General features: G+C 59.3%; 49 protein-coding genes (1 of these 49 running past the window's edge). 27 read left to right on the forward strand and 22 right to left on the reverse strand.

Features of this window, described 5'->3' with window-relative positions; translation table 11 throughout:
* The first annotated feature begins 419 nt into the window (after positions 1–419).
* The 5 genes from AB4Y89_RS13065 (at position 420) to AB4Y89_RS13085 (ending at position 3,953) form a co-directional block, all read left to right on the forward strand.
* Complete coding sequence (locus AB4Y89_RS13065) at positions 420–1,136, forward strand: RNA polymerase sigma factor (RefSeq protein WP_442301647.1); 717 nt, start codon at positions 420–422, stop codon at positions 1,134–1,136.
* Between the two features lie 108 nt (positions 1,137–1,244).
* Positions 1,245–2,225 carry a HEAT repeat domain-containing protein gene (locus AB4Y89_RS13070; protein WP_442301374.1) on the forward strand — a complete coding sequence of 327 codons (981 nt, stop codon included), beginning with the start codon at positions 1,245–1,247 and terminating at the stop codon, positions 2,223–2,225.
* Positions 2,226–2,231: 6 nt separating this feature from the next.
* Entirely contained in the window at positions 2,232–3,224 is a 993-nt protein-coding gene (locus AB4Y89_RS13075; RefSeq protein WP_442301375.1) for a PDZ domain-containing protein, read from the forward strand.
* A gap of 80 nt (positions 3,225–3,304) precedes the next feature.
* Complete coding sequence (locus AB4Y89_RS13080) at positions 3,305–3,601, forward strand: BrnT family toxin (protein WP_442301376.1); 297 nt, start codon at positions 3,305–3,307, stop codon at positions 3,599–3,601.
* Entirely contained in the window at positions 3,573–3,953 is a 381-nt protein-coding gene (locus AB4Y89_RS13085; RefSeq protein ID WP_442301377.1) for a BrnA antitoxin family protein, read from the forward strand. Before AB4Y89_RS13080 ends, AB4Y89_RS13085 begins: the two co-directional genes overlap by 29 nt.
* Positions 3,954–3,959: 6 nt before the next feature.
* Here the strand turns inward: AB4Y89_RS13085 and AB4Y89_RS13090 are convergent, their stop codons facing one another.
* Positions 3,960–5,381: a hypothetical protein gene (locus AB4Y89_RS13090; protein WP_442301378.1), complete on the reverse strand. Its 1,422-nt coding sequence runs from the start codon at positions 5,379–5,381 to the stop codon at positions 3,960–3,962.
* Between the two features lie 201 nt (positions 5,382–5,582).
* On the opposite strand from AB4Y89_RS13090, the gene AB4Y89_RS13095 reads away from it, so the two are divergent.
* Positions 5,583–6,596: a radical SAM protein gene (locus tag AB4Y89_RS13095; protein WP_442301648.1), complete on the forward strand. Its 1,014-nt coding sequence runs from the start codon at positions 5,583–5,585 to the stop codon at positions 6,594–6,596.
* A gap of 106 nt (positions 6,597–6,702) precedes the next feature.
* Complete coding sequence (locus AB4Y89_RS13100) at positions 6,703–6,852, forward strand: hypothetical protein (protein WP_187143281.1); 150 nt, start codon at positions 6,703–6,705, stop codon at positions 6,850–6,852.
* Positions 6,853–7,279: 427 nt separating this feature from the next.
* On the opposite strand, the gene AB4Y89_RS13105 is transcribed toward AB4Y89_RS13100, so the two are convergent.
* The gene (locus AB4Y89_RS13105) at positions 7,280–7,927 is read right to left on the reverse strand and encodes a dihydrofolate reductase family protein (RefSeq protein ID WP_442301379.1); all 648 of its coding nucleotides are present in this window, start codon (positions 7,925–7,927) and stop codon (positions 7,280–7,282) included.
* A 123-nt stretch (positions 7,928–8,050) separates the two neighbouring features.
* Here AB4Y89_RS13105 and AB4Y89_RS13110 point away from each other — a divergent pair, with 123 nt between their 5' ends.
* A complete protein-coding gene (locus AB4Y89_RS13110; RefSeq protein ID WP_442301380.1) occupies positions 8,051–8,956 on the forward strand; it encodes an amidohydrolase family protein in 906 nt (301 codons plus the stop codon).
* Positions 8,957–9,012: 56 nt separating this feature from the next.
* The gene (locus tag AB4Y89_RS13115) at positions 9,013–9,213 is read left to right on the forward strand and encodes a hypothetical protein (RefSeq protein ID WP_442301381.1); all 201 of its coding nucleotides are present in this window, start codon (positions 9,013–9,015) and stop codon (positions 9,211–9,213) included.
* A 112-nt stretch (positions 9,214–9,325) separates the two neighbouring features.
* Here the strand turns inward: AB4Y89_RS13115 and AB4Y89_RS13120 are convergent, their stop codons facing one another.
* On the reverse strand, positions 9,326–10,000 hold the full coding sequence (locus tag AB4Y89_RS13120; protein WP_442301382.1) for a DsbA family protein: 675 nt from the start codon (positions 9,998–10,000) through the stop codon (positions 9,326–9,328).
* 131 nt (positions 10,001–10,131) lie between these two features.
* On the opposite strand from AB4Y89_RS13120, the gene AB4Y89_RS13125 reads away from it, so the two are divergent.
* Entirely contained in the window at positions 10,132–11,619 is a 1,488-nt protein-coding gene (locus AB4Y89_RS13125) for a TolC family protein (RefSeq protein WP_442301383.1), read from the forward strand.
* Between the two features lie 102 nt (positions 11,620–11,721).
* Here AB4Y89_RS13125 and AB4Y89_RS13130 read toward each other — a convergent pair whose 3' ends face one another.
* On the reverse strand, positions 11,722–12,462 hold the full coding sequence (locus AB4Y89_RS13130) for a hypothetical protein (protein WP_442301384.1): 741 nt from the start codon (positions 12,460–12,462) through the stop codon (positions 11,722–11,724).
* 136 nt (positions 12,463–12,598) lie between these two features.
* Positions 12,599–13,912 carry an MFS transporter gene (locus AB4Y89_RS13135; RefSeq protein WP_442301385.1) on the reverse strand — a complete coding sequence of 438 codons (1,314 nt, stop codon included), beginning with the start codon at positions 13,910–13,912 and terminating at the stop codon, positions 12,599–12,601.
* A 154-nt stretch (positions 13,913–14,066) separates the two neighbouring features.
* On the opposite strand from AB4Y89_RS13135, the gene ggt reads away from it, so the two are divergent.
* A complete protein-coding gene (gene ggt, locus AB4Y89_RS13140) occupies positions 14,067–15,854 on the forward strand; it encodes a gamma-glutamyltransferase (RefSeq protein ID WP_442301386.1) in 1,788 nt (595 codons plus the stop codon).
* Positions 15,855–15,992: 138 nt separating this feature from the next.
* Here the strand turns inward: ggt and AB4Y89_RS13145 are convergent, their stop codons facing one another.
* The 3 genes from AB4Y89_RS13145 to AB4Y89_RS13155 all read right to left on the reverse strand — a co-directional run bounded on the left by AB4Y89_RS13145 (position 15,993) and on the right by AB4Y89_RS13155 (position 18,454).
* The gene (locus AB4Y89_RS13145) at positions 15,993–16,877 is read right to left on the reverse strand and encodes a haloalkane dehalogenase (RefSeq protein WP_442301387.1); all 885 of its coding nucleotides are present in this window, start codon (positions 16,875–16,877) and stop codon (positions 15,993–15,995) included.
* Entirely contained in the window at positions 16,874–17,461 is a 588-nt protein-coding gene (locus AB4Y89_RS13150; RefSeq protein ID WP_442301388.1) for a TetR family transcriptional regulator C-terminal domain-containing protein, read from the reverse strand. Before AB4Y89_RS13150 ends, AB4Y89_RS13145 begins: the two co-directional genes overlap by 4 nt.
* A 117-nt stretch (positions 17,462–17,578) precedes the next feature.
* Positions 17,579–18,454, reverse strand: a complete 876-nt coding sequence (locus AB4Y89_RS13155; protein ID WP_442301389.1) for a LysR family transcriptional regulator — start codon at positions 18,452–18,454, stop codon at positions 17,579–17,581.
* Positions 18,455–18,585: 131 nt separating this feature from the next.
* On the opposite strand from AB4Y89_RS13155, the gene AB4Y89_RS13160 reads away from it, so the two are divergent.
* Positions 18,586–19,359 carry an alpha/beta fold hydrolase gene (locus AB4Y89_RS13160; protein ID WP_442301390.1) on the forward strand — a complete coding sequence of 258 codons (774 nt, stop codon included), beginning with the start codon at positions 18,586–18,588 and terminating at the stop codon, positions 19,357–19,359.
* A gap of 162 nt (positions 19,360–19,521) precedes the next feature.
* On the opposite strand, the gene AB4Y89_RS13165 is transcribed toward AB4Y89_RS13160, so the two are convergent.
* Positions 19,522–20,364: an SGNH/GDSL hydrolase family protein gene (locus AB4Y89_RS13165; protein WP_442301391.1), complete on the reverse strand. Its 843-nt coding sequence runs from the start codon at positions 20,362–20,364 to the stop codon at positions 19,522–19,524.
* A 126-nt stretch (positions 20,365–20,490) separates the two neighbouring features.
* Here AB4Y89_RS13165 and AB4Y89_RS13170 point away from each other — a divergent pair, with 126 nt between their 5' ends.
* From AB4Y89_RS13170 to AB4Y89_RS13190, 5 genes are all read left to right on the forward strand, one after another.
* Entirely contained in the window at positions 20,491–21,315 is an 825-nt protein-coding gene (locus tag AB4Y89_RS13170; RefSeq protein WP_442301392.1) for a sugar phosphate isomerase/epimerase family protein, read from the forward strand.
* Positions 21,316–21,628: 313 nt separating this feature from the next.
* Positions 21,629–22,975: an asparagine--tRNA ligase gene (gene asnS / locus AB4Y89_RS13175; RefSeq protein WP_442301393.1), complete on the forward strand. Its 1,347-nt coding sequence runs from the start codon at positions 21,629–21,631 to the stop codon at positions 22,973–22,975.
* Between the two features lie 17 nt (positions 22,976–22,992).
* Entirely contained in the window at positions 22,993–23,415 is a 423-nt protein-coding gene (locus AB4Y89_RS13180) for a cupin domain-containing protein (RefSeq protein ID WP_442301394.1), read from the forward strand.
* Between the two features lie 152 nt (positions 23,416–23,567).
* Positions 23,568–24,737: a D-alanine--D-alanine ligase family protein gene (locus AB4Y89_RS13185; protein ID WP_442301395.1), complete on the forward strand. Its 1,170-nt coding sequence runs from the start codon at positions 23,568–23,570 to the stop codon at positions 24,735–24,737.
* Positions 24,738–24,997: 260 nt separating this feature from the next.
* Positions 24,998–25,324: a cupin domain-containing protein gene (locus tag AB4Y89_RS13190; RefSeq protein ID WP_442301396.1), complete on the forward strand. Its 327-nt coding sequence runs from the start codon at positions 24,998–25,000 to the stop codon at positions 25,322–25,324.
* Here AB4Y89_RS13190 and AB4Y89_RS13195 read toward each other — a convergent pair.
* Both AB4Y89_RS13195 and ligA read right to left on the reverse strand, forming a co-directional pair.
* Positions 25,315–25,926, reverse strand: coding sequence for a TetR/AcrR family transcriptional regulator (locus AB4Y89_RS13195; protein WP_442301397.1), 612 nt, complete (start codon positions 25,924–25,926; stop codon positions 25,315–25,317). The two genes, AB4Y89_RS13190 and AB4Y89_RS13195, sit on opposite strands and share 10 nt — an antisense overlap.
* A gap of 579 nt (positions 25,927–26,505) precedes the next feature.
* A complete protein-coding gene (gene ligA, locus AB4Y89_RS13200; protein WP_442301398.1) occupies positions 26,506–28,605 on the reverse strand; it encodes an NAD-dependent DNA ligase LigA in 2,100 nt (699 codons plus the stop codon).
* Between the two features lie 93 nt (positions 28,606–28,698).
* On the opposite strand from ligA, the gene AB4Y89_RS13205 reads away from it, so the two are divergent.
* The gene (locus AB4Y89_RS13205; protein ID WP_442301399.1) at positions 28,699–29,445 is read left to right on the forward strand and encodes a YIP1 family protein; all 747 of its coding nucleotides are present in this window, start codon (positions 28,699–28,701) and stop codon (positions 29,443–29,445) included.
* Positions 29,446–29,640: 195 nt separating this feature from the next.
* Here the strand turns inward: AB4Y89_RS13205 and fabF are convergent, their stop codons facing one another.
* From fabF to rmuC, 3 genes are all read right to left on the reverse strand, one after another.
* Positions 29,641–30,891: a beta-ketoacyl-ACP synthase II gene (gene fabF / locus AB4Y89_RS13210; protein WP_442301400.1), complete on the reverse strand. Its 1,251-nt coding sequence runs from the start codon at positions 30,889–30,891 to the stop codon at positions 29,641–29,643.
* Between the two features lie 13 nt (positions 30,892–30,904).
* Positions 30,905–31,144, reverse strand: coding sequence for an acyl carrier protein (locus tag AB4Y89_RS13215; protein ID WP_147646572.1), 240 nt, complete (start codon positions 31,142–31,144; stop codon positions 30,905–30,907).
* 155 nt (positions 31,145–31,299) lie between these two features.
* Positions 31,300–32,736, reverse strand: coding sequence for a DNA recombination protein RmuC (gene rmuC / locus AB4Y89_RS13220; RefSeq protein ID WP_442301401.1), 1,437 nt, complete (start codon positions 32,734–32,736; stop codon positions 31,300–31,302).
* A gap of 168 nt (positions 32,737–32,904) precedes the next feature.
* Between rmuC and AB4Y89_RS13225 the strand changes: the two genes are divergently transcribed.
* Together AB4Y89_RS13225 and AB4Y89_RS13230 are read left to right on the forward strand one after the other, a co-directional pair.
* Positions 32,905–33,645, forward strand: coding sequence for a zinc ribbon domain-containing protein (locus AB4Y89_RS13225; RefSeq protein WP_442301402.1), 741 nt, complete (start codon positions 32,905–32,907; stop codon positions 33,643–33,645).
* Positions 33,638–34,186, forward strand: a complete 549-nt coding sequence (locus AB4Y89_RS13230) for a DNA-3-methyladenine glycosylase I (protein ID WP_442301403.1) — start codon at positions 33,638–33,640, stop codon at positions 34,184–34,186. The genes AB4Y89_RS13225 and AB4Y89_RS13230 overlap by 8 nt, the downstream gene beginning before the upstream one ends.
* 215 nt (positions 34,187–34,401) lie before the next feature.
* On the opposite strand, the gene folP is transcribed toward AB4Y89_RS13230, so the two are convergent.
* A complete protein-coding gene (gene folP / locus AB4Y89_RS13235; RefSeq protein WP_442301404.1) occupies positions 34,402–35,229 on the reverse strand; it encodes a dihydropteroate synthase in 828 nt (275 codons plus the stop codon).
* 48 nt (positions 35,230–35,277) lie between these two features.
* Between folP and dacB the strand changes: the two genes are divergently transcribed.
* Positions 35,278–36,855 carry a D-alanyl-D-alanine carboxypeptidase/D-alanyl-D-alanine endopeptidase gene (gene dacB, locus AB4Y89_RS13240; RefSeq protein WP_442301405.1) on the forward strand — a complete coding sequence of 526 codons (1,578 nt, stop codon included), beginning with the start codon at positions 35,278–35,280 and terminating at the stop codon, positions 36,853–36,855.
* A gap of 126 nt (positions 36,856–36,981) precedes the next feature.
* Positions 36,982–38,643: a M28 family peptidase gene (locus AB4Y89_RS13245; protein ID WP_442301406.1), complete on the forward strand. Its 1,662-nt coding sequence runs from the start codon at positions 36,982–36,984 to the stop codon at positions 38,641–38,643.
* 194 nt (positions 38,644–38,837) lie between these two features.
* On the opposite strand, the gene pheS is transcribed toward AB4Y89_RS13245, so the two are convergent.
* The gene (pheS, locus tag AB4Y89_RS13250) at positions 38,838–39,917 is read right to left on the reverse strand and encodes a phenylalanine--tRNA ligase subunit alpha (RefSeq protein ID WP_442301407.1); all 1,080 of its coding nucleotides are present in this window, start codon (positions 39,915–39,917) and stop codon (positions 38,838–38,840) included.
* 132 nt (positions 39,918–40,049) lie between these two features.
* Positions 40,050–41,516 (reverse strand): UbiA family prenyltransferase, encoded by a 1,467-nt coding sequence (locus tag AB4Y89_RS13255; RefSeq protein WP_442301408.1) that lies wholly within the window; start codon positions 41,514–41,516, stop codon positions 40,050–40,052.
* Positions 41,517–41,746: 230 nt separating this feature from the next.
* Between AB4Y89_RS13255 and AB4Y89_RS13260 the strand changes: the two genes are divergently transcribed.
* The 3 genes from AB4Y89_RS13260 to AB4Y89_RS13270 are packed head-to-tail and all read left to right on the forward strand — an operon-like array spanning position 41,747 to position 49,815.
* Positions 41,747–43,381, forward strand: coding sequence for an efflux RND transporter periplasmic adaptor subunit (locus AB4Y89_RS13260; RefSeq protein WP_442301409.1), 1,635 nt, complete (start codon positions 41,747–41,749; stop codon positions 43,379–43,381).
* The gene (locus AB4Y89_RS13265) at positions 43,378–46,500 is read left to right on the forward strand and encodes a multidrug efflux RND transporter permease subunit (protein ID WP_442301410.1); all 3,123 of its coding nucleotides are present in this window, start codon (positions 43,378–43,380) and stop codon (positions 46,498–46,500) included. The genes AB4Y89_RS13260 and AB4Y89_RS13265 overlap by 4 nt, the downstream gene beginning before the upstream one ends.
* 12 nt (positions 46,501–46,512) lie before the next feature.
* Positions 46,513–49,815, forward strand: a complete 3,303-nt coding sequence (locus tag AB4Y89_RS13270; RefSeq protein ID WP_442301411.1) for an efflux RND transporter permease subunit — start codon at positions 46,513–46,515, stop codon at positions 49,813–49,815.
* A 387-nt stretch (positions 49,816–50,202) separates the two neighbouring features.
* Here the strand turns inward: AB4Y89_RS13270 and AB4Y89_RS13275 are convergent, their stop codons facing one another.
* Positions 50,203–52,173 carry a CocE/NonD family hydrolase gene (locus tag AB4Y89_RS13275; protein WP_442301412.1) on the reverse strand — a complete coding sequence of 657 codons (1,971 nt, stop codon included), beginning with the start codon at positions 52,171–52,173 and terminating at the stop codon, positions 50,203–50,205.
* Between the two features lie 35 nt (positions 52,174–52,208).
* Positions 52,209–52,787, reverse strand: a complete 579-nt coding sequence (locus AB4Y89_RS13280) for a thiamine phosphate synthase (RefSeq protein ID WP_442301649.1) — start codon at positions 52,785–52,787, stop codon at positions 52,209–52,211.
* Positions 52,788–52,894: 107 nt separating this feature from the next.
* On the opposite strand from AB4Y89_RS13280, the gene sthA reads away from it, so the two are divergent.
* Positions 52,895–54,292, forward strand: coding sequence for a Si-specific NAD(P)(+) transhydrogenase (gene sthA / locus AB4Y89_RS13285; RefSeq protein ID WP_442301413.1), 1,398 nt, complete (start codon positions 52,895–52,897; stop codon positions 54,290–54,292).
* Between the two features lie 174 nt (positions 54,293–54,466).
* Here the strand turns inward: sthA and AB4Y89_RS13290 are convergent, their stop codons facing one another.
* The 3 genes from AB4Y89_RS13290 to AB4Y89_RS13300 form a co-directional block, all read right to left on the reverse strand.
* Positions 54,467–55,027, reverse strand: a complete 561-nt coding sequence (locus tag AB4Y89_RS13290) for a DUF1579 family protein (RefSeq protein ID WP_442301414.1) — start codon at positions 55,025–55,027, stop codon at positions 54,467–54,469.
* 379 nt (positions 55,028–55,406) lie between these two features.
* Positions 55,407–56,045, reverse strand: a complete 639-nt coding sequence (locus AB4Y89_RS13295; RefSeq protein WP_442301415.1) for a ribonuclease HI family protein — start codon at positions 56,043–56,045, stop codon at positions 55,407–55,409.
* The gene (locus AB4Y89_RS13300; protein WP_442301416.1) at positions 56,046–56,513 is read right to left on the reverse strand and encodes a GatB/YqeY domain-containing protein; all 468 of its coding nucleotides are present in this window, start codon (positions 56,511–56,513) and stop codon (positions 56,046–56,048) included.
* Positions 56,514–56,715: 202 nt separating this feature from the next.
* Here AB4Y89_RS13300 and AB4Y89_RS13305 point away from each other — a divergent pair, with 202 nt between their 5' ends.
* On the forward strand, positions 56,716–57,026 hold the start of the coding sequence (locus AB4Y89_RS13305) for a pyridoxal-phosphate-dependent aminotransferase family protein (protein ID WP_442301417.1). The gene runs 871 nt beyond the window's last position; only the first 311 of its 1,182 coding nucleotides appear in the window; it begins with the start codon at positions 56,716–56,718; its stop codon lies off the right edge, out of view.

The following is a 57,026-nucleotide window of genomic DNA, read 5'->3' on the forward strand; positions in this document are numbered from 1 at the left end:
CTCCCACTCCACTGCAAACCGGGCACGCTCTTCCAACACTCCGCTCGCTCTCCAAGGCATGCCAGACTTCTACACGCCTCCGCTCGACCTCGCGAAAGTGTTACCTATGTCCCCGGTCTAATCTGTTACCCATCTGCCCGGTCTGTACCTTGTTAAGGGCACGGCTTCAGCCGTGCCGAACCAAGCAGGAAGATAAGCGGCTTCAGCCGCTGAGGTACGGTTTTCCCCTTGAAACGCAGGTGAATTTGATAATCGTTATCAAGGACTAGGCCGCATCTCGGCCGGTGATTGGCCATCCGCCGTCTCCCTCTGCTTACGTTTCCTGTACGCCACGGTCTATCTGAATGAGATTGATTTCCTGACTCCGGAGTCAGAGATAGATGCGAACAGAAGTTTTAGGTGCAAACGTCGTTTCTCCGATGGGAAGCGGTATGGGAGCCAGTATCGGGCTCCGCCGGGTAGAATCATCCGCAGCCATGGCAAAGGCGGCTGCAACCCGGGCGGCACGAAACAGCGGTCGGCTGACACAGGCCCAGATGGATGCCCGTGCGCAGCAACGCGCTGAGGACGACGATCTGATTCGGGCGGCGCAAAGGGGTGACCGCGCCAGCTTCGATCAGCTTGTCCGCCGGTATGACCAGGCGGTGTTGCGGCTGGCGCTGCACATGCTTGGGAACGAGCAGGATGCGCAGGATGTGCATCAGGAAGCGTTTTTGAAGGCCTACCGGCACATCCATAACTTCCGCTTCGACAGTTCGTTCTATACCTGGCTGTATCGCATCGCGACGAATCTCTGCCTGGACGCTTTGCGCCGGCGGAAGAGCCGCCGGGAAGATCCGGCGACGGTGCTGGATGCCGCCGGGGAGGAGATGGACCTGATGGCGAATGTCTCCGACGAACGTGCGATGGCGAATCCGGCACGGGAGTTGGAGCGCAAGGATATGGGCGAGCGGATTATGGCTGCACTGACCAAGCTGACGCCGCGCGAGCGCATGGTGTTTGAGTTGAAGCATTACCAGGGTTTGAAGCTCCGGACGATCGGAGAGATGTTGAATACCACGGAAGAGACGGCAAAGAACACGCTCTTCCGTGCTACCCGAAAGCTGCGGTTGAATCTGGCCGAGCTTCGGACTTAGAACGGGAAGTTTGCGGTACCCAAGCGGACGCACGGTTGAGCCATTGAGACGATCCGCAGAAAAGCAGTTGAGCAGTAAAGATTTTGAGGCTGGTAGAGGTAGAACGCAATGAAGTGCGAATCGGCACAACTCGAGGTCGTCCTGCTCGCATATGGCGAGTTGGCAGACGACAGAATCCCGGAACTGGATGAGCATCTCGCAGGCTGTGAGGTCTGCAGGCAGGAACTTGAGTCGTTGACGGCGATGCAGGATACGCTCGCCGCCTTTGAGCTTGCCGAGCCCTCACCCAACCTGCTGGCACAGGCACGCGTAAAGTTGGATGAGGCCCTGGACGCTGAACCTGCCCCGGGCCTTCTGGCACGTCTGCGGATTCTGGTCATGGGCAGTCTGCATCATGTGCAGGCAGCTCCGGCGCTGGCTGTCTTGCTGGTGGGTGCGGGGTTTGTTGGTGGCTCGGCCATCAGCAGCTACCAGGCGGCGCACGTTCCCAAGGCCACTCCGCCGGTGTTGATGCAGCATTCGGCCGACTCCACCATCGCCAATATCAGCTCTATTGTTCAGACACCCGACTCCAAGCAGGTGCAGGTCAACTACAACCGGGTTGTGCCGGAGACGGCGCAGGGTACTCTGGACGATCCGCAGATCAAGCAGTTGCTTCTGATGGGCGCGAAGAACGGCATCAGCAACGACGTTCGCGACTCCTCCATTGCGCTGCTGGCCGAGGGATGCAAGGCCGGTCACATCTGTGACGAGGACAGTGATCAGAAATCCGGTAAGCCGGGATCGACTGTCCGCGACACCCTGCTGGTCAGCCTGCGGTACGACCAGGACAGCAAGGTCCGCATGAACGCCCTCCACGGGCTGCAGCGTTACCTGGCCACCGACCAGCGGGTCCGCGATGCGGTGCTGGAGTCGATCATGAACGACCACGACCCCGACGTCCGCATGCAGGCCATCAATATGCTGGAGCCAGTGCAGGCAGATTCCTCCGTACGACAGGTCTTGCACACGGTATCCACTACGGACGACAATCCGTATATACGGAACGCATCCATGAACGCTCTTGAGAGCGTCAGCCAGATCCAGTAATCCCCGATGATGACGAGTACGCCATCCGTCTCGTCGAACTGGTGTGAGGAAGAAGTTTGTACTGCCATGAAGTACTCTCCGGCGCATAGAATCTCTCGCCTGACGATCGTTGCCGTTGCCCTGGCGACCGGCCTCTGCACAGCCGCAGCCCACGCGCAGGAGTGGAGCGACCAGGCCCCATGGCGCCTCGTGCTGGCTGCGGGAAACCGCTCCGCGCAGGGCTATCTCGGCGTGGACTTCCGTGATCTTTCGCAGGACCAGATCTCATCTTTGAAACTGAAAGATGGCCGTGGTGTCGAGGTTGTCATGATTGACCATGACGGCCCGGCCTGCAAGGCAGGTCTGCGGGAGCACGACGTCATTCTGCAGATGGACGGGCAGGCGATCGAGAACGAAGATCAGTTGCGCCGCATCTTGCACGAGTCGTCCCCGGGCCGCAGGATCGGTCTTGTGGTCAGCCGCGACGGCCAGCAGCAGACCTACCAGGTAACGCTGGCGAATCGCAGCGAGATCGAGCGCAAGGCCTGGAGTCAGCACTTCGTGGTTCCGGACCCCGCGATCGACGGCGCCGGTTCCTCGCGCCGCGAGGAGAGCTCCATCGCTCGCCTCGGCGACAAGCTGCTTCCCAGCCCTTCGGTAATCTTTGGCCTGCCGCGTATCGGCGTCACGCTTGATCCCATGGAGCCGCAGCTCGCCGAGTTCTTTGGATCTCCGAATGGCAAGGGTTTGCTGGTGCGGAATGTTGAACCCAACAGCGCTGCCGAACGCTCCGGCATGAGGGCGGGAGATGTGGTGCTGAAGGTCAACGGCGTTGCCGTGGCTACACGCAATGATTGGCTGCGCGCGTTGCATGATGGCAAGTCCAAGCCGGTTTCCGTGACCATCCTGCGCGAGAAGCGGGAGCAGACCCTGACGGTCCATCTCGAGGATAAGAAGAAGGGTGAGATGGACGACGATCAGGACCGCCGCCACGCTATGCTTTTTCAGTTTGCTCTGTAAAACATTTTGTCAGTAGTACAACAAAAGGCAGCCTCAACGCTGCCTTTTGTTGTACAGTCGTGTATGTACAAATTGCTCCGATGCTATTCGAATGGGACGCTGAGAAAGAACAGAGCAATCGCAAAAAGCATGGGTTAAGTTTTGCGACGGCTGCCGCAGTTTTTGACGATCCTGATGCAATATCGGAACAGGATCGGATCGTAGACGGCGAGGAGCGATGGCAGACCATTGGCTTTGTACTGGGTCACTACATCGTATTGGTGGTCCATACCATTCGCGAAAAAGATGGCGAAGAAGTTATTCGGATTATCTCGGCGCGAGAGGCGACGAAAGGAGAGAAAAAGCGATATGTCGACGCGAAATCAGAAGATGTCTGAATCCAATCGTACCGTTCGATATGAACGAGTTCCTGGCACACCGCTGACTCCGGCGCAGGTCCGCGAACTTGAAGCGTTACGTAACCGCAACGTGGATACGTCCGATATCCCTGAATGGACTGACGAGATGTTTCGTAAGGGGGAACGCGGCCGCTTTTATCGGCCAGTGAAAGAGCCTGTAACGGTTCGCATCGACTCCGATGTTGTTTTCTGGCTGAAGTCTCAGGGGCGGGGATACCAGACCCGCCTGAACGCACATCTGCGGGAATGGATGATCTCCGAACTCAAGACAACGAAAAAGCCTGCGAAGCCTTCACGTAAGCCAGCGCGAACATCTGCTGCATCTCGTTAGAGTTTTCTACAACACTGACATGAAGTTCACCAGATCCTGTTTTTCCTGCTCAGTGAAGTGAGCACTGAAGCGCTTGTCGTAGAAATCGACGACCTCGTGCAGGTTCTTCGCCGTACCCGCGGTGAAGTACGGCGCACGCGCCGGCAGGCCACGGAGTTGCTGCATGACGAAGGAGCCGACATCCGCGCACTTGCCGGTGACCAGTGCGCGTCCGGGATCGTTGGTGTAGATCACGCGACCGAGGTACGGATGCGGTGTCGCGTCGGCGTTGCAGGTGATCTTGAAGAGCGGTAGCTCCGGGCGATCGCCGATCCATCCCTTGATGCTGGTGCCGATGTCGGCCCATGCTCCCTGGTTGCTGACTCCAGTAAAGCGCTCGTTGTGGCAGGTGGCGCAGGTGCCGTCCATCACCTTGTGCCCGCCTACGTGTTCCAGGTTGGCGGTTTCACCGATGTGGAAGGTGCGTGTGGAGAAGATGCGGCTGCCGCGCAGGACTGACTCGCGGAAGACATCGCGGGGAGTCGTGCTCTCCGGACGGCGGTAAGGCCAGTCGTCGACGGCCAGGAAACGGGCGAGGTTGCGGTCGGCGACGGCGTGCAGATCGTCCGGGCGGGTCCGGCTCATTGTCCAGGGTCCGAGGACATCGGCAGAGCCGACTTCGGTGAGGTCGCCGCCGGTCTCGTCCCGGCTTTGGGCGACAAAGAGCTGCTCTTCAAACTCGACGATCTGGTGCAGGTCTTCTGGGGAAAGATTGCCGCTGCCCTGCTCGTGCATGCGGACGGCATCGATGGCCTGCTGCTCCAGCGTTGCCGCACGGCTGTCGGCGGTAAAGGCTCCTCCGGTCAGGAAGCGGAAGTTGCCCACGATGCGAGGGCGGCGGTAGACGGAGATGGTCGGCCGGGCCGACTTCAGGCCATAGACCGTGTCGGTGTTGCATCCGGTGGGATCGCGCAGGACTTCGATGGTGAACTCCGGCTTTACGCCGGGGGCCGGCCAAGGCTCATAGATACGGAAGAGACCGTGCTCCAGCAGTAGCGAGTGCGAGCTCTTTTCTTTCTGCGGCAGGATGGGGCAGTTCGATCCGTCGACTGCTGCAAAGACGGCATCGGTCCCGTGGGTCTGCAGCCAGCGCTCGTTCAGCCGTTCGAGGTTCACGCTCATTGCAGCCGAGGGCTGGTGGCAGGTGATGCAGGCGCGGTCGTTGTTCCCCAGTTTGGAGAAGAAAGCGTGGTCGCGGGTACCCATCGTGCCGCCGGTGTTGTAGACCAGAATGTCGCCGGAGGAGTCGCGAAAGAGGGCCGCCAGCGGCATCTTTTCGCCGGTATTGGCCTCCCACCAGATGGGTGAGCCGCCATACCCCTGGGCAAGCAGAGCAACGAGGGGAACGGCGACGGCAGCCGCGGCCAAGAGCGCGAAGGTCTTCTTCATAAAGCGATTCCTCACACGGAAGAGATCACAGATGACCCGGTACAGATTGTGAATGGGTGGTTTCAGTATGCCATCGGATTTGCCTCCGGGGAGCACCAAAGAGCTTACGGAGAACCCAAAAGAGTCTCTAGGGGGAGGCCAAAGGGTAAAATAGAGGAGGTCACCATGACACAGTCCGCCACGCAGAAGAATCCGCGGCCCATGCCGCTCCGCCGCCGCGTAAGGGGCGCTGTGCGCCGTGTGCGCGAGCTGGGCTCTATTGCCCATGCGCTGCTCTCCACCGGCCATCCGTACATGGCGCAGATTGTGCCCATGCGCCGCTGTAATCTGGCCTGTGCCTACTGCAACGAGTACGACGATCACTCGAAGCCGGTACCGCTGGACGAGATGCTGCGCCGTATCGACGACCTCGGCCGCCTGGGCACCTCGGTGATTACCATCTCCGGCGGTGAGCCGCTGCTGCACCCGGAGCTGGACCAGATCATCGCGCGTATCCGCAAGACCGGCGCCATCGCCGGCATGATCACCAACGGCTACCTGCTGAACGCCGAGCGCATCCAGCGCCTGAACAAGGCAGGTCTGGATCACATGCAGATCTCGATCGACAACGTCATGCCCGACGACGTCTCCAAGAAGTCGCTCAAGGTGCTGGATCAGCGCCTGGTGTGGCTGGCGGAGCATGCCGACTTCCACGTGAACATCAACTCCGTGGTCGGCGGCGGCATTCAGAATCCGCAGGATGCCTACACCATATCGCAGCGTGCCCTGGGACTTGGTTTCAGCTCGACCATCGGCATCATCCATGACGGCGACGGACAGTTGAAGCCGCTGGGCGGAGAAGAGCGCAAGGTGTGGGACGCGGTCCGTAAGCTGACGCGCCGCAGCTACTCGCGCTTCAACCATTTCCAGGAAGCCATCGCAAACGGCGAAACCAACGATTGGCGCTGCCGCGCCGGCGGACGTTATCTCTACGTCTGCGAGAACGGCCTAGTGCATTACTGCAGCCAGCAGCGCGGTTTCCCCGCGACTCCGCTGTCGCAGTACACCACCGCGGATGTAAAGCGCGAGTTCCTGACAGAGAAGACCTGCAGCCCGGGCTGCACCATCAGCTGCGTGCATCAGGTCAGCTACATCGACCACTGGCGCTCTCCGCAGACCAGCCAGACCAGCCCGGGTGCTCCGGCAGGTCATGGCGAGCTGGTGCAGATTCAGTAACGGCTCAAGCGGTACTGCGAGAACGCTCCTTTCGGGGAGCGTTCTTCATTTTTGCGCTTTGTCCGGAAAGCTTCCTTTGCGAGGGCGCGCTGCATCCAACGCCGTCATGATCCGTAAACTCAAATCCGGCGAATTCCGTATCTACAGCCGCCACGCCGATAAGAAGACGGGCAAGCGTAAAAATCTGGGCACGTTTTCAAGCCGCGAAGCAGCGGAAAAGCATGAGCGTGCGATTCAGTTTTTTAAGCATCATTAGTGGCCGTATCGAGCTCTGGAGAGCCTCGTTGTTGCCCCATTCTTCGCGGTTTTATCGCGAAGGGTGGGTCCCCCCGGCGAACTCGTTCGCTGGGCCTTAGAGCATTTCTCCTGTTGCTGGGTAGCCCGGAAGTGGAGTGCAGCGGCGTTTTCATTATGGAAAACGCCCATAGATAACGAATCCCTACACTACACCTACAGGAGAAATGCTCTAGCGTGGGGTATCTCGCTATGCGCGACCGCTTTTTAGAGCACGGATAGAGAAGCAGATTTCTCCGCTCCCCGTTGGTCGCTACGAAATGACAAACAAAAAAGCGATTCGAACGCAGCTCGAATCGTCACTCCAGGGAATCAAGTTCGCCGGGACCCCGAACGTCCCACCCATCGCGATGCGATGGATGGGGCACCCAGTGTCTGAGGAGGGAAAATTATTGCTTCTCCAGGACGATGTGCGTCGCCTTCTCGGTGACGACCTTCTCCGTTATAGAGAAGCCCAGCGACGGTAGATCGATGCCGAGGAAGAGTGGTTCGCCTTTGCCGAGGAAGACAGGCGATACCGCAAGATGAATCGAGTCGACGTGCCCGGCGCGCAAGTACTCGCGCACCGTCGAAACGCCTCCGCCAATCTTTACGTCCTTGTCCTTTGCGACGGCCTTTGCGCGTTGCAGCGCTTCTTCGATGCCTCCGGTGACGAAGAAGAACGTCGTGCCGCCTTCCATGACCAGGGGCTCACGCTCATAGTGCGTCAGTACAAAGGTTGGTGTGTGATACGGCGGGTTGGGTCCCCACCAGCCCTTCCAGGAGTCATCCGGCCATGGTCCGCGGATCGGCCCGAACATGTTGCGGCCCAGGATAAAGGCGCCAAAGTTGTCCATCGCGCGATGGGCGAAGCTGTCGTCCACATCCGTGGAGCCGCCGCCGTCATCACTATGCATCGCCTTGAAGGTCCTGGTGTGAAAGAACCACTGAAAGATGTCAAAACCGCCCTTGCCCAGCGGATCGTTGAGACTCTGTTCCGGCCCTGCACTGAAGCCATCGATGGACACTCCAAATCCTGCGACACGAACCTTCGACATCAGCCCTCCCTAATGAGGCATATGGTGCGGCATCATGCTATCCGATGCGGCTGCCGGAACGTGAGATGCAGCCATTTGCAGGGGGAATCGCCACACGGTATCGTGTCTCTGCCGGGAGGAAGCATGCGTTACAGCCGCCGGGCCTTTCTCGCAAATACAGGAGCAGTCGTGGCAAGCGCTGTTCTCCCAGCGATGGCAGAAGCTGCCCCGCAGATCATCGATTCCCATGTTCATGTCTGGGTTAAGGATCCCCGATATCCGTTTGCCGAGGGAGCCAATGTGCCTGAGGGCGTGGACGCCTCGGTCGAGACGCTGCTGCGGCGCATGGAGGCCAACCAGGTCGCACGCACGGTCCTGATTCAGGTGTCCCATTACAGGTGGGACAACCGCTATCTGGTGGATTGCCTTACGCGCTTTCCGGGAAAGTTTGCCGGAGTCTGTCGCGTCAATCCCGAGGCCCCGGATGCCGCGGATCAGTTGATCTACTGGGTTTCACAGGGCTGCGACGGCGTGCGCTGGAGTCCTGCTGCCGATGCCTCCGGAGACTGGATTCGCGAACCGCGCATGTATTCGTTGTGGGCTCAGTGTGAGCGGCTGCATGTACCTATGACGCTGCTGCTGCCGGCTTCGCGGCTGCCGGACGTGCGTCCCTTGATCGACAAAAATCAGGGACTTACGGTCGTGATCGACCATATGGCCGACTGTCCCATCGGGGATACGGCTTCGCTTGCTAAGTTATTGGATCTAGCTCGTTATCCGCAGGTTTTCGTCAAGATCACGCACCTATGGTCGCTCTCGAGACAGAACTATCCGTTCCGCGACAGCTATGAGATGGTGGCGCGAGTCCGCGATGCCTTCGGTTCACAACGCATCATGGGCGGCACCGACTGGCCCATCAAGACAGAGCTTGCAAGTTACGAACAACGGCTGGCGCTCTATCGCGAAGAGATCCCGTTTTTCAATGCGGAAGAGCGGAAGGATGTTCTCTACCGCACCGTGCAGCGGGTGTGGCCGTCGGGCCCGAAGTGAATTGTGCAGCGTCTTTACGGACGGCTTATACTTTTCCGCATTCGGTCGGGGGCGACATGAAGTCACCGATATTGAAGACGGGCTACGGCAATCGCATCTTCCTTATGTTTGCTGCCAGGCGGCATACGTTCGACGAACAGGCGTTTCCAGCGAAAGAAGGGGTTGTATGGCCTATCGTCATCGCGGCACTGTTTGTCTTCGGCGCCGGCGTTATCTTCTTCACGCTTCTCAGTTTTTTCCGACACACCCTCCGCTAATAGGATTTGCCCTGTGAGCGCCATGCAGAGCTATCGCGGATATGTCGGTATGCCTCTGGGGATATAGAAAAGGCCGCCCGACGGGCGGCCTTTTTCTTGTGCGATCTGAAAGCTACTTCTTCGCGACCTTCTTGGTCTCGGCGGTGCTGCTGCCGGCCTGCGCCTTGGCGTTCTGGATGGCAGGCTCGATCTGTTCAAAGTCGGAGATCTGCTGGAACGCCTTGTCGGTGACTACCCAGATGGTCGGGGTCTGGTTGATGCCGATGCGGTCGCCCAGGGCACGGTCGGTCTTGACCTCGTTTGCCAGCTCGCCTTGCGGATCGACGACAAAGGGGAGCTGTTGTTTGCGGTCGGCCAGGAACTTCTGGGTGGCCCGCAGCAGGTCGTCCTTGCTGGCAATCATGTTCTGGTTCTGGAAGATAGCCAGACGGTACTGGTCGGCGATGTTTTTGCCGTTGGGCAGCTTGTCCTGCATGTAGCGGGCATAGACAGCCGCGTCAAAGCTCCAGATATGGGCTCCGCCCAGGGGGAAGTCCTTCATGACGACGGGGACGCCGTATTTCATGCCCAGCTCGTGGACGAGGGGGTAGGCGCGGGAGCAGGCCGGGCACTCCAGGTCGACAAACTCCCAGATGGCCACCTTGGCGCCGGCCGGGGGTTTCAGCATGGAGGTGTCTTTGAAGGTCGTCGAGGGCGCCTGGCCACTGACAAACTGGGCCATTGCCGGCACGGAGGCGGCGGTGGCGGTGAGGGCAAGGGCGAGCAGGAGCTTGGGTGTGCGCATCATAATGGGTTGGTTAAAGGACGTCGCCGAACAGCCGGGGCGAGCAAGCTGATTTTACTCGTTTTTGCCGCCGGGAGAATTTTGCGCAACCGTGCACGGGCGGAGACAATCTAACAACAGACGAACGCCTGAAGATGACACGACTAACACGCGCCATACGATCGGTTTTTGCTGCCCTGCCCCTCGCCGCTTCCCTTGTTCTGGCGCAGGACACGACCACAATTCCGCCGATCTCGAACCTTCCGGACGCTCCTTCCGCCTCTCAAACAAAATTCGACGGTGTGCCGATCGGTGTGGCCACCTCCGAGGTCCGGCGGCTGACGCTGGATGAGGCCATCCAGCTCGGCATGGAGCACAATGTGCAGCTCATCGTGGCGCGGCAGCAGCAGCGTTCGCTCCATGGTCAGGTGGGCACGGCCCTGCAGGCTATTACGCCAAACATGTCAATTCAGGGCACGGCCAACCGGGCAGAGATCAACCTGGCAGCTCAGGGTTTCAGCCCCAGCAAGGCAGGGAAACTGCTCACCGCCTTCGGAATTCCGGCATCGGCTATCCCCAGCATTGTGAAGGTCGACACGGTTACGGCGCAGGTCAACCTGCAGCAGTACCTGTTCAATATGCCCGCCATCGAGGTCTACCGTGCCGCTAAATCCCAGCAGCAGGTCGCCGACCTCAATACGGCCACGGTCCGAGGCGATGTGGTGCTCCAGGTAGGTACGACTTATCTCGGCATCCTGGCAGATGCGGCCAACGTCACCAACAATCAGGCTCTGCTGAAGCAGGAAGAAGAGGTCCTGCGCCAGTCGCAGGCGCAGCATGATGCCGGCGTTGGGACGAACCTTGACGTGCTGCGGGCGCGGTCACAGTACCAACAACAGCAGCAGGCGCTGATCAGCGCTGAGAATGCGCTGGCCAAGGACAAGATCTCGCTGAACCGCCTGATCGGCTTGCCGGCAAATCAGCCGATTGAGCTGACCGACATCGTTCCCTACTCCGAGCTGGCGCAGATGGCCCTCCCGGACGCCAAGAACCTTGCCTATCAGCGGCGGAAGGACTTCCTCCGCCTGCAGGCTCAGATCCGCGTCTATGAGCGCCAGCGCCGCGCCATCGCCTATGAGCGCCTTCCCGCCCTGAGCTTCGAGGGCAACTACGGTGTCACCGGCGGCTATATTCCCAATGCGGCTGCCAGCGGCCTGTACCATGGCACCTTCAGCGCGATGGCGAAGCTGGATGTGCCTATCTTTGCCGAGTCTCGCTTCCGGGGCGACCGTCAGGTAGCCGATGCTCAGTTGGAGTCATTGCGGAACCAGATCGCCGATCTTCGTGTCGGCATTGACCAGCAGCTTCGGTCCGCGATGCTGGATGTGACCTCTACCTCTGAGCGGGTGAAGGTCGCGGGATCGAACGTTGAGCTGGCCGGCCAGGCGCTGAGGGACACCATTGACCGCTATCAGGCCGGCGTGGACGACAATCTGCCGGTGGTGCAGGCTGAGGCGCAGCTTGCCGCTGCCCAGTCCCAGTATGTGTCGGCGAACTTCCAGTACAACCAGGCTAAGCTGCAACTCGCCCGTAATACGGGTGTGGTGGAGACGCAATACAAGACCTACCTGGGTAGAAACTAGTTGATTGGTTGAATAGTTGAATGGTGCGTTCGAGCGTAGCTCGAACGCCTTTCCGTTTGTCATTTCTCCGCTTCGCTACGAAATGACAAAAAACAAAAAAGGCTATTTCGAAGGCTCGATCTTCGTCGCTCTATCGTTGACGAAGGTCACGTCATAGGGCTTGCCCAGGTTGTAGTAATGCACGGTGCGGTCGCCCTTCTTTTGGCTTCCGCTCTGGCTCACCTGGCCTAAAGCCATCATCATCATGTTCTCGCTCATGCCGAGCTTGGCCTCATGTTTGTCGATCGCGGCCCAGTTCTCCGCTCCCCAGTGTTTGTAGAGCGTGTGCGGGTCGTCGTAGAAGAACATCTCGTCCAGGTAGAACGTGTACTGGCCGTTTTCGATGTAGCCGACGGTTGCGGCATAGGTCGCTTTGTCGTCCGGATTGGAGAAGACCGCCATGATGGCCGTGCTGTCGGCGGGGATACGCTGCGTCGCAATGACGCTTTTCGGCGGCCGCTGCGTGATCATGTCCTTGATGTCCATCGGCTGCGCACCCAGCAGAGTGCCGGCCTTCTTGCTCCACTGCACCTGTTTGCCGGCGTAGGGGAAGTACTCCATCTGGCCACCGGCGGAGATCCAGACGCGCTTGCCGATCAGGTCCCTGGCGTCCTTCATGGTGCTGGGGTAGAGGTGTTTCAGATGCACCATGTCATCGTCGGTCAGCTTCCACTCGAAGGTGGGTTTCTCAACGACTGCGGTTGCGGCCTGGTGGCGCTGATAGGCGATCATGCCCAGGCGGCCTCCGACAGCGAGGACGACGGCAACGGTACAGCCGATAGCGATCTTCTTCCCGGTCTCCATGCAGAGAAGCTTACTAGAATGCTCTAGCGCATTTCCCTGTTGCTGGGTATCCCGTGAGGGGCGTGCAGCGGCGTTTTCATTGCGGAAAACGCCCATAGATGCGGAAACCCTACATCACCCCCACAAGGAAAATGCTCTATTCCACCGGCTCAGCGACCGTCTGCATCTCGTTGGCGGAGAGCAGTGCCTCGGTCGTCAACTGATCGACATCGCGGAGCGGTTTGAAGAGGATGCTCCATAGCGCCGTGACGGTGACCGATAAAACACCGCCGACGACCACAGCACGCACGGCGCCCAGCCACTGCGCTGTCAGGCCGGACTCGAACTCGCCAAACTCGTTCGACGCCCCCAGGAAGAGCCAGTTCACCGCACTGACGCGGCCGCGCATCTCCGGTGGTGTTGCCATCTGCAGCAGTGACGAGCGGACGACGACGCTGACCATATCGCTCGCGCCTACAACGGCAAGTGCCGCCAGCGAGAGCCAAAGCGACTTCGACAGGCCGAAGAGAATTGTGGCCACACCGTAGATGCCGACACAGGTCAGCATCTTCTTCCCGGCGTCATGCCGGATCGGCCTCACTGTCAACAGCAACGAGACGGTGAGTGCGCCTACCGAGGGTGCGGCGCGCAGCATGCCCAGACCAGCGGGGCCGGCGTGCAGAATCTCCTGCGCGAATATGGGCATCAGCGAGACGGCGCCGCCCAGCAAGACGGCAAAGAGGTCCAGAGAGATGGAGCCCAGCAGCAGCTTTTTGCACCAGAGATAATGCATCCCAGCCAGCACCGTCTTGAGGCTTACGTTCTCCCGTCTGGCGGGTGCACCCTGCGGGTTCACCATGCTGATCAGGATGACGAAGGCGGTGAGTCCCGTAATGGTGAAGCAATAGACAATCGGCGCGCCGCGCAGAAAAGCCAGCGACCCGCTGAGGGGCAGGGTGAACAGAATGCCGCCCAGCGCCGGCCCAGCGACATTGGCGATCTGGAAGAAGGTTGCGCCCCAGGTCACGGCGTTGAAGAAGTCATCCCTGGGCACGAGTTGCGGCACCAGGGCAGAGCTGGCCGGGCCGCTGAAGGCGCGGCCGGTGCCGATCAAAAAGAGAACGCCGTAGATAAACAGGACATTCCTCGTGCCGGTGAGCGCCACCCACAGTAGGGCCGCCGTGCAGACCGCCTGCAGGATGTAGCAGATGCGGATGATGTTGCGGCGGTCGTAGCGGTCGGCGACGTGTCCTGCAAAGAGGGCGAAGAAGATGCCGGGAAGAAAGAGCGCCAGACCGGTGTAGCCGAGGTCGATGGCACGGTGCGTGATCTGGTAGACCTGCCAGGCTACGGCGATGGTCTGCGCTTCGGCGCCCAGAATGCCCACCAGGCGGGCTGACTGATAAAAGCGGAAATTGCGCGAACGAAAGGCGCTGGCTGCCGATCCCAGCCGTTGGGAAGAGTCTGACATTACAGTCCTAATGCTTTCATATCGGCCCTATGGCCGTCATGCTGTGATGTTTTTTCGATATGTCGTAGGACGGACGAGCCGAGGAAATAGTACGCACCGTATCTGCCGCCGCTTTGTGAATAGAAGATTTATGCTGGAGGCATCCGTACCGCTCATGAAGGAGCAATGCCCGTTGACTTTCCGGTCGATCGCTGCCGCCGTATCTCTGTTTTCGCTCGCTCTTCCCTTTGAAGTTGTTGCATTGCAGGCGCAGTCGCCGGAGCCGGTGCGTGCCCGCCATGGCATGGTGGTCAGCATTCAGCACGATGCCTCCGACGCCGGTCTGGACATGTTGAAACAGGGCGGGAATGCCGTAGATGCGGCCGTGGCTGTCGGCTTTGCTCTTGCGGTGGTTTTCCCGCAGGCCGGAAACATCGGCGGCGGCGGCTTCATGCTCATCCGGGACAAGCATGGCAAGACACACTTTCTGGACTATCGAGAGAAGGCTCCGGCGGCCGCCTGGGACAACATGTATCTCGACGAGAAGGGTAACGTCATTCCGCGCATGTCGATCACCGGCTACAAGGCCAGCGGCGTGCCAGGAACAGTCGCCGGGCTTACCTATGCGGAACAGCACTTCGGTAAGCTCGGCCTGGCGAAGGTCATGGCGCCCGCCATCCGTCTGGCGGAAGAAGGCTTTACTTTCAGCGATGAGGAGGTTGGTACGCTGCATAGCGCCAACCTGGCGAAGTTCCCAACATCGCACCGCATCTATCAGCGCGACGGCAACTTCTATACACCCGGCGAAGTATTCAAACAGCCGGAGCTGGCGGCCACGCTGCGCCGCATCGCCGCCGATCCCACTGAGTTCTACAAGGGGAAGATGGCGCAGCAGATCGCCGACTTCGAGGCGAAGAACGGCGGTCTGATCACCGCCGCCGATCTGGCAGCCTATGAAGTGAAAGATCGCAAGCCCATCGAGGGTAACTATCACGGCTACCACATCATCACCTCGCCTCCGCCGAGCTCGGGCGGCATTGTGCTGCTGGAGTCGCTGGGCATTCTTACCGGCTATGACCTGCCGAAGTTCGGCTCCGACCGTAGTGCGGCGCAGGTCAACCTGATCATCGAAGCGTATCGCCGCGCCTTCATGGACCGCGGGGACTATCTCGGCGATCCCGACTTCATGAAGATGCCACTGAAAGAGATGGCCAATCCGAAGTATCACGAGGCCTGGCGCAAGACCCTCGCCGTCGGCAAGCCCACCCCATCGAAGGACCTGGTGCGTCCTGCAGGCTTCATGCCTCCCGCACCCACGGTTCCGCCGGCAAAGGAGTCGACCGAGACCACGCACTTCTCCGTGATGGATTCCGACGGCATGGCGGTGTCCAATACCTACACGCTGAACTTTCTCTTTGGCTCTTCTGTTACTGTCGATGGTCTTGGTTTCCTGCTCAACGATGAGATGGACGACTTCGCCTCTAAGATGGGCGTGCCTAATGGCTTCGGGCTGATTCAAGGTCCGGCAAACGCGATTGCTCCCGGCAAGCGTCCACTCTCGGCCATGACGCCCACCATTGTGACGACGAAGAATCACTGGTACCGCAAGGGCAAGGTACGTTTCGTGCTTGGCTCACCCGGTGGCCCCACCATCATCTCGACGGTGGCCAACAACATCATCTCTATTCTCGACAATCATCTGAACGTACAGCAGGCGGCAGACGCACCGCGCTTCCATCACCAGTACCTTCCCGATGAACTAAGCGTGGAGAAGAAGTTCCCACTCGACGTGGTGGAGCAGTTGAAAGCGATGGGTTACACCATCAAACGTTCCGGCGAGTTCGATGAGAAGAACCCAGGCGTCTGGGGTGACAGCGAGTTGATCGCTGTTGATCCAAAGACGGGAGAGCTGCTCGGTGGACACGATGGGCGGAGGCACTATGGCAAAGCAGCAGGATATTGAGAAGAGTTAAAAGTTAAAGGTTGAAAGTTAAAGCGTTAAGGCATGGGTAGCAAGAACTTTGTTCTTCACCCATGCCTTCGCTTTTTCGCTCGATGTGGCAATGCATTTTGCCTCACCCGCGCGTTAACGCTTTGACTTTTAACTTGCAACTTTTAACTCTTCAATCCATTCCTTGATGTTGGCTCCAATCACATCCGGATGATCTTCCTGGAGATAGTGAAGGCCCGAGCGAAGCTGGACGACTTCGCAGTTCTTCAGGTTCTTCGTGAAGCCTTCTGCGAATGCCGGTGAGATCAACGCGCCTGGATTGCCCACAAACAACAGCTTCGGATAGGTTGATTCGGCGAGTGCTTGGTGTGCTTCTTCCATCGTGGCGTATACATCGCTGGGAGTTCCGGCGATGGGCAGCTCGTTAGGAAAACGCCAGGTGGGGCGGCGTGATTCCGGTGTCGGAAAGGGAGCGCGGTAGACCTCCATCTCTTCTTCGGTGAACTTCCGCATGGTTGCTGCCGGAAGTACGCGTTCGATAAAGACGTTGTTCTCCAGGATCATCTCTTCACCCACACCTGGTGTTCTGAGGCGTTTGAAGGTGTCGATCTGCTCCGGATGGAAGTCGTTCCAGGTGGGCATGGGGCGAATGAACTCCATGAATGCAAGCCCGCGCACAAACTCCGGTTTACGTGCGGCAAGATGGAAGGCAAGAGCCGTGCCCCAGTCCTGCGCGACGAGATACGCCGATGTGATGTTCATCCGTTCAAGAAATGCATCGAGATAGCGGGCATGATCCGCAAAGCGATATTCGATTGCGGGCTTGCCCGACTGCCCAAAGCCGATCAGGTCCGGAGCGATGCAATGCGCTACCGGAGCGACGAGCGGAATAATGTTGCGCCAGATATACGACGATGTCGGGTTCCCATGGAGGAACAGAGCCACTGGAGCTCCAGGAGTTCCTGCTTCGCGGTAGGCCATGGTCGAGCCCAGAACCTCGACCTGAGACAGCATCACATCACTCAGTACGTTCATCGTTGCTCCTTGAACACGGTTTGAAAGATGATCTTGCGGAAGCGCTCCAGCGCCGCCGGTCCACGCTCAACCTTCATGCGAAGAATGGCTCCCTCCCACGACGAAAGAAGAAACTCAGCCAGGTCAACTGGATCAAAGGTGTTGTCGATCTCTCCGGTCGCCTGTGCCTCGGCGATGCAGGCGGCAAAGGGGATCCGCCACTCCTCGAAGATCTCCTCCAGGCGTTGGCGCAGGGGCTTGCTGTGCGAGACCGTCTCCAGGCTGAAATCGCCGATCAGGCATCCACGGCCCCACTTATCTGCGGCCAGCACGTCGCTGATGATCTCCAGGTAACGCTCCAGCCGCTGCCGCGGGGAAAGCGTCTTGTCACCCAGCGATCGCTGGATGTGCCCCTGCAGGTTCTCGAAGTAGCGGTCAAGGACCTCCTGGGCAAAGGCTTCCTTCGAACGAAAGTGGTTGGTAAACGATCCATGCGGAGCTCCGGCCGCTTCACAGATGTCGCGGACCGAAGCCCCCTGATACCCGGCTTTGAACATCACCTTCAGACCGGCCTTGAGAATGTCCTCACGAAGAGAAGGGCGCATGACAATTCAATACGCTTGTGCGTATTGAATTGTCAATGTTGAAATTTGCCGTTGCCACCTACATTTACTTGGGCCCCTCCGGCCTATGGATGGCTCATCGGTAATTCTCTAGCGCAATCAGCGATCGAGTGCGTCTTTCGCTGCCTTGCTAATGGCGCGCCGAATGGCTCGCCCAGCCATTGAGGACCACATGATCGAATTTCCGCAAAGCCACATCGTCCTCTTGTAGGCTGTCAGCACCTCCGCCTTCACCCCCGCTGGTAGTGGGTGGGCAGCTAGCCTTGGCATGACGGTGAAGCCTCCGCCTTGCCCCACCATGCCCACGACCGTCGAGTCATCCTGTACAGATACTTTGTGCTTCGGCCGGTATCCCAGGGCAGAAAGAATTTCAGGAACACACGAGGAGCAGTTCTCATTCCACAAAATGATCCGGTCCATCGCTGCCTGTCTACCTTTCTCGGGACGTATCAAAAGGTAGTAGTCGAAGCCCAGTACACATGACCGCAGGGAGGCTGGTGGCCTGCCGGTTGTGATACCAAAGTCCGCGTTCCCCTGGACTACCTGCTCCCCTACACCGCCGCCAACTTCGCGCACGATCTGAATGGAGACGTCGAGGTCGGGATTCCGGGACAACAATCCGTTGAGGGCAGGCGGCAGCAATTGGCTGATTGCACTCCGGAAACCCGCAATGCGGATGCTGCCGGACATGGACGCACCTCGGCCTGCCAGCTTCCCCTCAACGGCAGCAAGGGCGTGATGGGCCTGTCGCAGCAAAGGACGCAGGCGCTGCAGTTCTTTGCCTGGAACACAACCGCTCCGTCCGCGAACGACCAACTCGAAGCCATATCGTTCCTCCAACGCAACGATTGCTTTGGAGACAGCCGACTGGGTGATACCAAGATCGGCTGCAACGCTGGTGAAACTCGTTCTGCTGCCGAGCGCCATGAGCAATTCGATCTCGGCTGTGCTGATCTTCTTGTGAGTCACTCCCATTCCATGAGTATTACTCATGGATGAGGCGAGAAGCATGATCCCCAGGATTAGGCATTACAGAACCGGTAACGCTACGTTTGCTTCATGAACGAGTCCATCGGTTTCATTTGCGACTTTGAGGGGAGATGGGTATGACCTGGGTCGACGATATCGGCGCGGGTCCGCGCAGCATACTCTTCATTCACGGGCATCCATTCAACCGCTCGATGTGGCAACCCCAGGTTGATGCGTTGCGCGATCGTCACCGGCTGATCGTCCCCGATCTAAGGGGCTACGGCGATTCTCCTGTCTTACCGGACGGGCCGGTCACTCAGGAACAATTCGCCTCCGATCTGGCGGAGATCCTCGACGAACGGAAAATTCGCAAGGCGATTGTTGTCGGGTTGTCGATGGGCGGACAGATTGCCATGGAGTTCGGACGGCGATTTCCCGATCGTGTGGAGGGAATGGTATTAGCGGCCACCTTTGCAGAAGCAGAGACACAAGAAGGCGTCGCCGACCGCCTCCGAACAGCGGAAAGAATGGAACAAGACGGAATGGCGCTCGTGGGGTGTGAGGTATTGCCAAGACTGATCGGCAAGAGCTCCATCTCGGCGATGCCTCACCTTGCTGCGTCGGTGTACAGCATGATCTGCGCCACCCGCCCACAGTCTGCGGCTGCCGCGGTGAGAGGGCGCGCGATGCGTCGCGACTACCGCGATGCCCTGCGTGGCTTCACCTTTCCGTGTCTGATCGTGCTTGGGGATGAAGACTCTTATTCGTCCGAAGCGCAGGGGCAAGCCATGCAGGCTCTGATTCCCAGGTGCAGCCTTGCGGTCCTGCCTCGTGTTGGGCACTTGCCCAATCTCGAACAGCCTCTAGGATTCAATTCGTTGCTTGAGCAATTCATCACCAGTCTGGACTGAAGTAAGAGTTAAAAGTTGAAAGTTAAAAGTTGAAGCGTTAACGCATAGGCAAGGCGAATGATTCGCCTCACCAAAACACAAAGCGAAGGCATGGGTGAAAGAACAATGTTCTTGCTGCCCATGCCTTAACGCTTTAACTTGCAAACCTTTAACTTTTAACTCTTACTTCAGTGCTTTCTCAACCGCTGCCTGCGCCAGCGGCTCCATCACGGCATATCCGGCGTCATTCGGATGTACGGTCTTGTCCGCGGCGAGATCTTCCTTCATGCCGCCTTCGTTGTCGACCAGGGACGGATAGTAGTTCAGGAAGGTGAGTTTTTCTTTCGCGCAGTACTGCTCGATCCATTGGTTCAGTGTGCGGATCGTCTCGGCGGGCTGGACGTCAGGATTCCAGCCGAACTTCTTTGCCGGCAGCACGCTGGCCAGCACGACGCGGATGTTGTTCGCTTTGGCGATGGCCACCATGCTGGTGATGTTGTCCTGAATCATCTGCAGGTTTTCCGGGCCGGTGTTGCCGGCGACATCGTTAGTTCCCGCAAGAATAACCACAGCAACAGGCTTCAGATGAACGACGTCCTGCTCGAAGCGGATAAGCATCTGCTGCGTCGTCTGTCCGCTGATGCCGCGGTTGATCCAGGGTTTGCCGGGAAAGAACTTTCCGCCGCGGCGTCCCCAGGCGTCGGTGATGGAGTCGCCGTAGAAGACTACCCGCTTTTCGCCGGGAGCCGGAGGCGCGAGCTTGGCATTGTCTTCGCGATAGCGGCTGAGCTGGGCGAAGTCCAGGACGCGGCCCTGCAGGCCGGCGATGGTCTTGTCGGTCGGCATGGAGATCTGGTCCGGTACCGGGGGTTTCTGCACGGGGACCGAGACCGGCGTCGCCGGGGCGGCGGCTTCGGCAGGTTTCACCACCTGCTGTTCCGGTACGGGGTTCTGTTCACTTGCTGGAGCCTGGCACCAGGCCACACCTACACTCAATCCAAGGGCGATTACAGCAAAGCGGCGCATCCCATTCCCTCCACGACTCACCATTCAATCATGTTGCGCAGGTAACATGGTTCTGCCGAGGTGAATCATGAACCAAACAAACCACTTTTGCGCAACCTCGGGTAGGCTATATCGTCAAATGTTCGGATGATTAGGGCCATTTCCACACACGTGTTTCTGGAGCAGCGGCTCCATCCTGGCCTCCTCGACGCCCTCGCGTCCGGGGGAGCAGAGGCTATTGAGATCTTCGCCGCGCGCCATCACTTTGATTACACAGACCGTTCCGCCCCTCGTGAGCTGGGGAACTGGTTCCGCTCGAACAATGTTCTGGCCACGTTGCATCAGCCGCTACACGACCGCGCCCACTGGTCCCGCGACCTGTCGCAGACGGTTAATCTGATCGATCCGGATAAATCCAAGCGCATTCAGGCGATGGACGAGATCAAGCGCTCGCTGGAGTCGGCGGACTTCATTCCCTTCGAGTCGATCGTGCTGCACCTGGGGCAGAAGGGCGACACCTGGTCGCCGCGCGCCCTCGAGAACTCTCTGTCGGCTATCGAACATATAAAGGCCTTTGCAGGTCCCCTCGGAATCAAGACGCTGATCGAGACATTGGACAACGATGTCACCTCGCCGGAACATCTGCTGGAGATTCTGCGCGTTGGCCACTTCGACACCGTGAACATCTGCGTCGATCTGGGGCACTGTCATCTGCGTCCCAACGGCGTGGAAGAGGCTCTGACGCTGTTGGCGGCGCGTATCCGCGAACTGCATCTGCACGACAACCAGGGCGTGAAGGATGAACATCTTTGGCCAGGCAGCGGCGGAATCGACTGGAAGAAGACAGCCGAACTGATCGCCGCCCTTCCACAGGCACCCATCGGCGTTCTGGAGATCACCCACGATCTGCATGAGACGGCCGAGACGGCGTCACAGAAGGCCGTCGAGGCCTGGAAGCTCCTGGGCGTTTAGGAAATCGATAAATTCGGAACACCCACACACTGGGTGCCCCATCCATGGCAACGCCATGGGTGGGAGATTCGGGGTCCCCGGCGAACTTTGTTCGTTGGGGTGAACGATTCGAGCGAAGCTCGAACGTCTTTTTTTCTCTCATCTTGATGGCGGACAGAATTCCAGGGCAGTCACGCTCACGAAATCCGATCCGGTTCGCCTCGCGAATATCCCACCCATTACTCCGTAATGGATGGGGCGCCCAGTTTTGCGGTCGGTTGGGCGGGTTAGTCGGGCAACGAGCCCCGGTGGCGGGGCTAGAATGGAATCCGCAATGAGTGATTCCGCAGTCGCCGCAGCTCCCCTCGCCACTATCGCCTCGCTTGCCCAGCATGAAGGCCAGACCGTCACCCTGCGCGGGTGGCTCTATAACCTCCGCGAGAGCGGCAAGCTCCTCTTTCCCATCTTTCGCGACGGCACCGGCACCATCCAGGGCATTGTGCCCAAGGCGGCCGTGACGGAAGAGGTTTTCACGACCATCAAGCATCTGACGCAGGAGTCATCGGTGGTCGTCATCGGCAAGGTGCGTGCGGATAAGCGCGCTCCCTCGGGCTTCGAGCTCGATGTCGAAAATGTCGAGGTCATCCACCGCATCCCTGAAGAGACGCCCTTCCCCATCTCGCTCAAGGAACATGGCATCGACTTCCTGATGGAGCATCGCCATCTCTGGATACGCACGCCGCGGCAGTCGGCGATTCTGCGGATTCGAGCGACCATCATGCGCGCGGCGCAGGAGTACTTCGATACCAACGGCTTCATCCGCACCGATCCGCCCATCCTGACACCGAACGCCTGCGAAGGAACCTCGGAGCTCTTCGAGATGGACTACTTCGATCAGGAGAAGGCCTACCTGACGCAGAGCGGCCAACTCTACATCGAGGCCACCGCGCTGGCGCTGGGCAAGGTCTACAGCTTCGGCCCGACCTTCCGCGCGGAGAAGTCGAAGACCCGCCGCCACCTGACGGAGTTCTGGATGATCGAGCCGGAGGTCGCATATCTGGAGCTCGACGGCCTGATGGAGCTCGCGGAGAAGTTCGTCTCGCACATTGTGAAGCGCGTGCTCGAAGGCCACCAGGCCGACCTGAAGGTGCTGCAGCGCGACGTCGCGAAGCTGGAGGCCATCGGGGCTCCGTTCCCGAAGATCAGCTACGACGAAGCCCACGCCATGCTGGAAGAGGCCTACAAGAACGGCGCCATCGAGAACCCGCATACCTACGGCGACGACTTCGGATCTCCGGATGAGACCTACATCTCCAGCCAGTTCGATCGCCCGGTGATGGTGCATCGCTATCCGGCGGCGGTGAAGGCCTTCTACATGGAGCCCGACTCAGATGATCCAACCAAGGCGCTGTGCCTGGACGTGCTGGCGCCCGAGGGCTACGGCGAGATCATCGGCGGCAGCCAGCGCGTTTCCAGCTATGAGTTGCTGAAGAGCCGTATCGAAGCGCACAACCTGCCGCTCGAAGCCTTCCAGTGGTATCTGGATCTGCGCAAGTACGGCTCAGTGCCGCATGCCGGCTTCGGTATGGGTATTGAACGTGTGGTTGCGTGGGTCTGCGGCCTCGACCATGTGCGCGAGACGATTCCGTTTGCTCGTACGCTGAATCGGATCTATCCGTAATTGAGTGAGGAGAAGAGATGGCGGAGGTTAGCAAGTCTGGTCGCTTTGATACGACTGCGATTGCAAATGCGTTTCCGAACGAAGCAGCATCTCTTCTCCTCGACCACTACATGACCAATGAGCCGGAGGCGAGCACGCGTATCTTCCGTGTCTACCGTCCAACGCCGGCTCACTTTCATAAGCTGAGTAACGAACATCTCTACGTGATCTCAGGGCGAGGCACTTTCTGGATGGAGAGCCCGGAGCAGATCAGTGAATTCGGCCCGGGGACGTTCCTTGTTTTCAAGAAGGAGATAGTGCACGCGATGCCCGAGATCTTCGAAGGGCCGGTTGTCTTTCTCGCGATCGACACACCTCGCCGCGAGCCTACGGACATTCACTTCGTGAATCCGGAAGACGGCACACCGCAGAGCTTTATTCAGAGCAAAGACGAGTATTGAATGGACAATCGCGCGCAGCGCGAACATCCAAATTCCTCCCGAGACCTGGGTTCCCCGGTTTTTGCCCTTTCCTTGCCGAGGTATCTAACTTTCAACGTTTATCCTTTCGCGATACTTCCTTCGCCTGCCGTCAGGCCGTACCCTCATAAGTGATGAAAAAGAAGCTTCGCGTCGGCGTTTTGTTCGGCGGTCGCAGTGGTGAGCATGAGGTCTCGCTGCGTTCTGCCGCTTCCATCCTGAAGGCTCTGGACCCCAAGAAGTATGAGGTCGTGCCCATCGGTATCACCAAGCAGGGCCAGTGGCTCAATGGTGGAGGAGCCCAGGCGCTGCTGGAGGGTGAGGCGGCGGTGCAGGAGTCCGATGCCGGCGTCACCATCATTCCGCCGGCACCCAGGGTGAAGGCGGTGGAGAAGAAGGCAGGCAAGGGGCTCGCACCTGCGGCTGCAGCCGCCGCAGATGCGCATGGGCTTGATGTGATCTTCCCCGTCCTGCATGGCACCTTCGGTGAAGACGGAACCATCCAGGGCCTCTTTGAGCTGGCGGATATCGCTTACGTCGGCTCCGGTGTTCTGGGATCGTCGACCGGCATGGACAAGGACGCGATGAAGCGCATGTTCCTCGCCGAGGGCCTTCCCATCACGCCGCACGTGACGGTGCTGCGCGGCGAGTGGAGCTCCGATGCGAAGCGTGTCACTCGCAAGATCGAAAAGAAGCTGCAGTACCCGGTCTTTGTGAAGCCGGCGAACCTTGGCTCATCGGTCGGCATCAGCAAGGTGCACGATCGCGGTGAGCTGGCCGCAGCCATGGACCTCGCTGCTTCGTATGACCGCAAGATCGTCATCGAGGAAGGTGTCGGCGGAGCGGGTGTGAAGCCCCGCGAGCTTGAGGTCGCGGTCCTGGGTAATGACCTTCCTGAGGCTTCGGTCGTTGGCGAGATCGTTCCCGACCGTGAGTTCTATGACTACGAGTCGAAGTACGACTCCACCAGCACCTCTGAGCCGGTGATTCCGGCGAAGCTTACCAAGAGCGAAGCGAAGACGATCCGCGAGATGGCCATCGCTGCTTTTCGCGCCTGCGACTGCGCAGGCCTGGCGCGTGTGGACTTCCTGATGGAGCCTGCGGTCAACGCCAAGGGAAAAAAGATCAAGAACCCGAAGATAGTGTTGAACGAGATCAACACGATGCCGGGTTTCACCTCGATCAGCATGTATCCCAAGCTGTGGGAGGCGACCGGTCTTACTTATCCGCAACTGATCGATCGCCTGATCCAGCTCGCGCTGGAACGCGAGCGGGAGAAGAAGCAGACGAACTTCAGCCGATAGTGTTTGTAGTCGGCTTGACCACGAAGACTCCCGTTGCCCCATTCTTTCGCCAACGGCGAAAGGGTGGGGCAACGCGCCATGCGCGACCGCTCTTTTTATTCTCGGTAGAGAAGCAGATTTCTCCGTTCCCGTTGGTCACTACGAAATGACAAACAAAAAGCGGTTCGAGCTTTGCTCGAATACCCATGTCCCTAAGGGGACATGGGGCACCCGTTATGGGTTTCCCGCGAATATTGTGGTGCATCACGTATGCTGAAGCCATGAGCGATGTGGTGCACCGCAACAATGACCAGATGACCAACCCAGAACCCGGCCTGAAGCGCCAGGTGATGAGCTATACGCCGGAGATGATGCTCGTCCGGCACACCATGGAGCCTGGATGGGTCGGCGCGGCGCACTCGCATCCGCATCAGCAACTGGTCTTTGTCATCAGCGGACACATCGTGCTCACCACACCTGACGGCGATCACACGCTACATGCCGGCGACAGCATCATCGTGCCTGGGGATGCCGTGCATCAGGCTCGTGCGTTTGAAGCCAGTGAGGTATTGGACGTCTTCACGCCTTATCGCGAAGACTATGCCTGAGTGCGAAGGCCGATAGCAGGCAGCACCAGCGCAAGAAGGATCGCCGTGTCCTGTTCCGGTGTGCTGTCGGCTTCGCCGTAGAGGCGACGTTCATTCATGCCACGCAGCATATCCATGACAGCCCAGCCGATCGGCTCGAAGTCACGTGCAGGGATCTCACCCGCTTTGACACCCTCTTCGAAGATCCCTACCAACTCCCGCACAGTGGCCTGCAGCAGAGTGTGGGTCTGTTTCCTGTGGCTGCGTTCGCGGCCGAGTGTTACCAGCATGCGGTAGACATTGGGCTGCGTCTCCCAGAAGCTCATACGGATCTGCAGCAGGACGCGCAGCCGGTTCGCTGTTCCGATCACGTCGTCCAATGCCTCGCGGATGCGCTCGCGCTGTTCTTCGATCGCCTGCGACACTGCCGTCTCATAGATTTCTTCTTTGGAGGAGAAGTAGAGGTAGAGCGTCCCTTTGGCGACCTTGGCTTTCTCGGCCACATCGTCCATGCGGGTCTCCGCAAACCCCTTCTTGCCAAAGAGTTTCAGGGCGGCATCCAGGATCTCGGAACGGCGGAAGTCCGTTAAAACCTGGCGGCGGGATTTGGGTCTAACGGACACTCAAGCCAAGCTAACATAATGAATCCCGGCCGGGTTGCACCTCTCTAATGACTAGTCAGTCATTTTTATGACCAACCAGTCCGTATGTGCTGCTTGGTGTGTTGCCGCTGGTGTTGTTGTTGAAGCGGCCGCCGAAGCATATTGGCAAGGTGGAGCTGGATGCTCACTAAGGTTATCGATTGTACTGAGAGTATCGGCAGAGAAGCAGATCTCTCCGCTCCGCGCTCAAACATCAGTGATTTGCGGTCTTGTAGGCGTTGCGCGATTTTTGTTCGCGCAACGCGCGAATGCCTTGCTTAAGGGGACGGCTTCAGCCGTCCCGTATCGGCATCAGCAAAGAACGCGGCTTTAGCCGCTGAGGTCAGGCATTCAGGTCAAGTGCCCTCAGCGGCTAAAGCCGCAAATCTTTCAAGCACTGTTTCGGCACGGCTGAAGCCGTGCCCTTAAGCAGGACAATCGCGGGTAGCGCGATACGCGATTCTTCGCGGTGAAGCCGCGAAGAATCGATAGCAAACCAGATTTCCCCGCTTCGCTACGCTCATACTGACAACCTAAAACAAGACGGGTCGAGCTGGACGCTCATTGACCAAACATGGCGAGAAGGGCGGCTTCATCAATCACCTTCACACCGAGCTCGTTGGCCTTGTCCAGTTTCGACCCCGCCTCATCTCCTGCGACGACATAAGTTGTTTTCTTGCTGACCGAGCCTGAGACTTTTCCTCCGGCTGCTTCAATCATCGTCTTCGCATCCTCGCGCTTGAGTGTTGGCAGCGTGCCGGTGAGTACGAAGGTCATGCCTTCGAGTTGAGAGGTCTTCTGCCGCTTCTCCGCGGTGAAGCTGAAGCCAAGCTTATGCAACCGCTCTACGAGCTGCCGGTTCTTGTGGCCTGCGAAGAACTCATGGATGGCCTCCGCGACCTTGGGGCCGATCTCAGGCACGCGCTGCAGCTCTTCTTCCGTGGCATCCATCAATGCCTGCATCGCTTCATAGTCCTGTCCCCGCGAGGCAAACTCTTCGGCCAGCAGTTGTGCGGTGCGTTCGCCGACGTGACGAATTCCCAGACCCAGAAGAACGCGCCACAGGGGATTCTTCTTTGAGTGCTCAATCTCATCCAGAAGTGTCTGCGCCGACTTCTTACCGATGCGTTCCAGCGTGAGCAACTGATCCATCGTCAGCGTGTACAGATCAGCGACGGAATGGATCAGCGCCTTGCGAGCTACCGGTTCTGCAGCCTCTTCTTCGCCTTCAGAGGGAGCAATCTCTGCCTGACCAAGTAGCTGCGCGACAAGCGCATCTCCAAGGCCTTCGATATTCATCACGCCACGCGATGCGAAGTGCAGCAACTCTTCGCGCAGGCGTGCCGGGCAACTGGCATTGACGCAGCGCCAGTCCACCTCGCCTTCTTCGCGGATGACCGGCTCGCCGCAGACTGGGCAGTGCTTAGGAAACTCAATCTCTTCGGTTCCGCGGGGATGACTCTCGTCCACCTTCACGATCTTGGGAATCACATCGCCGCCACGTTCGACCTGCACCCAGTCGCCAATGCGCACGCCCAGTCGTTGGATCTCGTCGGCATTGTGCAGCGTTGCATTACTGACGGTGGTGCCGCCGATGAAGACAGGTGTCAGACGCGCGACCGGAGTCAGCTTGCCGGTACGTCCTACCTGGAAGCCGACGCCCTTCAACTGTGTCACTCCTGCGCGAGCCGCAAACTTATACGCGATGGCCCACCGTGGAGCCTTGCCGGTAAATCCCAGCCGCGCCTGCTGCGCGGTGGAGTTGACCTTTACGACGACACCATCGATCTCATAGCCAAGATCGTCACGCTGGGTCTCCGCCTTTTCAATGAACTTCAGAACGGTGTCGATGGTCTTCGCGGAGGAGCCATGCATGTTCACACGGAACCCTGCGGTCTTCAGAGCATCGAGCGTTTCCTGCTGGCCCGGCAGAAGTGTCTCGCCGTCGCGCAGCAGGAAGTAGGCATAGAAGTCGAGCCGCCGCTGGGCGACGATGTTTGGCTCCAGTGTGCGGATGGTGCCGGCGGCGGCATTGCGTGGGTTCGCCTTCACCGGCAGACCCGCGGCAGCAGCCTCTTCGTTCATCTTCTGGAAGGCGGCCTGCGGCATTACCACTTCGCCGCGGACTTCGAACTCCTGTGGCATGCCGGCCTTCTTCAGCTTCGCGGCAGAGACCGCAAGCGGTACGCTGCGAATGGTACGGACATTGGTGGTGACATCTTCACCCGTCGTGCCGTCGCCTCGTGTGAGGCCGCGCTGCAGTACAGAGGCTCCATTGGCGGAAGCTCCGTAATGCAGCGCCAGCGAGAGGCCATCGAGCTTCAGCTCGCAGACGAATTCGACTGTCTCGCCTGCAGGCAATGCGGCATGCACGCGGTCGGCCCAGGCGCGCAGCTCAGCCTCGTTGTAAGCGTTATCGAGCGAGAGCATGGGGCGCGAGTGCGCCACCTTGGCAAAGCCCTCTTTGGGACGGCCGCCGACGCGCTGTGTCGGAGAGTCAGGTGTAATCAACTCCGGATGTTCGGCTTCCAGTGCCTTCAACTGATTCATCAAAGTGTCGTACTCAGCGTCTTCGATTTCAGGGGAGTCTTCGACGTAGTACAGGTACTCGTGATGACGCAGGGTCTCACGCAGCGATTCGATTCGGGATTCAACACTCATGCCATTCGCATGATAGAACGGCCGCTTATCTAAATTCTTGCCCGCCGGAGGGAGGTTTCATCCTACAATCGCTTCGCACAGGGGGAAACGTTGATGACTGAAGCTGAAGTAACCTCCACGGAGCCAGGACTCTCGCAGATTCAGCGGGTGATCTACACTTTTACTGCTCCGTCAAAGACATTTACCGATGTTCTCAAGCACAGCCGCAACGTGCTGCTGCCTATTCTGCTGATCTTTATCGGTTCCTACATCTTCACTTTCAGTGCTGCGACCCGTGTCGGATATGACGCCTTGGCTGAAAGCGCCATCAAAGCCAATCCGAAGATGGAAGAACGGGTCCAGGGGATGACCGCCGAACAGGTGGCGACGGTTCAGAAGCAGCAAATGATCGGCATGAAGATCACCGTCTATTCCTTCCCGGTCGTGATGATCATCTTTGGTGCGTTATTTACGCTCTTCTTTTGGGGGACTGTGAACTTCGGCTTCGGAGGCGAAGCCACCTACGGCCGGCTCTTCGCCGTAATGATGTATGGCTCTCTGATCGCTGTTACGAAGTTCCTGCTGGCCGCACTCATGTTGTGGGTGACGGACCCGCCGGAGATCTTTACCTTTCAGGATCCCGTCGGTACCAACATTGGCTATTACCTTGATCGTCACAGCGGCCCGCTCTATGCATTGCTGACCTCGATCGACATCTTCGAGATCTGGGAGTACATCGTGCTCGGAATCGGCTGCGCCATCGTTGCAAAGCTGCCGATTCGTAAAGGGATCATCGCAGTCTTTATCTGGTGGGTGTTGATCGCGCTGATGAAGGTCGGTTTCGCTGCCGCATTCAGTTGAGTGCTCATCGTCAAATTGACCGAGAAACTGGGTGCCCCATTCACGTGTAGCGTGAGTGGGAATGATGTGGCTCAATATCCCACCCATTGCTTTGCAATGGATGGGGCACCCAGAGTATCGGCGCTCCCAAAGACCAGCCCCAAAAAGCGAAGCCGCGAGATTGCTCTCGCGGCTTTGCTTTTACTTTTATGAAAATTACTCAGACCACTTCTTGAAGACCAGCGAACCATTGGTTCCACCGAACCCGAAGGAGTTCGACAGGGCGTAGTCGATCTCCACGGACTGAGACTTCCCAGGAACGTAGTTCAGCTTGCACTCGGGATCTACGTTCTCGAGATTCATCGTCGGCGGAGCGATGCTCTTCTGCATCGCCATGATCGTGATACCCGCCTCCAGGCCGCCGGCGCCGCCCAGAAGGTGGCCCGTCATCGACTTGGTGGAGCTGACCAGCAGCTTGTGGCTCAGCGCGTGTTCGCCGAAGAGGTTCTCGATACCCTTGGACTCCAGGGCATCCCCCAGCGGCGTGCTGGTGGCGTGTGCGTTCAGGTAGGCAACCTGCTCTGGCTTGATGCCTGCCCACTTCAGTGCATTCGCCATGGCACGGTAGCAGCCTTCGCCCTCGGGAGCCATACCGGTCATGTGGTAGGCATCCGAGCTCATGCCGTAGCCGATGATCTCGGCCAGGATGGTGGCTCCGCGCTTCTTCGCAGACTCCAGCTCTTCCAGAACCAGGATGCCCGCACCTTCGCCCACCACAAAGCCGTCGCGGTCCTTGTCCCAGGGGCGGCAGGCGTGTGTCGGGTCGTCGTTGCGGGTGGAGAGCGCCTTCATCGCGGCAAAGCCACCCACGCCCATAGGCGTGATGGCAGCTTCGGCTCCGCCGGCGATCATCGCGTCGGCATCGCCTCGTTCGATGATGCGGTACGCGTCACCGATGGCGTGCGCGCTGGTGGTGCAGGCCGTGGCTGTGGCTTCGTTCGGTCCCTTGGCTCCAAAACGGATGGAGACATGGCCCGCCGCCAGATTCACGATGGAAGCCGGAATGAAGAAGGGCGAGATCTTGCGCGGACCGCCCTGCATCAGGTTGGTGTGCTCACGTTCGATGACATCAAAACCGCCGATGCCCGAGCCGATATGCACGCCCACCATCTCGGCGTTTTCGGGGGTAACCTTCAACCCACTCTGTTGCATCGCCTCGTCTGCGGCGGCGATGGCAAAGTGGATGAAGCGGCCCATCTTGCGGGCCTCTTTTTTATCGATGAACTTGTACGGATCGAAATTCTTGACCTCGGCGGCAAAGCGGACGGGGTGGCCTTCCAGAGGAAATGCCGTAATCTCCGCCATACCGCTCTTGCCGGCCATCAGTCCGTCCCAAACCTCTGCGGCCGTGTTACCGACACCGCAGATCAGGCCCAGGCCTGTTACAACGACGCGACGCTTTTCCACGTGATTCCTTTGGTTACTTCTTCGAGTGCGACTCGATGTACTCGATCGCGTCCTTTACAGTCTTGATCTTCTCAGCGTCCTCATCCGGAATCTGGATGTCGAAGGCTTCCTCAAACTGCATGACCAGCTCGACGACGTCCAGGGAGTCGGCGCCCAGGTCTTCCTGGAAGCTTGCACCGGGGGTCACCTCGGCCTCGTCCACCTGAAGCTGCTCCACAATGATTGATTTCACCTTTTCTGAAACATCTGCCATGAGTTGAGTCTCCTGTCTCTTTCCCTCTATGAATCTTGGTACTGCACAAAACCTGATGCGTCTGCGACCGTACGCGGCCAATTTCCGCGAAATCTTAGGATACGAAACGCCCTGTTGAGTGTAAAACAACCGCGTGCAAAGGAAAACGAACCGGGTTAAAACGGTTCCTCTTCCGATGCGGCCAGCAGGGGGGTAATGTTCCCCAGTTCCGGAAATGGAATCCCGTCAAGGTCGCCCAGGTTGCCTTCATCCATCTCTACGTCCCGCAGGGTCCGGTTGATGGCCCGGGTGCGGATATTCAGGCTTTCGATGGTGTTCTGCACCGTGCTGACCTGCTTTTCCATCTTCGACATCAGGTCGCCAAACTTACTGAATTCATTGCGCGTCTTCGAGAGCACCTTCCAGACGTCGTCGCCCTTTTCCTGGATGGCGAGCATGCGAAAGCCCATCTGGAAGCTAGTCAGAATGGCTGATAATGTGCTCGGACCGGCGATGGTGACGTTGCACCTGGACTGGATCTCAGCCTGCAGGCCGTCGCGGCGCATCACCTCGGCGTAGAGGCCCTCCGTCGGCAGAAACATGATGGCGTGCGGCGTGGTCACCGGCGGCTGGATGTACTTGTCGCAGATCCGTTTGCCTTCGGTCCGGATGGCGGCCTCAAAGGCGCGACCGGCGGTGTGAACTTCTTCCGGATTGCCGCGCTCGTAGGCCGCTTCCAGGCGCTCCCAGTCCTCACGCGGGAACTTGGCGTCGATCGGCAGCAGCGTCTCGCCCTGGGGGCTGGGGAAGCGGACGGCGTACTCCACGACTTCCAGGCTGTTTGCCTTGACTCGGGCATTTTGCAGGTACTGGCTCGGGGCAAGCATCTGCTCCAGCAGCATACCGAGCTGGACTTCGGCGAAGCCGCCGCGTGACTTCACGTTGGTGAAGATCCGGCTCAGGTCGTCCACGCCTTCGGAGAGCTTGGACATTTCACCCAGCCCGGCGTGCACCTTGGTTAACTGATCCGTTACCTGCCCGAAGCTTTCGGTCAGGCGGGTCTGCAGCGTGGCATGCAGCTTCTCATCGACCGTCTGCCGCATCTCTTCGAGTTTGGCGGCGTTGTCGCGGTTCAGCTTGTCCAGGTGCTGGGTATTGCTTGTGCTCAGGTCGTTCAGCTTGGAGTTCAGGCTCTCGCGCAGGGTGGTGGCCTGCTGGTGCTGTGCCTCGGCGAACTGGCCAAGCCGGTTCTGCAGGAAGTCCATCTGCAGGTTCATCGCCTTCTGCAGGTCCACGGAGGAGCTCTTGTTGTCGGCGCGGAAGCTGTCCAGGCCGCCGGTCAGAACGGTGCTGAGCTTGGAGATGCTGGCTGTTACCTCGGTCCGCAGCTCGCTGGCGGCCTTGGCATTGGCCTCCAGGGTGCGTAAGGTCGCTTCCTGGGCCTCTCGCCGGGCATCGCTGAAGCCGTTACGCAGAGCGGCCTCCAGGGCGTCGGTCTTCGTCTCCAGCCGGAGCATCTGCTCGGGATCGACAGCGGGACCCTGCTTGCGCAGCAGCAGCACGAGTACCAGTAACAACGTCAAGCCTTCCAGCGCGGCCAGAGCAATCAGCATTTCGTTTTTCCTTCGCCCTCAGGCTACCATTATTTTGCGGTAAATCCTGATGAGGAAAGCTGAATCCTGATGAGGAAATCAGGGGCAGAAACCCGGAAATTAACCCCGCTCGCGGTACATTAAGCAGGCGAAGCAACAACCACTTACAGCGCAACGGAGCCCCCGCCGATGGCGATGATCGAGTTCGTCCGCAATTATTCCGACCATTCAACCGACCGTGGTTACCAGTTCGAATTCCGCTGCGACCACTGCAGCTCCGGCTATATGTCGAGCTACAAGCCGTCTGCTCTGGGGGCCGCCGGCTCGATTCTGGAGGCAGCCAGCAGTATCTTCGGAGGCTTTTTGGGCGGAGCCCGCGACTCGGCGTACGACATTCAGCGGGCGATCGGGGGCAAGGCGCACGACTCGGCGCTGCAGGAAGCGGTTGCCGAGGTAAAGCAGAAGTTCTCCCGCTGCCAGCGTTGCGGCAAGTGGGTTTGCAACGAGATCTGCTGGAATACCCGGGCGCAGCAATGCGCCGGCTGCACCCCAAAGTACGAGCAGGAGATCATCTCGCAGCGCACCCATGCCCAGTTGCGCGCCTCGCAGCAGCAATTGGAGGACAAGGCCGCGACGACCGACTATGTCTCCGGCATCGACGTACGCCCGGATGTGCAGGTGGAGTTCAATCACGGCAATGCGGAGATTGAAGGCCACGATGTTCGGCAACTGCCTGCCTCCGCCAATCCGGCCGATCCGGCAAAGGCTGCAGCAGCGGCTGCTTGCGCTGCCTGCAATGCTCCGTTGACCGGCGGAAAGTTCTGCGGTGAGTGCGGCGCTCCGGTTGCCCGCGTTTGTCCGTCCTGTGGTGTGAGCGCATCGCCGACTGCGAAATTCTGTAATGACTGTGGAACGAAGCTCAATGGCTGAAAAAGTACGTTGTGGGTGGGCCGGGTCCGACCCGTTGATGCAGGAGTATCACGATAGAGAGTGGGGCCGTCCGGAGCGCGACAGCCGCGCCATGTGGGAGTGCCTGATGCTGGAAGGCTTTCAGGCGGGTCTCTCCTGGCAGACCATTCTTCGCCGTCGCGAAGGCTTCCGTCGTGCCTTCAAGAACTTCGATCCGGTGAAGGTGGCGAAGTTCACGGAGAAGGATATCGAGCGCCTGATGCAGGATGAGGGCATTATCCGCGCTCGCGCCAAGATTGTGGCCACTATCGAAGGCGCGAAGATTTTCCTTGCGATGGAAAAGAGCGGAGAGGATTTCGGAAAGTACTACTGGAAGCTCGCCGGAGGAAAGCCAACGGTCAATCGTACTGGTCGTGTTCCCGCGCAGACACCAGCCTCTGAGTTGATCTCAAAGGACCTTCGCAAGCGGGGATTCAAGTTTGTCGGGCCTGTGATCGTGTATGCCTGGATGCAGGCCATCGGCATGGTCGACGACCACGCTGCACACTGCTTTCGGGCCTAGACGAATCCTGTGTGAGGCAAGAAGCGGGTGCCCCAGGTCCCTAGGGGACCTGGGTATTCGCGCTACGCGCGAACCGTTTTTCTCCGGTGCTTCACCGTATCTTGAGGTCTGGAAAGTAAAGGCCGGGCCCAGGTCCCCTTAGGGACACCACCCCAACGAACAAGTTCGTCGGGGACCCCGGACCTGGGGCACCCAGAGCATGGGTGGCTTGGTTCTTATAGGCACATCAGAATGGCGTCTGCGATGCGTGCTCCCTGCACCGCCGCTTTGACGTTATGTGCACGAATCACATGTGCTCCGGCAAGAATCGCCGCAGTATGCATCGCTACTGTCGCAAACTCCCGATCCCGTACGTCACCATCGAGAAAACCCTTCCTCGACGCGCCGGCCATGATTGGCAGGCTGAGTTCTTTCAGGCTTCCCAGTCCTGCCATCAGCGTGAAGTTCTCTTCTCCGCGCTTGCCGAAGCCGAAGCCGGGATCGACGATCAGGCGATCCCGTGCAATGCCACTCTCTTCGATGCGCTGCTTCAGTTCACGAACAACGGTTGGCACGATCTCCGTCATCGGTGGCAGCGTCGCCCATTCCGACGGTTTGCCGCGGGTATGCATCAGAACGGCGCCGCAGCCCAACGCGCGGCAGGTCGCTGCCATCTCCGGATCCCACAGCAGGCCGGAGACATCGTTCACAATCTCCGCTCCGGCTTCGATGGCCAACCGCGCGGTCGAAGCGCGATAGGTATCCACGCTCACGATTGCTCCTGCCTTAGTCAATGCCTCGATCACTGGGAGAACGCGGCTCTGTTCCTCTTCCCTGCTGACCTCGCCCGCACCACCTGGACGTGTCGATTCACCGCCAAGATCGAGGATGTCCGCGCCCTCGTTCAGCAGTCGCAACCCATGCGCCAGGGGATCGTAGTGGCCTCCATCACTGAAGGAGTCGGGTGTGGCGTTCACGATCCCCATCACCAGCGTGCGCTCTCCGAGTGACAGTTGGCGTGAGCGCAGTTGCCAGAGAAAACGATCTCTTCGTGCAAAGCCCATCGATGCCGATGCTACACTCCGCCCATGCGATTGAGTGGAACGAAGACCTTGCGGCAGCTTTGTGCTGTCGTGACACTGGCTGCTATCAGCCTGCCAGGGTTTGCTGCAGACAAGAAAGCATCGCGCAAACCAACGCTGGCGCAGCAGGTCACTGTCATCCTTGCAGATCCGGCAGTCAGTCGCGCGCATTGGGGTGTCTATGTCTCCACTCTCGATGGCAAGCCAGTCTATGGCCTGAACGACGGGCAGTATTTTGTTCCCGCTTCGAACAACAAGGTCTTCACGACAGCCACCGCTCTCGCATTGCTTGGTCCGCAGAAAACCTTTACGACGTGCATTACCGCAGAAGGAATCTATGCGACGCCCGCGGCGCTGGCGGGTAACCTGGTGCTGGTCGGTGGCGGTGATCCGAATCTCTCCGGCCGTAGCTTCCCGTATCTCTCGCCCTCCCAGCGCCCCAAGCCTGCTCCGCCGGCAGCCGATCCTCTGCAGTACCTGGCGCAGATGGCCGACCAGGTGGCGGCGAGCGGGTTGAAGGTGATCAACGGCGATATCGTCGGCGATGACACCCTCTTTCCCTGGGATCCGTATCCGGAGGACTGGGCGATCGATGACACCGTCGGCGATGACGGCTCGCCGGTCAGCGCTCTGACCATCAACGACAACCGTATCGATGTCACCATCACGCCTGCGACTGATCCTGGCAAGCCGGCGACGGCAAGCTTTCTTCCTGCGGTGCCGTATTACTCCCTGGAACTGCACATCATCACTGGGGCTCCCGGCTCTGCGACACGGATCTCCTCGGAGCGCGATCTTGGTTCCAGGACAGTACGTCTGAGTGGAACAATCGCGTCTGACGCAAAACCCTATATCGAGTCGCTGGCGATCCACGATCCCGCGGAGTTCGCCGCGCTTGCTCTGAAGCAGCTTCTCGAAGCTCGCGGTATCGAGGTGACGGGTAAAGCTGTTGCGCGTCATCGCTTGCCGGTCTCTCCTGCTCCGAAGAATTTCCTTGCTGCTTCGCATGAGCCGCTGGCGCTCGGCGCGGCAAAGCCCGATGCAGAGCCGGCCGGTAAGGTTCTGGCGATCCACGCCTCGGTGCCGTTGATCGATGCTTTGCTGTGGACCAACAAGATCTCGCAGAACCTGCATGCCGAGCTCTTCCTGCATCATCTTGGCGTGGCCTATGGCAATGAAGGCTCAACGGTTGAGGGCGCGCGCGTCATCCGGAGCTTCGTGACGACGCGCGCCGGTGTCGATCCGGATGACTTCGTCCTCTTCGACGGCAGTGGGCTCTCCGGCCACGATCTCATTACGCCACGGGCGCTCGGCAAATTGCTGAGCTACGCGGCCACGCAGTCGTGGTTTGCTGATTGGAAGAGGACACTGCCGATCGGAGGAGAAGATGGAACCCTGGCTGCCCGCTTCCCCAATGCGCCGATGAAGGATCATCTCTATGCCAAGACGGGAACCTTGTCCGAGGCGCGTGCCCTATCGGGATATGTCGATACAGCCGGCGGGAAGACGCTGATCTTCTCAGTGATGGTCAGCACACACTATCCGCGCACCAATGCTGATCGGGATGCCATGGATAAGATCGTCACGGCGATTGCCGCAGCGAACTAGATCCTGGTTTCATGCGCTCCTCAGCCAATCCCCTTACTTCGTTGTGTCGAAGATGGCATTGCCCGCTGGTACCAGCCTCTGGTGCATTTGTATAAACTCGAATTCTCACGGAGAAACCTCTGCCCCATGAAGCAAGCGCTCGCCCTCTCTCTCCTTGCCGGAACGTTGGCTGCCCAAACCGCAACCACCAAGCCATTGCCTCCTACTGTCGAAGCAGCGGAGAACACTGTCTCGGCTGACTCGATTCGTGGCTTCGATCAGTTTCTTGCTGATGACCTGTTAGAGGGCCGTTATCCCGGTCAGCGTGGCGGCGAGCTGGCCGCGAAGTTTATCGCGACACAGTTCGCCAGCTATGGTCTGCGTCCCGGCGGCGACAACGGCACCTATTTCCAGCAGGTGGACTTCACCAGTGTTAAGTCCGACCCGGCGAAGACAACCTTTACGCTTGTGCCAAAATCCGGCGCGCCAATGCCGCTGCGTTTTGCGGAGGACTTTGTCGTCTTCAACTCGAAGCTTGAGCCGGAGGCGGCGATCGATGCACCGATCGTCTGGGTGGGGTATGGCGTCACCGCGCCTGAGTACAAGTGGGACGACTATAAGGGCGTGGACGTAAAGGGGAAGGTGATTCTCTGCATCGTCAACGATCCTCCGTCCGATGACCCGAAGTTCTTCGGCGGCAAGGGCATGACCTACTACGGCCGCTGGACCTACAAGTTTGAGCATGCCGCGGAGATGGGCGCCGTTGGAGCGTTGATCATTCATCGCACCGATCTGGCGAGCTATGGATGGGACGTCGTCCGCAACTCCAATACTTCCGAGAAGACCTTCCTGACGCAGGACAAAGACCCCAAGCTTTCGGCGGCGTCGTGGATCCAGCTCGATATTGCAAAGAAGCTTTTTGAGTCAGCCGGCACAACGCTGGATGCCGAGTTCTCCGCCGCGGCCAAGCCCGGCTTCCAGGCGCGTGAGCTGCCGGTCTCGCTGAAGGCGACGGTTGTGAGCTCCGTCCGTCACTTCCAGTCGCCGAATGTGATCGGTATCTATCCCGGGGTGCTGCGCACGGCTCAGGATCAAGCGGTGGTCTACTCGGCGCATTACGACCATCTGGGTGTAAAGGCTGACGCAAAACCCGGTGAGGACGCTATCTTTAATGGCGCTGCGGATAACGGCACGGGGACGGCCATGCTGCTGGAGATCGCGCGTGCGGTTACGTCCTCGAAGGTGCTGCCGCCGCACTCCATGGTCTTCGCGGCAGTTACGGCGGAGGAGCAGGGGCTTCTGGGATCGCTCTATCTGGCCCAGCATCCTCCTGTCCCACTTGGGCAGATCAACCTGAATCTGAACTTTGACGAGATTCTGCCGCTGGGGATGGGCTCAGAGCTTCATGCGGGCGGTGTGCAGCGCACCAGCTTTTATCCCACGATGGAGGCGGCCGGAAAGAAGTTCGGATATACGATCCCGGCACCTCGGCCTGATGTGAGCGGAGGCTACTACCGCTCCGATCACTTCTCCTTCGCGCATGCAGGTGTCCCGGCCTTTTCGCTCGGCCAGGGCGGGACCTACAAGGGGCATGACAAGGATTGGGGACGCAAGCAAGCTGAGCTTTTCAATCAGAACGACTATCACAACGTGAGTGACAACTTCCGTCCTGAGTGGGACTTCAGCGGGTTGGCGAATCTGTGCCGGCTGGGGATTGAGCTGGGGTATGTGTCGTTGACGCAGCCGCCGATTACGTGGAATCCGGGAGATGAGTTTGAGGCGGCGCGGAAGCAAAGCTTGAGCAAATGAATGATTGAAGAATTGAATGATTGAATAAGGTTCGAGCTGGCGCTCGAACGTGGGGGCACCCCAGCGCATGGGCCTGTCAAAAGCAGGTCCTTCGCTTTGCTCAGGATGACAAGCAAAGTTCGAACGGAAGAAGAAAGCCCCAGGGTCTCCGGGGCCTTCTGATTTATTCAATCATTCCTTCATTCAATTTGTTTCTACGCGAACTGCTCCAAAAAGCGCATGTCGCCGGAGTAGAACTGGCCGATGTCGCCTACGCCGTAGAGCATCATGGCGATGCGCTCTACGCCCATGCCGAAGGCGAAGCCTGAGAGCTTCTTCGCGTCGTAGTTGACGAAGCCGAAGACGGCTGGGTCGACCATGCCGCAGCCCAGCAGTTCGATCCAGCCGGAGTACTTGCATTTGCGGCAGCCCTTCTGGCCGCAGAACGGGCAGCTGATCTGCACGTCGGCGCTGGGCTCTGTGAATGGGAAGAACGAGGGGAAGAAGCGTGTCTTCACGTCCGAACCGAAGAGCGCCTTCATCGCGTGGTCCAGCGTTCCCTTCAGGTCGCTGAAGGTGATGTTGGTATCGACACAGAGTCCTTCGACCTGATGGAAGACCGGCGAGTGGGTGGCATCGGCGGCATCGTTGCGGTGCACCTTGCCGGGGATCACGATGCGGAGGGGCGGCGGCTGCTTCTCCATGGTGCGAATTTGCACCGGAGAGGTGTGTGTGCGCATGAGCAGGCGCTCGCGCAGCGGCTTGCCTTCCTGCCCGGCGATCACCAGAGTGTCCTGGGTATCGCGAGCGGGATGGTTCGGAGGGAAGTTCAGGCTTTCGAAGTTGTAGAAGTCGGTCTCGACCTCCGGGCCGGTGCCGACGGAGTAGCCCATTGCCTTGAAGACGCCGACGACCTGCTGCATGGTCTTGACCAGCGGATGCTCCACACCGATGCGAGGGGAGATGCCGGGCAAAGAGATATCGAGGGATGCCGCTTTCTTATCACTGCCGACGGCAGAGCCACCTTCAAGAGCGGCCTCGATCTCCTGCTTCAACTGGTTGAAGCGCATGCCCAGGGCCTTCTTTGCCTCGACGGGAGCGGTCTTCAGCCATGCATCGCTGACCAGCTTCAGCCGGCCCTGTTTGCGTCCCAGCCACTCCAGGCGGAAGTTCTCCACGGCTTCGGGAGAGGCAAGGGTGGCCGCTTCGCGGCGCACCTCATCCAGCAGGCCGGTGAAGGCCTGGTCCAGGGCAGCTTCGCTGTAGTCGTTCAGTTGCGGAATCAAATCACTCATACGCCGTGTATCAGGATAAATGGCTCCGTTGGGGCGAATGGAAGAATTGAATGATTCAGGTTCCCGCATCATCACGACCGGTGTTGCTGCTGGAGACACCGGTCACGATGATGCGCACTTCAGCCAGCATGACTAGAGGGGAATGATTGCCGAGAGGACGACGATCAGCATCATGGCACCAAGGATCAGACTGCGCCTGTCTTCCAGGGCGTAGACCACGGGATCTTCGTCCAGATCGCCGCGTGAGGCCACCATCCAAAGCCTGCTGACCCACAGGATGATGATCGGGATCAGCAGCCACAGGCGGGTGATGTGCGGATACAGGTTCTGCGCGGTCAGTGAGTTGAGATAGAGCGCCAGAACGACGACGGCCGCGTATCCGCTGGCCGCGCCGAAGGTACGCAACTGCTCCAGATCGCTGACCCGGTAACCGCGTCCGGCGGCGTTGTCTTTTTCGCGGGCGCGCAGGTTCTCCAGTTCTGCAAATCGCTTGGCGAAGGCCAGCGAGAGGAAGAAGAAGATGCTGAAGGCGCCCAGCCAGGTGGTGACCGTAATCCCCGTCGACACCGAGCCAACGACGATGCGTACGGTGTAAAGCATAGAAAGGACGATGACATCCACCAGCATCATGCGCTTCAGCCGGAAGCTGTAGCTGAGCGTCATGGCGGCGTAGATCGCCAGCCACAGAAGGAACTTATGGGGTTGCTGCAACCAGGTGTAGCTCGGAACCGCATGGAAGAGATAGGGAAGCGCAACCGCCAGAAGGACCGAGACTGCCAGGAAGCTGGCAATGATGGCGAAACCGGCCCCTACGCTCAGGTCGGCTGCGGCAAACGGGCGCAGACGTTTGCGCGGGTGCCTGCGGTCGACTTCTAAGTCCAATAGATCGTTGATGATGTAGGTTGCCGATGCGCAGAAGCTAAAGCTCAGAAAGGCGACGGTGGCGCCGACAACGGTATTCCAGCGGATCTGGTGCGCCAGCAGCAGTGGCAGGAAGATCAGGACGTTCTTGGCCCACTGGTGAATACGGATGGCCTTGAGGAAGGCCTTCAGCGCTGGTTTCTTGTCCTCGAATACCCGCACCGGGACGGTGCCGGAGCGCTTCATGGCGACTTTCAAGCGTCCGTGCGGGTTGGCGACCATCGGCGTCTCGCATGCGGCCAGAAGCCTGGCGTCGGGCAGAGCGTTGCCGATGTAGCAGAAGCCCCCAGGGAACATTTCCTGAAAAGCTGTGAGTTTATTTTTTCCGGCCAGATTGATCTTACCGTCGCTGGCCAAAACGCCATCAAAGATACCCAAGTGGCTGGCCACACGGTCAGCGAGAGCTTTCTCGGCGGCCGTAGCCAGATAAATCTTCCGTCCGCGGGCTTTTTCTTCGCGCAGGTACTGCAGGAGCACGTGATTGTAGGGCAGATGCGCGGCATCGAGCATTACGACTGAGGTGACATTTCGTTTGAAGGCGGCTTTGCCCTGGCGCAGCCAGCCGAAGGCCTTCAGAATGCTGCCCGGCGAATGCCGCAGCATGACCATCAGAGCGTCGTGCAGGGTATCGCTTTTTACGAGCGTTCCGTCCAGATCTACACAAAGTGGTACGTCCACTCGCTGGGTTGGAGCGTCTATCGTTTGAAGTTCTACTGGCAAGATCACCGCCTTAGGCTATGGCTCGATTATAAATTCGCGTCAGTTTTGAGAAACCTTCTGCGGGGGTCGTCCGTATTTTGAAGTACGCTTGCACTAGCCCCCAGGACAATTTCCTAGCTCTGTCCGGGGAGATTACCACCCTAACGTTTCAAAGACATCTACATCATCTGGAATAGATTTTAAAGGTCATGACGACTCTACAGAAGCCCGAGCACGAATCGACGCCGGCGCGGCCCGCGCCCGGACACCATGATGCACCGCCTGCGCAAGAGGGGCCCAAAAAGGGCAGCGTCCTCCGCAAGATCATCATCGTCCTGCTGATTGCCGCCTTCGTGGGCTTCTGTGTCTGGAAGATCGTGGATAACCGCAAGAATGCGGCGACGCAGGGGGCCGGTCCCGGAGGACCTGGCGGCGGTCGTGGAGGCTTTGGCGGACCTGTTGCTGTGGCGGCTGCTCGAGTACAGCAGCGCACCATGCCGATCTATTACACGGCACTGGGAACGGTTACCGCCTATAACACGGTGACCATCCGCTCGCGTGTCGATGGTCAGTTGCTGCGGGTGAATGTGACGGAAGGCCAGCAGGTGAAGCAGGGCCAACCGCTGATGCTGATCGACCCTGCTCCGTATGAAGCTGCGCTGGCTGTGGCCGAGGGCAACCTGGCGCGTGACCAGGCGACGGCAACGAATGCCCGTCAGCAGGCAACGCGGTATGACCAGTTGTATGCCGCCGGCGTTGTAAGCCGTGAGCAGGCACAGGCGCAGGAGGCTGCCGCCGGACAGGCCGATGGAGCTGTCAAGGCTGACCAGGCCCAGATCCAGACCGCGAAGGTCAACCTGAGCTATACCCGGATCAACTCGCCGATCAACGGCGTTGTGGGCTTGCGCCAGGTAGATCCCGGCAATATCGTCTCGTCTGCTTCGACTACCGGGCTGATTGTCATCACCCAGATGCACCCGATCAGCGTGATCTTCACGCTACCCGAAGATCAGTTGCCGGAGGTGCTGAAGCGCACCCGTTCCGGGCAGAAGCTGCAGGTGGAAGCCTACGACCGTTCCAACACGACTCTGTTGTCCAAGGGCGCGCTGCTGACCACGGACAACCAGATCGACACCACCACCGGAACGGCCAAGTTGAAGGCTGTCTTCGATAACAACGACAGCGCCCTGTTCCCGAACCAGTTCGTGAATATCCGCCTGGTGCTTGAGAACCGCCCGAATGCGATCGTCATTCCTACGGCAGCCGTACAGAGCGGAACGCAGGGCACCTTTGTGTACGCTGTCAAGAAGGGAAATCCTCCGGCGAATGCTGATGCACCGGCTGGCCCAGGTGGCGCAGGCCAGGCTGGAGGCCAGCGTCAGGGAGCCGGCGGCGGCCGTCGTAGCCAGGGCCAAGGCAGCGGACAGAGTCAGGGTGCGCAAGGTCAAGGTGCGCCGGGCCAAGGTGCGCAGGGCCAGGGCGGACAAGGTCAGGGAGCGCAGCAGGACCCGCACTACGTCGAGATTCGCCCGATCAAGATTGAGGCGACCGAGGGAACGCTGGATATCATCTCCAGTGGCCTCGAGCCGGACGAGATGGTCGTGACGGACGGTGCTGAGCGCTTGCGCAATAACGCGCGCGTCACGGTGCGTCCGGCGAATCCGATGACAGGCGGCGCCATCATGGGCGACGGCCAGGGTAGCGGCGGACGTCGCGGCCAGGGCGGAGCCACCGGGGCCGGAGCTCCCGGTTCTACCGCACCGGGAGGCAATAACTCCGGGCAGGGCCGTGGTGACAGTAGCCGTCCTCGCGGCCAGCGTCCTCAGGGAGGACAACAACCATGAGTCCGTCAAGGCCGTTTATCCTCCGGCCAGTGGCCACCTCGCTGTTGATGGTGGCCATTCTTCTTGCCGGAGCGGTTGCCTATCTGCAGTTGCCGGTGTCGGCGCTGCCCCAGGTGGACTACCCCACGATCCAGACGTTGACCTTCTATCCGGGAGCGAGTCCGGAGGTGATGACGCAGTCCGTCACCGGGCCTCTGGAGCGCCAGTTCGGCCAGATCCCCGGGCTGACGCAGATGACGTCTATCTCCTCGGGAGGCGGATCGGTCATCACGCTGCAGTTCAATCTGAATGAGTCGATCGACATCGCTCAGCAGGACGTTCAGGCTGCCATCAACGCAGCAGGCTCCTACCTGCCCAAAGACCTTCCCAATCCTCCGATCTACTCCAAGGTCAATCCGGCGGATGCGCCGATTCTGACCCTCGCGCTCAGCTCCAGCTCGCTTCCGCTGTCGAAGGTGGAAGATCTGGCTGACACGATCATGGCGCAGAAGATCTCGCAGCTTTCGGGCGTCGGTCTTGTAAGCATCGCGGGCGGTCAGAAGCCGGCGGTCCGTATCCAGGCCAATCCAACGGCACTGGCCAGTTATGGTCTCTCGCTGGAAGATATCCGCACGGCGCTGGCCTCGGCGAACGTCGATCAGCCCAAAGGCGGCATCTCGGGAGCGCGTCAGGCCTTTACCATCGGCGCCAACGACCAGCTCACTACGGCGGTTGACTACAGCAACGTGATCGTTGCCTATCGCAACGGCTCCCCGGTCCGGCTGTCGGATATCGCAAATGCAGTGGACTCGGCAGAGAACCTGTACCAGGCGGCGTGGTGGAATGAAGACCCCGCGGTCATCGTCAACATCCAGCGCCAGCCGGGCGCGAACATCATCTCGGTTGTGGACTCCGTAAAGGCGCTGTTGCCGCGTCTGCGCGAGACACTGCCGAACACGATTCGCATCGACGTGCTTACAGACCGGACGAATACCATCCGTGCTTCGGTCAAGGATGTACAGTTCGAGCTGATGCTGACCATTGGGCTGGTTGTCCTGGTCATCTTCCTCTTCCTGCGGTCGTGGCGCGCCACCATCATTCCGTCGGTGGCGGTACCGCTGTCGATTGTGGGCACCTTCGGCGTGATGTACCTGTTGGGCTACTCGCTCAACAATCTTTCGCTGATGGCCCTGACCATCTCCACGGGATTCGTGGTGGATGACGCCATCGTGATGGTGGAGAACATCGATCGCTATCTGGAGATGGGCGATTCGCCGCTGGATGCGGCGTTAAAGGGCTCAGAACAGATCGGCTTCACCATCGTGTCGTTGACCATCTCGCTGATCGCCGTACTGATCCCGCTGCTCTTTATGGGCGACATTGTCGGCCGGCTGTTCCGTGAGTTCGCGGTCACGCTCGCGGTTACGATCCTGGTTTCGGCAGTCATCTCTCTGACGCTGACGCCGATGATGGCAGCGAAACTGCTGAAGCACCTTCCGGAGTCGGAGAAGGGCTGGTTCTATCGCAAGAGTGAAGAGTTCTTCAACTACGTTATCGACAAGTATGCCGTGGGCGTGCGTTGGGTGCTTCGTCACCAGACCCTGACGCTGTTGGTGACGGTTGGCACCTTTGTCACCACCGTGCTGCTGTATATGTACATTCCAAAGGGCTTCTTCCCGGTGCAGGACACCGGCGTGATTCTGGGTATTACGCAGGGTCAGGAAGACACCAGCTTTACTGCTATGGCCGCGAAGCAGAAGGCGCTGGCATCGGTGGTGCTGAAAAACCCGAACGTGGAGAACGTCTCCTCTTTTATCGGAATCGATGGCACCAATATGACCATCAATTCCGGCCGTATCCAAATCACGCTGAAAGATCGCGAAGAGCGCAGCAGGAGCGCCAGCGAGATCATCCAGGACCTGGAGCCGGAGCTGGACAAGGTCGAAGGCATCAAGACCTACCTGCAGCCTTCGCAGGACCTCACGGTGGAGGATCGCGTCAGCGCGCTGCAGTATCAGTTGTCGGTCGAAGACGCGGACCCGATCGAGCTGCAGAGCTGGGTGAATCAGATCATGGACAAGATGCGCACCCTGCCTGAAGTCACGGCAGTTACCAGCGATCAGCATCCCAACGGACTTGGCGCGCACCTGGTGATCGATCGCGACACGGCATCGCGTCTTGGCGTTACGCCGCAGAATATCGATGACACGCTGGACGATGCCTTTGGCCAGCGGCAGATCTCAACCATCTATACGCAGATCAATCAGTACCACGTGGTGCTGGAGGCGGGACCCAGGTTCCAGCGGACTCCGGACTCGCTCGACCATATTTATGTGAAGAGCTCGAATGGAACGCAGGTGCCGTTGTCGACCTTCACGCATTTCGAGCAGACGAAGACAGCGCTCTCCATCAATCACCAGAGCCAGTTCCCATCGGCGACAATCTCCTTCAATATCCGGCCTGACAAGAGCATCGGTGATGCCGTGGATGCGATCTCGAAGTCGCTGAAGGAGATGAACATCCCTCTTAGCGTGAACACCGAGTTTCAGGGAACGGCGCGCAGCTTCCAGGCTTCGCTCGCGAATGAGCCGATCCTGATTCTGGCCGCACTGATCGTGGTGTATATCGTCCTGGGTGTGCTGTATGAAAGCTATATCCACCCGATCACGATTCTCTCGACGCTGCCTTCGGCGGGTGTGGGCGCCATTCTGGCATTGATCATTGTTCGTGATTCTCTGAACGTGATTGCCTTGATCGGCATCATCCTGCTGATCGGCATTGTGAAGAAGAACGCCATCATGATGATCGACTTCGCTCTGGAGGCCGAGCGTGAGCACGGCAAAACTCCGGAGGAGTCGATCTATCAGGCATGCCTGCTGCGCTTCCGTCCTATCATGATGACGACGATGGCGGCGCTGCTCGGCGGCGTTCCGCTGGCCATGGGGACGGGTACGGGTTCCGAACTGCGGCGGCCGCTGGGAATCACGATCATCGGCGGTCTGATCGTCTCGCAGGTGCTCACGCTTTACACCACGCCGGTGGTCTATCTGTTCTTTGACCGTATCGGACGCAAGTACTTCAAGACGGAGGACGCCGATCGCAGGCTGCGCGACCACGAGCATGCGGTTTCGGCGGACTGAGGTACTTCTCCTATGCATATTTCAGCACCCTTCATCAAACGGCCGGTAGCCACCTTCCTGCTTTCGATCGCTGTTCTTATGGCGGGAGCAGTGGCGTATACGTTTCTGCCGGTGGCTGCTCTGCCTCAGGTCGAGTTTCCGACGATCTCAGTCAATGCCAGCATCCCCGGGTCTGACCCGGAGACGACTGCTTCGGCGATTACGACTCCACTGGAGCGTCAGTTCTCGCGCATCGCCGGTATTACGCAGATGACCTCTGTCTCCGGTACGGGAACGTCGAGCATCATTCTGCAGTTTGATCTTTCTCGCGACATCAACGGAGCTGCACGCGATGTACAGGCAGCCATCAATGCAGCCCGCGCCCAGCTCCCGGCAAATCTTCCGCAGAACCCCAGCTATCGCAAGATCAATCCGGCAGACGCGCCTATTGTGATGCTGGCGCTGACGTCGGAATCGATGACGCCGGCGCAGCTCTATGACGTCGCCGACTCGATTCTTTCGCAGAAGATTGCTCAGGTGGAGGGCGTCGGCCAGGTCTTTGCGGGCGGCTCAGCGAAGCCCGCTGTCCGCGTTGAGGCTAATCCCCGCCAGCTTGCGGCCTACGGTATCGGCCTGGAAGCGCTGCGCACGGCGATCAGTCAGATCAATGTGCTGCAGCCCACGGGCTATCTGCAGGATGACAAGAACCGCTGGGCGGTTTCGACCTCGGATCAGCTTTTCGGCGCCGCAGCGTATGCTCCGCTGATCATTGCAACCGACCGCGGCAATGTATCCAGCGCGACGGCCTCGACTGGTCTGCCCTCGTCCGTGGCCGCGGTCAGTTCGACGACCAGCACAACCACCAATACGGCAAACGGCCCGGCGAACAACGCCAACCGCACGCCGGTGGCGGCATCGAACCAGTCCAGCAGTGCTGCTGCGAACGCGCACGGCATCGTGCGTATCAAGGATGTTGCGACGGTCTACGACGGGATTGAGAACATCCAGACCGGCGGATTTATCGATGGCAAGCCCGCTATTCTGATGCAGGTCTTCAAGTCGCCGGGAGCAAACGTCATTGAGACGGTGGACCGTGTTCTGGCGCTACTGCCCACGCTACGGGCGACCATTCCACCGGCGGTCACACTGGATGTGGCGCTGGACCGCACCACGACGATCCGCGCCTCGGTCAACGATATTACTCGTACGCTGATGCTGACGATCGGTCTGGTTGTGCTGGTCGTCTTCTTCTTCCTGCGTGAGGTGCGATCGACACTGATTCCCTCAGTGTCGGTGCCGCTCTCGCTGATGGGCACCTTCGGCGTGATGTATCTGCTGGGCTATTCGCTCGACAACCTCTCATTGATGGCGCTTACGATCTCGACCGGGTTTGTGGTGGACGATGCCATCGTGGTGATCGAGAACATCTCGCGTCACCTGGAGGAGGGCATGCAGCCGTTCGAGGCTGCAATGCTGGGGTCGGAAGAGATTGGCTTTACGGTGCTCTCCATGAGCATCTCGCTGATCGCGGTGTTTATCCCCATTCTTCTGATGGGCGGTATTGTCGGACGCCTCTTCCGGGAGTTTGCGGTGACGCTCTCAGTGGCCATCATGATGTCGTTGGTGGTGTCGTTGACGACAACACCGATGCTCTCCGCGAAGTTTCTGAAGGCTCATGATCAGCAGAAACACGGCCGCTTCTATCTGTGGGGCGAAAAGTTCTTCAACTGGATGCTGAAGGAGTACGATCGCGGCCTGCGCTGGGTGATCCGGCACTGGATCCTTACGTTCCTGATTACGGTCGGTACCTTCATCCTGAACATCTATCTGTTCACGCTGGTGCCGAAGGGCTTTTTCCCGCAGCAGGACACAGGCCGTATCGGCGGCCAGATTCGCGGTCAGCAGGATACTTCGTTCGAATCGATGCGTCAGAAGATGATCTCGCTCGCGGCGATCGTGCGTCAGGATCGCGCCGTAGACCACGTCATGTCCTTTGTCGGTGGAGGCGGTCCCGGCGGCGGCGCTACGAACACGGCCAATCTCTTCATGGCACTGAGGCCCTATGACGAGCGCATCAAGAATGGCGATACCGCCGATGCCGTCATCAACCGCCTGCGTCCGCGACTGCAGGGCACGCCGGGAGCACAGCTCTTTCTGCAGTCGCAGCAGGAGTTGAACATCGGTGGGCGACAGTCTGCCGCGCAGTTCCAGTACACGGTCACGGCCGATACTGTAGCCGAACTGAAAGAGTGGGGCCCCAAGCTGCAGCAGGCGATGGCGGTTATCCCGGAGCTTCGTGACATCAACACCGATCAGCAGGACAACGGTCTGCGTTACCAACTGGTGATCGATCGCGATAGCGCATCGCGCCTTGGAATTACGCCGTTGATGATCGATTCGACGCTGTCGGACGCCTTCGGTCAGCGCCAGGTCTCCACGACGTATCGCACCCTGAATCAGTACCACGTGGTGATGGAAGTTGCGCCGGAGTTTCAGACCGACGTCGATTCTCTGCGCCACATCTTCGTGAAGAGCACGAACGGAACCCAGGTGCCGCTCTCAGCCTTCTCTCACTTTGAGATGGCCCGCGTTCCGCTGCAGGTGAATCACCAGTCGCAGCGTCCGGCGTCGACCATCTCCTTCAACCTGGCACCGGGCGTTTCGCTCTCCGATGCTACGAATGCCATCGAGCGGGTGAAGAATCAGATCGGCCTTCCATCGACGGTGGTCGGCGGCTTCCAGGGCTCAGCGCAGGCCTTCCAGTCGTCGCTCTCTTCGGAGCCGATCCTTATCCTGCTTGCCATGATCACGGTCTACATCGTGCTGGGCATGCTGTATGAGAGCTTTATCCATCCTCTGACGATTCTTTCGACGCTGCCCTCAGCGGGTGTGGGCGCGCTGCTGGCGCTACTCATTACCAACCTGGAGCTTTCGGTTATTGCTATGATCGGCATGGTGCTGCTGATCGGCATCGTGAAGAAGAACGSCATCMTGATGATCGACTTTGCGATTGCCGCCGAGCGCGAACACGGCAAGGACTCCGAAGGCGCCATCTATGAGGCGTGCCTGCTGCGATTCCGGCCTATCATGATGACGACCTTCGCGGCACTGCTTGGAGGTCTGCCACTGGCACTGGGGACGGGGACGGGTTCTGAGCTGCGCAAGCCGCTGGGCGTTACCATCGTGGGTGGTCTGCTGGTCTCGCAGTGCCTGACACTGTTTACGACTCCGGCGGTGTATCTCTTCTTCGACAAGCTGCAGAAGCGTCTTGCAAAGTTCTTCCCGAAGAAAGCCGCGGCTCCGGCGCATGTGCCGCATCCGGCTCCCGGTGATTGAGAAAGGCAGTTGCTAGTTGCCAGTTGCCAGTTGCCAGTTGCCAGTTGCCAGTTGCCAGTTGCCAGTTGCCAGTTGCCAGTTGCCAGTTGCCAGTTGCCAGTTGCCAGTTGCCAGTTGCCAGTTGGACTGGCCGGGACATCTCGGGTTGCCTGGGTTGGGAGAAGGCCTGGGTAGAGAAGCAGATTTCTCCGCTACGCTGCGAAATGACAAAAAGGAAGAGATCTGGGTGTTTCTGAATTTGTCGACACACCCTGCAGCGGGTCCTCTTAGTCTGTACCTGTCTACCCGTTTCGCCCTTAGTGTTGCTTGATAAGAAGAGGGCAAGCGCGAAACCTGCCCTCTTAGGTTTTCAACTGGAAACTGGCAACCGTTAACTGGCAACCTGCCTTACTTCACTACAGGCAATTCAATAAAGCTCGCCTTGCCGGATTCGTGCCAGATGCGTTGTTCGGCCTTCTTATAGTCTTCGGGTTTGGCGTCGAAGATATTGGGGACGAAGGTCTGGGGGTTGCGGTCGTAGAGCGGGAAGAGTGTTGACTGGACCTGCACCATGATGCGGTGGCCGGGCTCGAAGGTGTGATTGACCTGCGGCAGGTCGAACTTCACTCGTTCGGGCTCGTTGGGCTTGAAGGCTTCCGGCTTCTCGAAGCTCTTGCGGTAGCGGGCACGGAAGATGTCGAGCGAGACCGGCAGCTCGTAGCCCTTCCAGTCGTCAGGAGCACTCTCGGGATAGACGTCGATCAGCTTCACAGCGAAGTCGGAGTCGGTTCCGGAGGTGGAAGCCATCAGGTTCACAACTGGTGTTCCACTGAGGCGCAGAGGCTCTTTGAGCGGCTCGGTGATGAAGGTCAGGACATCGGGGCGGCCATCGACGAAGCGCTGATCGGTGACCAGCCAGGTACGCCAGTGATCTTCCGAAACAGGACGGGGCAGATAGGGGACAGGCTTCGCCGGATCAGAGGTATAGGCCGTGTACTGTTCTCCGCCTTTGGGCGCATCCCAGCTTAGTGTGCCGTTGGCGGTGAGATAGATCGGTTTGGCGCTGCTCTCGCAACCGCTGCCGCAGCTGAGCGGCCACTTGTCGAATCGGTCCCAGTGGTTGGCGCTGGTGTTGTAGATCAGCACCGGCGGTGTATTCGCTTTGGGAGCACCGTCCACGAGGTACTGCGAGAAGAAGGGCATCATGATCTCGCGGCGGAAGTATTGGGTGGTGTCTCCGTCCCAGACGAATGGTCCCAGCGCGCGTCCTTCGCGATTCACCTGCGAGTGGAACCACGGGCCCATCACCAGGTAGTTCATGCTGTTGTTCTTGTCTTTCGGTTCCGTAGCGCGATAGCTATGGATGGCGCCCCACATGTCTTCCTGATCCCACAGACCCTGCAGCCACATGGTGGGAACGGTCAACGGCTTCTCGATGGAGATCTTGTCCAGAGCCTGGGCCTGCCAGAAGCCGTCGTAAGCGGGATGGGACTCAACTGTTTTCCAGTACGGCAACTGGTCCATGCCATTGGCGCGGGCGTAGTCGCCGGAGGATCCATAGTGCAGGAAGGTTGTGTACTGGTCCTCAGAGATGTGTTTCGGAGCACGGTAGGCGCCACCGCGCTGATTGGTCTGGCCGATGATGTAGTCCAGCATGGTCTCGCGGAAGGCGCCGTAGTGGAACCAGTCATCACCCATCCAGCCGTCGGTCATCGGGCTTTCGGGAAGGGCGACCTTGAGGGCCGGATGCGGGTTCAGCAGGGCCATCTGCACGGTGTAGCCCTCGTAGGAAGAGCCGAGCATACCGACACGGCCGTTGGACTCGGGCACGTGTTTCACCAGCCAGTCGATGGTGTCATACGCATCCATGGTGTCGTCGGCGCCGGTGGCGTTGTAGGGACCGACCTGCGGAGGCGTCATCAGGTAGGGACCCTCAGAGCCGTACTTACCGCGAACGTCCTGATAAACACGGATCCAGCCGGCGTTGACGAAGACCTCGTCGGCGAGGCCAAGCTCGTCGATCATATGGGCTGAGTCCTGCTTCCCTGCACCACGCTCGGGCGAGGCGGCATTGCCGGTCGCGATAGGGGTGCGGGCTGCCGCGGCGCGGGAGGCGGCGTTGTAGGGCGTGCGGGTCAGGATTAAGGGCACGTTCTTCGCGCCTTTGGGGATCACGATGACGGTGTAGAGCTTGGTGCCGTCGCGCATGGGCACCATCTCGACGCGCTTGGTGTAGTCCCACTCGGGCTTGGTCACGGTCTCGGCCTGCTGTTTGGGCGGCGTGAACGAGGCGGGAATATCGTTGTGGATCTCAGTCGTCTGCGCAAAGGCGCAGCCTGCGGCAAAGATGGCGGCTGCGGCAAGGCCGTGAAGCTTCATCGTGCGGGTTCTCCTGTGTGAAATATCAGAATATGTCAGAGGAAGAGCCGGATGCCCGCAATTCCTGCGGCTCCGGCCTCGAGGCAAGCTTTGGTGTTTGCGGCGGTGATACCGCCAAGGGCGAGGACGGGAATCTGGCCGGCGGCAAGGCACGCCTGGCGGAGCAGCTCAATACCTGAACCTTCGGCGACCCGTTCGCCGAGGACGGACTTTTCAAAGACCGGCCCGAAGAGCAGGAAGTCTGCGTCAAGGGAGCGGCAGACGTCGTCGGGGGTGTGGCAGGAGACGCTGATGATGGCCTCGGGAAAGATTGAGCGGACCTGTGCCGGGGTCAGTTCTCCCTCCCGGGAGGTCAGGTGAACTCCATGCGCTCCGGCGGCCAGGGCGACGTCCAGGCGGCCGTTGATCAGCAGTCTGGTCCGGCTGCCGGAGAGTTCGGCGAGCATCTGGCGGGCCAGCGAAACCATCTCCGCAGCCTCTAAGTCCTTTTCTCTCAACTGCAAATAGTCGATGCCGGAGTTCGCCCAACGGCATGCCAGGTCGAGGAGGGCAAGCCGGGCGGCTTGTTCCTCTGATGAAACTATCTTTCGATTGGTGATCGCACACCGAGTCATCAAGGTGACAGTCTAACCCCTGTGTTAGCTTAGGGTTTGACAACGTAGAGAAGCGACCCGTCAACGTATAACCAAACGAGCAAACCGGGGATCATCCTTAAGAGCGCATGAGCAGTGTTTACGATCTGATCGTTATCGGTTCCGGCCCGGCCGGTCAGCGTGCCGCCATCCATGGCGCGAAACTTGGCAAAAGGGTCGCACTGGTGGAGAACCGCGAGGTCGTTGGCGGCGCCTGTATCAATACAGGCACCATTCCGTCGAAGACCATGCGCGAGGCCGTGCTGCATCTCTCCGGCTACAACTACCGCTCCATCTACGGCATGAACTACCGGGTGAAAGAGCGCATCACGATGGCCGACCTGGCCTTCCGTGTGCAGCACGTTATCAAGACCGAGATTGACGTGACCCAGGCGCAGCTCTCACGCAATAACATCGAAGTTCTGACCGGTTCAGCTGGCTTTGAAGATCCCACGCATGTCCGTGTGACCAACTCCCGTGGATCGACGGTGTATGAGGCGGCGGCGACGCTGATTGCGACGGGGACCAAGCCGGCGACCTCGCCGAAGGTGCCGATTAATGGCACGACCGTCATCAACTCCGACCTGGTGCTCGATCTGAAGACTCTGCCCAAGACGATGATCATCGTCGGCGGCGGTGTGATCGGTGTGGAGTACACCTGCATGTTCGCCGCTCTCGGCGTGCGCTGCACGCTGATTGAGCGCCGTCCACGGCTGCTGGAGTTTGCCGATCAGGAGATCGTCGAATCGCTCAGCTATCACCTCCGCGACTCGCGCGTGACCATGCGCCTGAACGAAGAGGTGGAGTCAGTGGAATCGATGGAGGACGGCACGGTGGTCGCCAACCTCGAGTCGAAGAAGAAGGTAACGGGCGATACGTTGCTGTATGCGGTCGGACGTCAGGGCAATGTCGATGAGCTGAATCTTGCGGCGATCGGTGTTGAGGCGGATAACCGCGGCCGTATTCCGGTCGATAAGGACTTCCGCACCAAGTGCCCGAATATCTTTGCCGCCGGAGACGTCATCGGTTTTCCCTCGCTGGCTTCGGTCAGCATGGAGCAGGGCCGTGTGGCTGCGGCGCGTGCGTTTGGCGACGAGACGATTCTGTCGAACCCGAGCTACTACCCGTACGGCATCTACACCATTCCCGAGATCAGCTTCATCGGGAAGACCGAGGAGCAGCTTACGGAAGAGGATGTGCCGTATGAAGTCGGTGTGGCCTACTACCGCGAGATTGCGCGCGGACAGATTCGCGGAGATACGACGGGACGTCTGAAGCTGATCTTCCATCGCGAGAACCACTCACTGCTGGGTGTACACATCATCGGTGAGGGCGCGTCGGAGCTGCTGCACATTGGCCAGGCGGTGATGGCGCTGGGTGGAACGATTGAGTACTTTGTGGACACGGTGTTCAACTACCCCACGCTGGCGGAGTGCTACAAGGTCGCGGCGTTCAATGGATTGAATCGTGTGAGCAAGTTGGATTAGGTTTGTGGGAGTTGAGAAAAAGCCTGCCTCATAGAGGCAGGCTTTTCCGTTTTAAGGACACTTAGCGCGAGTTTTCCCCGTGTCGCCGGAGAGGACATAGGTGTGGCACTAGGCCGCGAAGAACCCATGTTTGTTGCCGCGCGGTGCGCCACAAGTCCCGCCGAAATACGGAACCTACATCTTAGCCGGGGCCGCGGCGGTTACCTTGTGACCTGTCGCTTCTTCAACGACCGCAAACTCTCCACCGTTCTGTGACATCTCGAGCTTGAACGTGTACTCGGTATTGGATACTTCCTTGATGGTGACGCGCACACTCATCTTGGCGTCGCCCATCCTGGATTCGGCGGTCCAGTTCCAGGTGTCGCCGTTCACCGTGCCTTTCGCATCGATAACTTCGCCGGCGCTGGTGAACGCATGGTAGGTATAAACCTTCTCATTCGGGTCATATCCCATGAAGGAGGCGCTCTTCTCCGGCCCCATCGGCCCGGTGCCTTCCGCGTGGCACATGACGAAGAAGCCGCCCGAGTACCATTCGCACGTTTCCGTGGAGGTGAACTTACCTCCGGGCATTGACCCGAATGGTTTGGCCTCGCCCTCCACTTTCCAGGTGCCGACGTTATAGTCGAGCTTCTTCAGCTCAGGTCCTGGCTTCGGTGGGCCCTGGGGCGCCTGTGCCCGGAGTGATGTCGCAAGAAGCATCGTGCAAACCGCGACCAGTACTGTCATTTTCTTCATAATCGCCTCCTGAATCGGCCCCGCCGTGGGTGTCGGCGGATAGAACTCATGTTCACGGCGCGGTGGGGCGTGCGAGGAATGATACATCCGGTCTCTAAATTTTCAACAGAACAATCGCTGTCTTGTCGTAGGCCATCGCGTCGTTGAGAAAAAGCCTGCCTCGTAGAGGCAGGCTTTTTGTTTTGGAGCCGATTCTTGTACTACCCGGGTGCCCCACCCTCACAACGTTAGGGTGGGAAAGGAAGCCACATTGGTTGAACAAAAGACAGATTGTTGCCTCCACGCCCACCCTAGCGTTGCGAGGGCGGGGGCACCCGGGTTGGGTAAAGAAAGCAGGTCCTCCGCTCAGGGATGACAAACAGAGAGCGTATGTGCGGGGCTATTCCTTGATCACCTTCACGAAGGCGCCTTCGGGCAGAGTTGCGCCGCCGAGAAGGTGTACTACGCCATCGCGGACGAAGCCGCGGAGCATAGGGTTGCCGTTGGGATTCGGCGGGGCTGTGGACTTGGTCGGGTAGGGCGTGGCCTTCAGCGGAGCTGGCGGTGGGCCGTCGGGCTTGTTCTCGCGTTTCATGCCGCGGTCCATGGCCTCGTTGGCCAGGCGGTCAGCGACCTTGTTCTTGTTGCGCAGGGCGTGGCCGATCTCGAAGCGATCGAGCTGGCGGATGCGGCGCTTGGCTTCTTCCCACATGGGCTTCAGGTCAGGCGAGCTGACCTTGTACTTGCCCTGGATCTGTTTGACCATCAGCTCGGAGTCCGAAGTAACTTTGAGCCGCGGGATCTTGTGTTCGATGGCGTAGGCAAGCACGGCCAGAAGGCCGGAGTACTCGGCGTAGTTGTTGGTGCGGAAGCCGAGGAACTCGCTCAGCTCCGCGAGGACGGTGCCGTCGGGAGCGTAGAGCACTGCCCCGAAGCCGGCGGGGCCGGGGTTACCGCGTGCTCCGCCGTCGCAGAAGGCTGAGACCCAGCCTGCTTCTTTCGTGGCTTCTTCTGTAAATAAACCCTGTGTCTCGCGCATCTATTTCGCCAGTTCCGCCTTCAGCATCTCGGAGACACGCTTGTTGTCCGCATGCAGACCGCTGGCAGCGATGCGCTGCTGTACAACTTTCATGGCTGCGCCCATGTCCTTCGGCCCGGGTTTGTTGCCGGTCTCGGCAAGGGTGGCGATGGCGCCCTGCACCACGGCGAGAACCTCTTCGTCGCTCGACTGCTTGGGCAGGTAGGCCTCGATGATGACGATCTCGGCCTGTTCCTTCTCGGCGAGCTCCGGACGGCCGCCCTTGGCGAACTGCTCGGCGGCGTCTTTGCGCTGCTTGATCAGTGTCGTCAGAATCTGCTGCTCTTCGGCGTCGGTAAGCGCTTCGCGCTTGTCGATCTCCTTATTTTTGAGCGCGGCCTTTGCCATGCGCAACGTGGTGAGCCGCAGCTCCTCTTTGGCCTTCATCGCGGTGATGATGTCTTTGCCGATCTGTTCTGTGATGGCCATATGCCTATCCTTCCGGTTCTAGAGCATTTCCCTGTTACTGGGTACCCGACGCAGCGTGCAGTGGCGTTTTCATTGCGGAAAACGCCCATAAGATTGTGAAAGCTCTGCGTTACACCAACAGGGAAGATGCTTCCACCGTTACTGATTGTAAGACGCGGTCTGCCTGTTCGCTAATCGACACGGAGACTACAATCAAGGCATCATGATCCGTAAAACACGCCTTTTTACGCCCGGTCCGACACCCCTGCTCCCGGCAGCACAGTTCGCCATGGCAGCGGCGGACATTCACCATCGCACCCCCGAGTTCCGCGCTCTGTTCACCAAGGTGCTCTCACAGTTGAAGGATTTCGTTGGTACCTCCAACGACGTGATTCTGCTCTCTTCGTCCGGTTCGGGCGCCATGGAGGCTGCGGTCTCCAATCTGACTTCGCCCGGCGACCGCGTGCTGGTGGTGACCGCCGGTAAGTTCGGCGAGCGCTGGGTAGGCCTGGCCAAGGCCTTTGGATGTCATGC

This window comes from Terriglobus sp. 2YAB30_2, assembly GCF_052114765.1.
In the GTDB taxonomy this organism is placed as follows: Bacteria; Acidobacteriota; Terriglobia; order Terriglobales; family Acidobacteriaceae; genus Terriglobus.

Excerpts from the sequence above, each read along its gene's own strand:
- AB4Y89_RS13065 (WP_442301647.1), top strand. The coding sequence starts at position 420 with ATGGGAAGCGGTATGGGAGCCAGTATCGGGCTCCGCCGGGTAGAATCA.
- AB4Y89_RS13070 (WP_442301374.1), top strand. The coding sequence starts at position 1,245 with ATGAAGTGCGAATCGGCACAACTCGAGGTCGTCCTGCTCGCATATGGC.
- AB4Y89_RS13075 (WP_442301375.1), top strand. The coding sequence starts at position 2,232 with ATGATGACGAGTACGCCATCCGTCTCGTCGAACTGGTGTGAGGAAGAA.
- AB4Y89_RS13080 (WP_442301376.1), top strand. The coding sequence starts at position 3,305 with ATGCTATTCGAATGGGACGCTGAGAAAGAACAGAGCAATCGCAAAAAG.
- AB4Y89_RS13085 (WP_442301377.1), top strand. The coding sequence starts at position 3,573 with ATGTCGACGCGAAATCAGAAGATGTCTGAATCCAATCGTACCGTTCGA.
- AB4Y89_RS13090 (WP_442301378.1), bottom strand. The coding sequence starts at position 5,381 with ATGAAGAAGACCTTCGCGCTCTTGGCCGCGGCTGCCGTCGCCGTTCCC.
- AB4Y89_RS13095 (WP_442301648.1), top strand. The coding sequence starts at position 5,583 with ATGCCGCTCCGCCGCCGCGTAAGGGGCGCTGTGCGCCGTGTGCGCGAG.
- AB4Y89_RS13100 (WP_187143281.1), top strand. The coding sequence starts at position 6,703 with ATGATCCGTAAACTCAAATCCGGCGAATTCCGTATCTACAGCCGCCAC.
- AB4Y89_RS13105 (WP_442301379.1), bottom strand. The coding sequence starts at position 7,927 with ATGTCGAAGGTTCGTGTCGCAGGATTTGGAGTGTCCATCGATGGCTTC.
- AB4Y89_RS13110 (WP_442301380.1), top strand. The coding sequence starts at position 8,051 with ATGCGTTACAGCCGCCGGGCCTTTCTCGCAAATACAGGAGCAGTCGTG.
- AB4Y89_RS13115 (WP_442301381.1), top strand. The coding sequence starts at position 9,013 with ATGAAGTCACCGATATTGAAGACGGGCTACGGCAATCGCATCTTCCTT.
- AB4Y89_RS13120 (WP_442301382.1), bottom strand. The coding sequence starts at position 10,000 with ATGATGCGCACACCCAAGCTCCTGCTCGCCCTTGCCCTCACCGCCACC.
- AB4Y89_RS13125 (WP_442301383.1), top strand. The coding sequence starts at position 10,132 with ATGACACGACTAACACGCGCCATACGATCGGTTTTTGCTGCCCTGCCC.
- AB4Y89_RS13130 (WP_442301384.1), bottom strand. The coding sequence starts at position 12,462 with ATGGAGACCGGGAAGAAGATCGCTATCGGCTGTACCGTTGCCGTCGTC.
- AB4Y89_RS13135 (WP_442301385.1), bottom strand. The coding sequence starts at position 13,912 with ATGTCAGACTCTTCCCAACGGCTGGGATCGGCAGCCAGCGCCTTTCGT.
- ggt (WP_442301386.1), top strand. The coding sequence starts at position 14,067 with ATGAAGGAGCAATGCCCGTTGACTTTCCGGTCGATCGCTGCCGCCGTA.
- AB4Y89_RS13145 (WP_442301387.1), bottom strand. The coding sequence starts at position 16,877 with ATGAACGTACTGAGTGATGTGATGCTGTCTCAGGTCGAGGTTCTGGGC.
- AB4Y89_RS13150 (WP_442301388.1), bottom strand. The coding sequence starts at position 17,461 with ATGCGCCCTTCTCTTCGTGAGGACATTCTCAAGGCCGGTCTGAAGGTG.
- AB4Y89_RS13155 (WP_442301389.1), bottom strand. The coding sequence starts at position 18,454 with ATGGGAGTGACTCACAAGAAGATCAGCACAGCCGAGATCGAATTGCTC.
- AB4Y89_RS13160 (WP_442301390.1), top strand. The coding sequence starts at position 18,586 with ATGACCTGGGTCGACGATATCGGCGCGGGTCCGCGCAGCATACTCTTC.
- AB4Y89_RS13165 (WP_442301391.1), bottom strand. The coding sequence starts at position 20,364 with ATGCGCCGCTTTGCTGTAATCGCCCTTGGATTGAGTGTAGGTGTGGCC.
- AB4Y89_RS13170 (WP_442301392.1), top strand. The coding sequence starts at position 20,491 with ATGATTAGGGCCATTTCCACACACGTGTTTCTGGAGCAGCGGCTCCAT.
- asnS (WP_442301393.1), top strand. The coding sequence starts at position 21,629 with ATGAGTGATTCCGCAGTCGCCGCAGCTCCCCTCGCCACTATCGCCTCG.
- AB4Y89_RS13180 (WP_442301394.1), top strand. The coding sequence starts at position 22,993 with ATGGCGGAGGTTAGCAAGTCTGGTCGCTTTGATACGACTGCGATTGCA.
- AB4Y89_RS13185 (WP_442301395.1), top strand. The coding sequence starts at position 23,568 with ATGAAAAAGAAGCTTCGCGTCGGCGTTTTGTTCGGCGGTCGCAGTGGT.
- AB4Y89_RS13190 (WP_442301396.1), top strand. The coding sequence starts at position 24,998 with ATGAGCGATGTGGTGCACCGCAACAATGACCAGATGACCAACCCAGAA.
- ligA (WP_442301398.1), bottom strand. The coding sequence starts at position 28,605 with ATGAGTGTTGAATCCCGAATCGAATCGCTGCGTGAGACCCTGCGTCAT.
- AB4Y89_RS13205 (WP_442301399.1), top strand. The coding sequence starts at position 28,699 with ATGACTGAAGCTGAAGTAACCTCCACGGAGCCAGGACTCTCGCAGATT.
- AB4Y89_RS13215 (WP_147646572.1), bottom strand. The coding sequence starts at position 31,144 with ATGGCAGATGTTTCAGAAAAGGTGAAATCAATCATTGTGGAGCAGCTT.
- rmuC (WP_442301401.1), bottom strand. The coding sequence starts at position 32,736 with ATGCTGATTGCTCTGGCCGCGCTGGAAGGCTTGACGTTGTTACTGGTA.
- AB4Y89_RS13225 (WP_442301402.1), top strand. The coding sequence starts at position 32,905 with ATGGCGATGATCGAGTTCGTCCGCAATTATTCCGACCATTCAACCGAC.
- AB4Y89_RS13230 (WP_442301403.1), top strand. The coding sequence starts at position 33,638 with ATGGCTGAAAAAGTACGTTGTGGGTGGGCCGGGTCCGACCCGTTGATG.
- folP (WP_442301404.1), bottom strand. The coding sequence starts at position 35,229 with ATGGGCTTTGCACGAAGAGATCGTTTTCTCTGGCAACTGCGCTCACGC.
- AB4Y89_RS13245 (WP_442301406.1), top strand. The coding sequence starts at position 36,982 with ATGAAGCAAGCGCTCGCCCTCTCTCTCCTTGCCGGAACGTTGGCTGCC.
- pheS (WP_442301407.1), bottom strand. The coding sequence starts at position 39,917 with ATGAGTGATTTGATTCCGCAACTGAACGACTACAGCGAAGCTGCCCTG.
- AB4Y89_RS13260 (WP_442301409.1), top strand. The coding sequence starts at position 41,747 with ATGACGACTCTACAGAAGCCCGAGCACGAATCGACGCCGGCGCGGCCC.
- AB4Y89_RS13265 (WP_442301410.1), top strand. The coding sequence starts at position 43,378 with ATGAGTCCGTCAAGGCCGTTTATCCTCCGGCCAGTGGCCACCTCGCTG.
- AB4Y89_RS13275 (WP_442301412.1), bottom strand. The coding sequence starts at position 52,173 with ATGAAGCTTCACGGCCTTGCCGCAGCCGCCATCTTTGCCGCAGGCTGC.
- AB4Y89_RS13280 (WP_442301649.1), bottom strand. The coding sequence starts at position 52,787 with ATGACTCGGTGTGCGATCACCAATCGAAAGATAGTTTCATCAGAGGAA.
- sthA (WP_442301413.1), top strand. The coding sequence starts at position 52,895 with ATGAGCAGTGTTTACGATCTGATCGTTATCGGTTCCGGCCCGGCCGGT.
- AB4Y89_RS13290 (WP_442301414.1), bottom strand. The coding sequence starts at position 55,027 with ATGAAGAAAATGACAGTACTGGTCGCGGTTTGCACGATGCTTCTTGCG.
- AB4Y89_RS13295 (WP_442301415.1), bottom strand. The coding sequence starts at position 56,045 with ATGCGCGAGACACAGGGTTTATTTACAGAAGAAGCCACGAAAGAAGCA.
- AB4Y89_RS13300 (WP_442301416.1), bottom strand. The coding sequence starts at position 56,513 with ATGGCCATCACAGAACAGATCGGCAAAGACATCATCACCGCGATGAAG.